We start from the raw sequence: 57,671 nt of genomic DNA, 5'->3' as shown, positions 1-57,671 counted from the left end.
AACTTATCACTTGCAAACTTAATGTATAAAGTGCGGTAGCTGCGTTAATCACTATCGAAGGATCTATTTTCATCCAAGAAGCCTGAAGATTGTCCTTATCCTCTATATCGTCAAAAATGTCAGCAGATAAAATTAAAAGTTCTATACCAGAAGCCAACAACTCAATTGCTGTATCATCTTTTCCGTCAAATGCTATGTAATGGTGATAAGCTAATTCTGCGAATGAAAATTGTTTTTTTTCTTCAATAAAAGAAATAAGTTTTGTTTTTAAGTCTTCATTCGAAATATTTTCATGTACAATCTCCTTCATTTTCTCCTTTATCCGGACAGAATCTAAACATATCTGCTCAATAATGACTTCCCCCCTCCCATTCCATTTTACTAAATGGAACATTTAAAGGACAGCAGGTTTTTCGTTTTTTAACAATCATATAATACTTTATCCATAATTTGTATGGATAGAACAAAAAAAAAGACTTGTTTCCAAGTCTTTTTCACGAAATTTTCATTGCATAATTGTATTTATCGAGCTGATCAATGCTTTTGTTAATGTTTCGTAATGAATCTGTCGTTTCTTTAATATCAAGTTCGAGTCGGAATAACAATTGTTTTACTTCTTCAAGTTTCTTTTCCATCGTTTCCACACTCCTTTTTTTGAAAGATCAATGAATTGTGTATGGTGAACGAGTCCTAGGTATTTGATCTGTTACTAATAGTGTATCTGCTTTTGGCTTATTTTTCACCGAAAAGTATACAAAAAAGTCCTGCGTGACACCGCAAATATCAATAGATCTTTATACCTAATGCAATCAAATGGAGAACAGGACTATTTTTCTATTCTTAAGAGCGTATCTTTCTGCTGAAATTGAGAAAGATTCTTAATTCCCTTGATTTTAAGGTGTTTCGTCTTTTTATTAAGTGAGACTATAGTCCTCATTGCCGCATTTTCAAAATTGAATAGGCGATTTTTGGCGTATCCTGACCGACAAACACCGAAAAAGACCGCAACGTTATAATTGAGGCCTTTTCGCTTTGTCATATTCGGCAATTAGCGCTCTATACATATAGAAACATCCCTTTTGTGTGAGGTGCTCCCATGAGATACCGTTATCCCTGGTTTTACGCCTATCCGTATGAGATTCGCCGCCCGCCAGCTTCTCCTGCCAATACAGATATCTTTATCCGTTCAGCGAAGCAGGCCGCAGGGCTGTTCGCCGATGCCCAGCTCGTTCTAAGCCGCATTGCGGGCTCTGGGGAGCTCTCGCGCCGCATCCTGACTGCAGCCGAGCAATCGGATAAACAAACTGTAAAGCGTCTGATCAAACAAATGGGCGTCAGGCATGAAGTGGATGCGGGCTTTAATCCCGATGGCATCTACATCAGCCTCATCGGAACGCAAAGCCGAATGATTCTTGCGTTGCGATGGTCAGAAAACCGCAATCATTTTGCGTCCATAAGCTTATGACACCACTCGAGAGCCTCAAGATAACATTCATACGCTTCTTCTTTATCCAGTTCTTTGCCTAATTCTGTGCATGTGTCCCAGTTGTTGCTTTCGATTAATTTCACAAGCTCAAGCATTTGGTAGTAGTCGTTTTGATGGCCTAACAATGCTTGCCCGACCTCATCTTTTAAAGGCAGTTCTTGGAGAATCTCCTCTATTTCTCTATGCAGCAGGGTGTCTATAAGAGAAAACATTCCGATCAGCATATAAGAAGCGGGCTGCGGCCGGGCTGTTTTTTTCGCCAGCAGTTCACAAAGCTTTGCTCTCATCAAAGAAATCTTTATGATCTCGTGCTTGCTGGAATTCCCTTTTCTGCTTAAATCCTTAAAGGAAAGGATATATATCCACCGTTTGATTTCATTAAACCCCAGAAGCATAATGGCCTGCTGGATGCTTTCAATTTTCTGGGTCAAACGGCTGTGGGATGAGTTTAAAAATTTCAAGATTTGATAGGACAGTGATAAATCCCGCTCTATGTATTCTGTCACATGCTTTATGTTAGGCTGCTCTTTGCTCAATTCATTAAGCAGTTCATAGTATGAATAAAAATGAGTCGACAGATCATGCCCGCTGATGATGCGCGGCTCGCTGAAAAAGTAGCCTTGGAATAATTGAAAGCCGTCTTGGACCGCCTGTTTATATTCTTTTCGGGTCTCTACTTTTTCCGCCAAAAAAATCAAGCCGTTACAGCTGTAGGCTTGCAAAATTTTTCTGCGTTCCATTCGTGTTGTTTTGAGAAAATCAATTTTCAATATATCAATATAGCTCATGAGTTTTTCCAATAAGTCTTCATTTTGCGGGTTTATTGCATAAAAGTCATCGAGCGCCAGCATATATCCCATTTTTTTCAACTCTTTGCATCTAGAAATGAGGGCCGGCGTGACCGGTATATCTTCAAGGATTTCAATGACAAGCTGTTTCGGATTGAAGGAGGTGGGAAGGTCTGAATACATCAGGCTTTCCGTAAAATTAACAAAACAGCGTTTTCCTTCCGTCAGCTTCTCAATACCGATGTTTAAAAAGCTGTTGATCACCAAATCTGTTGTTGCCTGATCGCCGTCTTTAGCGCTATATACATTCTCTTCGCTTTCTCTATACAGCAGTTCATAAGCAACAACCTGTTCTTTTCTATTAAAAATAGGCTGTCTTGCAACAAACACCCTCATTGGTTTATCCCCCTTACAATACGCGCGGCTTTCACCCTAAGTATATCAAATAATTTGTAGAAAATTGTCTAAACATGAAAAATAATATATTCATAAAAAAACTGGCCTCCTCGCGAACGAAAGGCCAGTTTTCTTTATTCTTCCTCAAGCTCTTCATCAAGTCTGCTTTTCACTTCGTGAATCCGCTGCATTTTATTGCTCCAGCAGTCCTCACTTAAATCAACCGGATATTCCTCCGGCTTGCTGATTCTCTTATATTCCTCCCACAGCAGGCTGAGGTTATCCTGCACATATTGCTGTATGTCTGAAATCTCGGGGTTTTGGTAGCAAAGAATGCCTTTTTCAAAAATCAGCTCATGAAGATCCTTTGCATAAAAATTCGTAACAAATTTACTGATGAATGTATGAACCGGGTGGAACATTCTGAGCCGCTTCTGATCATTCACCTGCTCATCATAAAGCGCAATGTAGTCGCCTTCAGAATGATGATTGGACTGATTGATAATACGGTACACTTTCTTTCTGCCCGGTGTTGTCACTTTTTCAGGATTGGATGAAATTTTGATCGTATCGACCATTTTCCCGTCTTCTTCGATGGCCACGAGCTTGTAAACCGCGCCGAGAGCCGGCTGGTCATAGGCTGTAATCAGCTTCGTACCGACCCCCCAGACATCAATGCGCGCTCCCTGGGCCTTTAAATTCATAATGGTATGTTCATCTAAGTCGCTTGAAGCAATGACTTTCGCATCTGTAAACCCTGCTTCATCAAGCATTTTCCGGGCTTTTTTTGACAGGTACGCCAAATCTCCGCTGTCGAGGCGGATGCCGATGAAATTGATGCGGTCACCGAATTCCTTGGCAACCTTAATCGCATTCGGCATGCCCGAACGAAGCGTGTCATACGTGTCGACTAAGAAGACGCAATCCTTGTGCGTTTCCGCGTATTTTTTGAAAGCTGTATATTCATCGCGGTAAGCCTGCACCAGCGCATGCGCATGTGTGCCGGATACCGGGATATTAAAGCGCTTTCCGGCTCTTACATTACTCGTTGCGCTGAAGCCGCCGATTAAGGCTGCTCTCGCTCCCCACATGGCCGCATCCATTTCATGCGCCCGTCTTGTTCCAAATTCAAGTGCGACTTCATCGCCGATAACGCCTTTAATCCGGGCTGCCTTTGTGGCGATTAATGTTTGGTAGTTCACAATGTTCAGCAAAGCGGTTTCAATCAGCTGCGCTTCTACCAGCGGAGCCTCCACCCTCATAATCGGCTCATTGTTAAATACAAGCTCTCCTTCTTTCATGGAATAAAGTGAACCTGTAAACGTTAAGCCGCGCAAATATTCAATAAAATCTTCATGATACCCGAGTTCATCCTGTAAATAATCCAGGTCGCTGTCCGTAAACTTAAAATTTTCCAAGTATTCGATGGCTTTTTCCAAGCCCGCAAATACCGCATAGCCATTTTCAAACGGAAGCCTTCTGAAAAAAAGCTCAAAAATCGCTTTCTTTTCATGAATGCCATCTCTCCAGTAGGTTTCCGCCATGTTGATTTGATAAAGGTCTGTATGTAATGACAGGCTGTCATCTTTAAATCCATACTCTAACACTGTTTTTCCCCTTCCTTACTCTGCCACTTGCGCTCCGATGCTGTTTGCAAAATGGGAAAGAGCCCATGTGTGCCCCTCCTGATTAAAGCTGGCAACAGCCTGTTTGTGCACAACAATCCGGAAACCTTTGTTGTATGCGTCAACCGCTGTATGCAATACACAAATATCTGTGCAGACACCGGCAAGATGCACTTCGCCAATCTGCCGCTCTCTGAGTTTGAGCTCTAAATCAGTTCCCGCAAAAGCAGAATATCTCGTTTTTTCCATGTAGTAAACATTTGGTTCATGTTCATGTTTCTGATATAGAGGCAAAAGCTTTCCGTACAGATCTTTTCCTTCCGTACCGTTTATATTATGCGGAGGAAAAAGACGGGTTTCAGGATGATATTGATCCCTTTCATCATGAGAATCAACTGCTAATACGACGTAATCACCGTTTGTGATGAATGCTTCGGTCAGATTGACGATCGCCTCTTCAATCATTCTGCCGGGCTCCCCGCAGGTCAATTTTCCGTCACTCGCCACAAAATCATTCGTATAATCAATACAAATAAGTGCTTTTTTCATAGCCGGCCTCCCCGCCATCAGTATGAAAACATTATAGCTTATCTCCAGTTGTAAGTGAATTGCCATGAATAAAAAGACAAACGATCCGTTTGTCTCTTAAGATTTCAGCACTGACCGGTTAAACATGTCGTCCTGAACATATATCAATTCACGATTCACAGCGAGGTCAGACGCAATGACAAGGCCTAAAGGCGTATGAAACTGAAGATCGGATACGATTTTGAAGTGCACGCCGTTCCGGTTCGCCATTTGGATATAGGGAGAGTAAGACTGATACTGAAGCTCTCCATTAATTAAAAGAGTAAGGTTTTTGCTGCTTTTGAGCTCGTGCTCCGCTTCTTCATACGGCTTGCTTCTGAGCACCTGTCCTTTTGTCAGTGCCAATAGCACTCTTTCCCTTAATGAGCCTAAAAACAAATGGCGTTCGTCAGGCTTTGTCTCCAGAGGCCCGTACATTCCTTGCTGCAAATAGAGATCCATTTTTTCTTCACTCAAAAGCTCGTCCTCCCGGCTTGTTTGTCTTCATTATCACCTGATCAGGCAGGAGCTAAACTTTCAACGGCGTTTTACATTTCTGTTACCCAATGAATGATTTTTTTTGCCAGCTCACCAGCCGGATCTTCCTCTGTATGCCGGCGCAGCGAGGCTTCCAGCCGTTCAGGCAGAGACGTTTTATCTTCTTCATAGGAGATGATCGTGCTCCACTCCAGCTGCGGAACCGCTACAAGCGTGCGCAGTTCTTTTCTGTTTTCATGCAGATACACGTCTGTGATCATTCCGGTTTCCGTCGTGATATTCGCTTTTCTAATTTTCATAACATGACCTCTCTATTTAAAGATTAACCATATTATACAATAAAAAAGCAACAGCCTCTCATGAAAAGGCTGTTACCCGTTAAACGAGACTGTTTCATCAATGATATCGGCATCTTTGAAAGATGTTTTACTCGTTTGGTTATTAATTTTCACAAAATCACCGAGCTGAAAGGTGCCTGACCCCGCCCCAGAGTGAGCGACGCTTTTGGGCGAAATCGCAAACACATCTCCAAAGCTTGCCGCGGCACTACCCGTAACTGACATAATATAAATCGGACCCACAATCGCAGGCATTTCCCCACCTCCGCATTAATTTACACCATCATATGCGGAGATGCGCAAATGGTGCCCGCCTATTCAGCAGACTCTGCGTTTTCTTCCAGACGTGACCGCTGGCGCAGTTTGATTAAACGGACAATATTCAAGAAGAACGCCTTCACTACCGCATAGACCGGCACCGCTAAAATCATGCCGAGAATGCCGCCGAAGCTTCCCGCCCCGATCAACAGCAAAATAATCGTAAGCGGATGCGTATTCAGCCGCTTTCCGATGACAAGAGGAGAAAGCAGATTCCCGTCGAGCTGCTGAACGACGACAACGACAATAATCGCAAACAGCGCTTTGGCCGGCGAGTCCATAAAGCCGATAATGACAGCTGGAGCAGCGCCGAGAAAAGGCCCGACATAAGGAATGATATTGGTAATCGCCATGACAATCCCAAGAATCAAGGCATACGGCAGCCCGGCAATGGAATAGCCGATAAAACACGCTGTTCCGACAAAAAGACAAATTAACAGCTGTCCCTGAAAATAAGCCGCAAGCGTATCGGATAAATCTTTAAAAATCTTCAAGCCTTCCTTCCGATAAGAAGCGGGGAGAATTTTGACTGCCAGGTTCGGAAAGCGGTGTCCGTCCTTCAGCATATAAAAAAGGATAAATGGAACAGTAATAATAACAAGCGTGATGTTTGTTACGACGCCAAACACCGCAGATAAACTGGACGTAATATTTTGCGGCAGGTTTTGGAGAAAGCTTGTCAGCGACTGTTCAATTTTTGATATGGATATATAATCCTGATTCATCATCCAGGTAAACCATTGGGAATGGGACAAATCTTTTGTCAGCCCCTGAATTTGTTTTATATAATCAGGAAGATTGTTGAACAGCCCGGTCACTTGCGATGTAATGATAGGTCCGACCGACGCTGAAACGAAGGCCAGCAAACCGATAAACAGTAAATAGATCAATAGAATGGATAATGTCCGCGGAATTTTTTTCTCAAGGAGGCGGACGACCGGATTAAAAATGAAATACAAAATTCCCGCAATCAGCATCGGGAAAAACAATGTCGAGATAAACACAATAAACGGCTGAAACACAAATGAAACCTTTGTTGATACGTAAATAATCAGCAAAACAAATAAAATCTGCAATGTCCAAAAATGGACTTTTGATTTCAACAAGCTTTGTTCCTCCTAGTTTTTCTTTGTCTGTCAGATAAAAGGACTAATACCCCATTATTGTAACAAAAATGAACCCATATCAGAACTCTTAATATAATGAAGGGATATTGGTGATGAATGATTGTATCCTGCTCGGCCAAGACGGCAAAATCACAGGATTCGAATGTGTTAGTGAGACAGCACGGCTCTGCGCCCCGTTTGCCGGGAAATCCCGATGATATGTAAAAGATGCGGACGGCTTTCAATTTCGTGTCCGTCAATATATTTCAACCCGTTCCAGCTATACAGTGTGCGGTGTCACTTTTTCTCAGATGGCGGTCTTCAGGAATTTGCCGGTTTTGATGTTGACGAATCGATGGATCACAATCCGTTTTTGCAGCGCTTAACCGAAAAATAGGACGTCACGGTGTACGCCTATTTTTCACGCGCAAGCACTGTTACACCCGCTCACTGTAATCTGGCGTAACGGAAATCATGTGCTGGATTCTGATCAAACAAACAGCATTTCGTGCTCCTTCAATTATGATATGGTCAGGTTTTACATCGATCAGTCTGCCTCTGACCGTATCTCGTACTGTCTGTATAACGAACCTTGAGCCAATAAGCTTTTTAATGGTCTGATAGACATAAGGATCGACTAAAGAGACCAGTTGCGGACTACCTTGGTTGACCATACTTCAATCCCCTTTTTATGTTTTATCTCAGTTTATGCCGCAATGATGGTTAATGACACAGGCTTACCTGATAAAACGAGGGCTGCTGGGCCTTTGGGGGAATATGTGTGGAAGCGGGTGTATAGAGGAAAAGGTGATGAAGCGAAACAGCGAAGAAAGCTGGCGCTGTTCCGTGTAAAAGCGGGACTTATACAGGCTTTATTATAGATGACAGGGCTTGGTCGATTAATTGGTCCAGCTTTACTATTTTTTCACGTGCTGTTGAAGGATCGATTTGGCGGTAATGATGGTGGCCGCCCGGCTCTTCATCAAGTTCGTCTGCTTTTTTGACAATCTGCTGCAGCGTATTTTTATCTAATTCACCTTCAGGCAGATAGGAGTCGGTATGAAGCAAAATGGCAAGGGCAATCTCTTTTGCGGCTTTCGGTTCCTCACCAAGCCGAATCAAAAGCTTATGCGCCCGTTCCGCTCCTTTGATGGCATGAATGTCATTTCTTTTGTATTTCTCATAATCCCACTTGCCGTCTGTATACCATTCATAATGGCCGATGTCATGCAATAGCGCAGCTTTTGCAGCTAAATCAGGGTTGATGTCAGCCTTTACAGACAGCCTGTATGCATGATAAGCGCAGGCAATCGCATGGGCCACGCCGGAACGCTGCAAATATTTTTGTGCAATTGGATGGGTGAAAACATCCATTAATGTAACCTTTCTCATGGAAACCCCTCCTTAAGATATTTTTAGAATCCTAACATAATTTGAAGAGAAACTCAATCCTTATGTCACATCATTGTTATACCCTAAAAACAGGGTTTCAGTCAGTATATGCGGCTGTTCAACAAATTGCGCGGACTGTTGTCTTTTTTATAAAGGCTCTTTAAAATTTAATGTTGATAATTCCAAATATTAAGAGGAACCCATTATTTATGGATTCCCCTTGTACTGTCGAGTATTGCCTTATCATATTTATTACAATATATATTTTGGAGTGAAAGATTTTTCAGCCATTCCAATGATAAATGATTTGCACAACCCCAGAGGAAAATGTTCTTGTATTAATCATTTTTAAATTTATCCTCTGTTTTAAATCAATAAACAACGGTTTTCCCTCTCCCAAAACAACAGGATGAATAGATAATCTAAATTCATCAACAAGCCCCAAATTTATAAATGTTGTAATGAGACTCGCTCCACCATATAGCCAGATGTCTTTACCAGACGTTTTCTTCAATTTATTTACTTCTTCAAGAATATTATCTTTTATAAATATAGCTTGATTATCAATCTCATTTTGTGTTCTGGAAAAAACATATTTCTTTTTACTATGAACCAATTTCCAAATTTCCTTTTCGGTATCAGGGTCTTCATTTTTTGGAGTGTATTGTCCCCATAAATCGTAGCTTTTTCTCCCATATAAAATAGTATCAACTTGATGTAAGAAATCAGCAAACCCCATCTCAGGGTCCATAATGCACCAATCAACTTCTCCATTTTTCCCTTCAATAAAACCATCTAAAGTAACTGCTAAATCTAAAATGATTCTTCTCTGTTTTAAGTTATTTGTCATACCGATTCATCCTTTTCCCATTCAGATGTTGATTCTTCTGTCCCGTTGAATAAGAATGACACAACGAATTTAGATAATCGCAGACTATTATCAGTATCTAGGCTCTCCAAGCATCTGCGACAAGCACCTTTTCGTGGTTTTCGTTCAGTAATACACCGTTGACCTTTTTGAGAATACAGGAAATAGATCTCGTCAATTTCAACGATACCATCAAAATGCTCAAAATCTATTTGTTTTAAGGCATTTAGCAGTTTGTGCTTTTCGATAAAAAACCTAATCCAAATAACCCCTACGATTTTAGCCGATTTTCTCAGGGAATATCCCTTGAACATACAGTCATTTCCTTTGACGCCACAGGACGGTATTCGGTGTGTCAGTGAAAGTTTTGCCACAGCATTTACAGTGATACCGTTGCCGACCATTATACTTTCCAAATCGAACAACGTGTTCTGATGAACAATGGGACACTCAATTCTATCCTTGAAGCGAGTTCTCTCATTTCATTGATTAATCTACCATCAGCAGAGAAAGAAGGTCCAATATAGCGTTTAACCCATTGATAAATCTGTTCTTTTTGTGTATGTGGCAATTTGTCGATATACTTGAACAAGTTGCTAAACGCTTAGCTCACCTTGATAATAAACCGAACATTAGTTCCTTTTTTGATCATATCAAGAATTCGGATAAATATCAACTTTTACCTTTAACAGAGCCTTTATAAAAAAAAGAGCAGAAAATATCTGCTCTACAAAAACTCTTTCATATCGTAAATGCGGCCGTTTTCCGCGCCTGTTTCTAATAAAGAAAGCAGCGTGCCGGCAATAAAGGCCGGGCTTCGAAAACTTCCTGTTTCATTTAACTTCTGGAATCGTTCGATGTCGTGGAAATCCTTTTTCGATGAAGAACGGATGACAGCCTGCATCTCTGTGTCCATCACTCCTGGCGAGAACGAAATCATGTTCACCGGCAGCTCCTCATCCTCCTGTTCAAATCCGAATGTTCTTGTAAACATGTCAAGGCCGGCTTTTGAGCTGCAATACGCGCTCCATCCCTTGTATGGATTTTTGGCGGCGCCTGACGTAATGTTGACTATCGTCTTTTTGCCGCTGTATGAAGCAAACCGTTTTGTAAACAGCTGGCTCAAAAGCACAGGCGCAGTCAGATTCAGCTGATAATGGAGCTGCAGCTCGGCAAGAGACGCTTCGCCGGCGCGTTTGATCGGCGTTACCATTCCGGCGTTATTGATCAGGGTAATGCCTGAATATCGTTCTGCGTTGATTGATGAAAGCAATGCTTCAAATTGCTGTTCAGCTTCTTCGAGATTGATGAGGTCTATTTGATGCTGCGTCAGTTTTTCATGAGAGACATCCGTTTTCGTTCTTGATAAGGCATGGACTTCATGGCCCTTCTCTAAAGCCTGCAATGCAATGGCTTTACCCAATCCCTTTGACGCTCCTGTGATGATATAAAGTTCCATTGGAAACCTCCTCCTTCCGTTCCTATTGTACGTACCGCTTTTATCCAACACAAGCCACGGGGCCTATGCCTTTTTGTTCTCCTGCGCTGTCACTTTTGGGATGAGGAAGACAATGCCCGCAATTCCGAGCAGGATCAGCACGACATAGATAATCGGAAGCAGCAGTGAGGATGTTCCTTGTTCTTCTTTTGTTTCTGTGGATGACGCCTTTGTGATTGGTTTTTTTGCAAAGGTAATTCCGAGCTGTTTCGATTGGGCCTTAATGGTGTTGGATTTCTCAGGATCTGTTGATGTAAACAACTCTTTTATCAGCTCGGTGTCTTTGTCCTTCGGCTTATCAAAGGTGATGTCCTTCTGTTCCTCAGGCAGTTCTGTTTTCTCTTCATAGTAGGTATCTTCATGCAAATAATTCGTATCGATTTCAATGTCTTTTTTCTCGTATTGGTTTGGCGCGACATCTGTATTTTTTTCGGTTTCGGCAGCAGTGGCAGAGGGGATGAAAAGGGAAAAGGAGAGCATACAAATCATGATCCCCTTTTCCATGCTGCGATTATGCTTCATACGTTTCATCGCTTTCTGCTGATTTTTCTGCCATCAGCCGGATAATAAGCGGCAGAGCCGCGGCTATCACCGTAATGATCAGCAGAACCGATATTCCCATTGCAAACAAATGCCCAGTGCCGTACTGGATGTCGATATATACTTTCGATACCGGATCTTCAAAGGTAAAGTTCGGCATAATCAAATCAATAAGCGGTGCGACGTAGAATAGAATCATTGCCGCTGAAGCAACCCATCCAGGGATCGATCCGAATCTGAATGCCGTCCGGATGAAGGCAGAGCTTGCGACCAGCAATAGAATCGTAAACACTGACCACTTAATCGTCTGATCGTCCGGCAGTGAATAAATATTCAAACCGAACAAGCTGATCATGAGTCCGACAAGGATATTCAGAATTCCGAATAACGCTCCTTTGACGAGAAGCGGCGCGTTTTGGTAATACGAGCTGAAATAGCCGATTAACAGACTGCTGATCAATATAATGACAAGGATGACAACCGGCGGCACCGTCTGAGTTTTCTCTTCCGGAACCTCTCCGCTGATTTTAAGCGGATTCGCCAAGTAATCATATACATAGCCGTTGTTTTGCCCGTCTACTAAAGTATTTCCTAATATACCGTATACGTCATTGCGAATGAGTTTCGTGGAGGCGACATTTTTCCCCCAGTTGTTGTTTAAGGTATCCGCTTTCGACTGAACATCATTGACGCTTTGCTGCATGTTGGTCGTGTAATCAATAATGCCTGACTGGCGATCAGACAATGAACCCATCATGTCTGACATTTGCAGCACTTCCTGGCCGACCGTATCCTGGACATTCAGCGCCATTGTGCCTGACAGCCCGTCGTTACTGAACGTGGCAGATTCCTGCGTTGCGCCCGTTACCAGCTGTTCTGACGCTTTTGCGGCACTGTCAGAGATTTTCGTCAGTTCGTCAAGAACCCCTGCTTGAGAGTCACGGATAAACCCGCTGTATTCGTCCGCAAATTTGGTCATGCCGTCGATGAAGCTGTTAATGTCTTCATCAGTTTGCATCGTGTTGTTTTTGAGAGCTTCCCAGCTGGCTGATTCTTCAGGTGTGAGAGCCAGGATGGATTTGACGTTGCCCTGCTGGCCGTTAATGGCGCCGGCTTTTGCAGCATTGTCTATCGTACCGGATAATACAGAGTCATAAACAGATAAATATTTATAGTATCTCATTAAAGCGGAGATTCTTTCTGTATTGATTTCTCCTGAGAATTGAAGCTGATTTTTATTTTCCAGCTCGCGAATCGCGCTGTAAATTCCTTCGAACTCCCGCTGGCGTTTCGCTTCGAGTCTATTGAGTTTATCTTCGAGCGTTTTCACTTGGCCTTTGAGATCATCTATTTCATCGTTGAGACCATCCATTTGCTCTTTTAGTTCTTCTAGTTTCTTTTTCAGCTCTTCATTATGAGCCGTTTCTTTTTCTTTGAGCTCTTCTTCGATCTGTTTGATTCGCTCAGACGCTTTTCTGAGCTGTTCTTTTGCTTTTGCAATATCCGAAACCTCACCGTCATCTCCAGGCTGAGTCGCGCCGCCGTCGCCTCCAGTATCTCCTGAATCTCCGGTTCCGTCTTCATTTGCCAGCTTGATCAATTGAAGGGCTGAATCAGATGATGCAGTCTGTTCGGCAGATGTACCCGTTTCGGTTTGTCCGCTGTCGGACGCACCATCAGAGGCATTGCCGTTCTGCTCCTGACCGTCTGTTCCCTTCTGCTGGTCCTGATCCTGAGTATTGCCGTCCGTTTGTCCGTCATTACCGGTATCATCGTTTCCGGTGTTTCCCTTTGTATCATCGGGATTTGTGCTGCCCCCGTCATCTGGATGTTCCGGATTGTCAGTGGACGGATCGTCTGGTTCAGTACCCGGGTCCTCCGGTGTTGGGTTTTCTTTTTCAGGCTCCTTCAGATTGTCTGAAATATCTTGAATATCAGCAGCGATGGTTTTCAGTTCTTCACGCTGTTTTTCAAGATCGATTTTTAGTTCTTCAGGATTTTCTTCTTTCGGGTCTTTATCTTGATCATCGTTGTCAGAGCCGTCGTCTTCAACTGGGTCGTCCCCTTTCACAACTGTCAGTGCCTGACGTGCCGGGACAAGCAGTTCATAAACCTGGTTTAATGCAGCCTGTTTTGAAGCGGCTTGATATTGATTGATTAAATCGCTTTGGATTTTTGCCATGCCAAATTCCTGCTGAGGCACTTGTCCTTCCCTGACTCTCTGGGCGTCTGCCAGCACATTGCTGGTTTGCCCAAGCTGTGTTTTCGCTTGGCTGATCCCTGTTGCCAGTCCGCTCATGCGTTCGCTGAACTGATTCGCCTTTTGCTGAGCTTGGATGGTGTCCAAACCTGTGCGGATTTGCTGCTGGGTTGAATCCTGGGCTTCCAAAAGCAGTTTTTTCTGGTTTTCTTGATATTCTTTGTATCGTTCAACTGTATCAACGAATTCTTTCAGCGTGTTTTTGGCTTCCTCCGCTGTTGAAGCTTTTTCTTTTGTCGTGCCCTGTGCTTCATTCATTGATTTCTTTAGCTCATCGATTAAATCTTTTTGCTGTTTGATTTCACCTGCTAAATCGTTAGAGCTTGGTTTGTAAAAGTTGTACATGACATTCTGGAATTCAGATTCTTTATTGACGATGTTGTCAAATTCTCCTCTGATGTTGTCCACTTTTTGTGACACAAAGTTCCAGTATAAGGCTGACATTTTTTTGTTCATCGTCTTTTGGGCATCCTCAAGCTCACGCTGAACTTTTTCTTTGTTGACCGCATTCAGGTTATCTTGAATGCTGAATTCGAGCGTTGCTTTTTGGGGATGATCTTTATCATAGCTCAAAATGTTTTTGGAGAAGTCTGACGGAATGTAAACGATCGCATCGTATTTCTTTGACGCGAGACCGGTCTCGGCCGCGCTTCGGTTTACGACCGTCCATGAATAATCGGGACGTTCACCCAAAGCGGCGGCAACTTCCTTGCCGAACTGGGCTGATTTGTCCTCTTCGTCAGACTTCACCTCATCACTCAATACGCCTGTGTCTTCATTCACCACTGCGATTTGCCGAGTGGAATTGACTGCTTTTTTCGTCGGATCGTCTCCGATAAAACGGAAAAACAAAACCGGCAGCAGCAAAATGATGATGACGGCGGATATTAACTTGATCAAGCTTTTTCGTTGTTCTGTCATCTAGCACTCTCCCTTTCAGCAGAACATAAAGGAATTTGAACTTTTTGCTCCTTCCCGTTTTCCACAACATATCCGAAGCCCGGCTGAATCTCAGGCTCCTGTCTTTGGTACGGGAGAGGAATGACATTTTGCTCAGATTTTTTCATCAGCAGAATCGCGTGGCGGATCTGCTTCATTTCTGTCGTCAAGGAGTCATAGCCTTTTGAGAATTCGCTGTGGTTCCCGCCCGGGATAAAGCTGAAGCCGAGATGCGCGTATGATTTCATGAAGTTTGCCAGACGGTCTTGTATTCTCGTATCTATCGTCTGCTGGAATCTCGTAATCCCGTCAATCATCAGCACCACTTGTGAGAATCGCAAATTCTGCACATCTCCCTGACGGACGGCTTCTACATACATGGCTTCTCTTGTTTTAAAAATGTCTTCCGCTGTTTCGATCCACTGCTCAATATCTTCTTTCGTTTCCAAATATGAGACATCTGATTCTTTCGCATATCGGGACAAGCCGCGGTCAATCGAGTCAAACAAGCCGATCATTTCGGTTTCATCATCAATCAGATGTTCAAGCATGACTTTTAAGACGTTTGTTTTCCCGCGCTGGGTCTGGCCTAAAATCAGGCAGTGCTTATGCTTGCCCAAATCAAAATAGACTGGGCTGACGGTTTCTTCATGAAGCCCGATAGGTACAGATAAAGGCTTGCGTTCCAGCTTGAAGCGCAGAGAAAACTCTCTCGTCGACAGGCTTTCAGGCAGCATCGGAATCGGTGCCGGCTGCTCCTTTGAAGCAAAGCGCTCTTGGAGTTTCTGAACGTCTGATTTCAGTCCGTTGAACATGCCGATATCATCATCAGCGTCAACAGGCAGGAACATTTGCGCGAAATAAAGCTCTTCCTTTTGAATGATGACGCGACCCGGGATCGGTTCAAGATTGAATTTTGGCCGTCCGTAAATGGAATATCCCTCAGATTGGTCCATGAGATAATGGACAACCTTCGTTTTCAGGTTATTTAACAATGATTGGCGGACAGCATTTACACGCGTCGCCGTCAGCATGAAGTAGATCCCTAAGCTCTGTCCGTCTCTGGAAAGCTGGACAAATTCCGATTCAAGCTCATGCATCTCATCCTTGACGATGTCAAAGTTGTCAATGGTGATGAAAATGAACGGAAGCTCTTCTTCGCTAAGCGCATTGTACATTTTGATGTGGCTGATTTCTTTTTCCCTGAACAGACGTTTACGGCGGTCAATTTCTTCTTTGATGCGAATCATGAACTTTTCTATTTTTCTTGACTGGTCCATCAGGAAGTAATCCGCGGTATGCGGGAGCTTCGCTAATGGCAGCAGCGTTCCGTTTCCAAAATCAAAGATATAGACATGAAGCTCTTCTGGTGTGTACACATCAGCAAAGCTCATCAGGAACGTTGCGGCCGCGATCGATTTTCCGTAGCCGGAAGAGCCGAATATGCCGATATTTCCGTCTTCCATCATCTTATAAGCAATCGGCTCCTGTCTTTGCAGATCAGGTTCGTCGACATAAGCGAAGTGGAAATGGTCTTTTTCGTCTGAAGAGAAAAGAGTGCGCGGGATACGTTCCGCGAGCGGCGGCAGCCAAGGGCTTGGCAGCTTATCAATTCCCAGATCAGCTTGGATGCGTTCAATTTCGTCAACGACAGCTTCGATTTCTGTTTGAACGTCTTTTTTTCCGATATCTTCGGTATCAACTTCAGAAAGCGGGATCAAGCCCGTATCTGTGACGATCGCGATTTCATCCTCTGTTCCGTAGACTTCCTCTAAGTAAGGCGCCCCGCTCCAAGCCGATTGGAACAGCTCGTACACTTCATTGTTGCCGACCTGCAAATAACCGCGTCCTGTCACGGTAATGTTTGCCGCATCGCTGTTTTTCAAAATTTCTTTACTGTCGGTAGCGTCCTGAACCTTCAGCGCTACTTTAAAGCGCGAGTTACTCCAGATCTGGTCGTCGATGATGCCGCCCGGCTTTTGTGTCGCCAAAATCAAATGCACGCCAAGGCTTCGGCCGATACGCGCGGCACTGACAAGCTCCCTGATAAAATCAGGCTCCTCGCTTTTCAGCTCGGCGAACTCATCAGAAATTAAGAACAAGTGAGGCATCGCCACTTCTGCTTTGCCTTGCTTGTACAGCTTTGTATAGTCATTGATGTGATTGACTTGATATTGGTCAAACAGGCGCTGCCTTTTTTTCAGCTCGCTTTTAATGGAAGCAAGCGCACGCATACTGAAGTTTTTGCTGCCTTCAATATTTGTGATCGTGCCGAGCAGATGGGGAATATTTCGAAACGGCTGCGCCATCCCCCCGCCCTTATAGTCAATTAATAAGAAAGCCGCTTCATGCGGATGAAAATGAACCGCAAGTGACAAAATGTAGGTCTGAAGAAATTCACTTTTCCCTGACCCCGTTGTCCCCGCAAGCAACCCATGCGGCCCGTGTGCTTTTTCGTGAAGGTTCAGATACACAATGTCATCTTTCCCTTTATAGCCGATCGGCACTGAGAGTGACTTCGCCGATTCGCTCGTCAGCCATCTTTGCTGAATGCCGATTTCTTTTACTTCCTTCGCATGGAAAAGCTCCAGGAACGACACCGTTTCCGGAATGGAATTCGTAATGCCGACCTGGTGATTCAGCGTCCGCAGCGTGCGTGAGAACCGTTCGTTGTCTCCGCGCTGATGATGATCAAGGCGGAACGGGATTCTTACCGCTTTTTTCTTCTGTATTAAAATGTCGCCTTCATGCTCATTGATGTAGCGGACAAGGGTCGTAATGTTTTCCGACAAGCTTTCCTTTGTTTCCGCAGCGACAATTGTAGAGATGCCCAGATGCTCATGCTGTCCTTCTAAATATTCGAGAATGACATGCTCTGAGATCAGCTGCTGATTCGTGATGACAAATACAAAATGCGGTTTGAACTGCAGTTTTTCTTTGTCATCTTCGAGATCGCGCTCTCTGATCAATTCGTAAAGTGAGGACAGAAGCTGGTCTCGGGTTTGCTCATTATATATAAAACCTTTTGCATAAATATGGGGCATTTGAAATTGCGGAAGCCACTTCATCCACTCCCAGTCTTTATACTCTTCTTCATGAAAAATAAAAACGAAACGCAAATCGTGATAGCTGTTAAAGAACGACAGCTGTCCGATCAGCTGGTGAATCTCATTTTTCACAATTTGTGATTTACCGACAAGCCCCATCGGACCTTCCGCCAAATCGACCGTAACCGGCGCATTGCGGATATCTTTATAGACACGCTGCATGTGCTGTGATTTCTCCATGAGGTCATCGATATCACGATTCGCCAAGTCTCCGCCGCTCATATTGATTTCATAGCTTGACGGAACTGTTCCAGTCCCAAGCCGCAGCTGAAGATAATCCTTGCTTTCCAGTGATTTTTCCCAGATCCGGTCACTGATTTCACTTGTTAAGTATTTCATTTGTTCAAACGAAGGGAAATGAAATTCAAGAACCTGCTTTTGCTTTTCAGCAAGCTCCTGAAGCTCTTTCCGCTTATTGTCTAGGTAAAGCTTATACACGCGCTCCCGTTTTTCCTCGCGTTTTTTCCGCTGGTTTTTATCCCGGAAATATTGCACTGTCGAGGTAATGAGGGTCATCATAAACATCGCGAGAGAAACGAGTATGAATATGCCCCGCGGCTGAATGATGGCAACAACGCCCATCACAATCAGCATCACTAGCGGCGGCAGGATGACGAGCCACAGCCCTCTATTGGTTTGATCGCTCTCCTGAGAGGGAAAACTGAAGGACACGCGGTCTTCTGGCAGATCGTACACCATTCGCGGCGTTCTTCTGTACTGCGGATATTTTTTCTGCATCTCTGTGGTCGGTTTGACCGTTTCTGTTAATGCTGTTTTAAATGAGGCAAAATGTACAATTTCTAAAAGGTCTTGTTCCGTCACTCTCATTTGCGTGAAGTTCCAGAAGATTTCATCCCCAGGCTGAAGCCGTGTATTGCCGATGATCTTCTCTCCATTCAAAAAGACCGTCCCGCTTTCAGGACGAACCGACCAGCTTTCACCGACACGCAGCAAAGAGAACGTGCTTTGTTCAGCAAAAGCAAAATCTTGCGGATTCAGATAGATATCAGCATCCGTTTTTTCTGAAGAACATACGATTCCATCCGGATTCCCTGTGAAATAAACCGATTTCTTGGGCTCACTGCCCATCAAAATAAAGCGTATATCCTGCTCGTCCGTTTGGAGAGAAAAGGAGGTATTCGGCTCAATCGTACCGAGACAATCATTTCCCAGGAAAACTTCGTATTGGCCGCCAGATTCCTTTCTTTGAAGAGAAATCGCTCCGCTTGTAAACGGAATGGCGCCGATCGTAATGGAATCCTTCACATCAGGCCCTATAGTCACCGGATGGGACGACGGGAGGTCAGACAATTTCAGTTTTTGAACGTTATTTTGGTAAAAAACCCATAATAGACTCAAATGGCGAACCTCCTAACGGCCAAATGACAGCATACGATGACCTGCGCTTCATGTCTTACGTTATTTGTCATCTTTTTTCTCATCTTTCTTTTCTGATTCTTTTTCTTTCTTTGCTTGTTCTGCTTTTTTCGCTTTTTCCTCGGCTGCAGCTTTTTCTTCAGCTTGTTGTTTTTCTTTGTCTGATTGTTCTTCAGCAGTTTGGCTGGTTGCATCAGTTCCTGATGTGTCAGACAACTCTTGTTCTTTTTGTTCCTCAATTTGTTTTTTTATTTGGTCGATCTCGCTCTGCACAGAGTCTAATTCTTTTTGCTTTTCGTCATCTTTCATACTTTCATCTGCTAGTATTTCAGCCTTATATCTGATCAGGCCCAATCCAATATATGGATTATATTCAAGCTTTCTTCCGATGCTAACGGCTTCTTTATTGTTTCCTCTCCCTAAATCTATCCAATAAAGGAAGTGCTGCGGATCTGACTGCAGTGTGACTAAATTATTTTCCACTTTTTTCTTTTCATCACCGTCTATACTTTCAACCTCAACATAAGACGTTGCCAGCTGATACTGCACCGATTCAGGCAGGCTTTCAGCATCGTACTTGGACAGTTTGCTGATAACCTCACTGTACTGCTTGTTGAGGAAAGCGCGGTTGCTGTCGACTATCGCCTGGTGCTTTGGCTGTGCGAAAAACAAGACGTACATCGAATAAACAAGGGACGGCACAAGCAAAACAATGAGCCCCAGGCCGATGTACCGCTGGATGTTCCACTTCTTTCTCGGGATATGTATGTATGTTTTCGCTTTGGCTTCGAGCTCATCGATATGGGTTTGAATCAGCTCGAGCAGGTCATCATAGGACGCTGCATCCAATATCGCCTTGGCCTCTGCGGAAAATGTCAGCGTTTCATTAAATTTCAGGTAGTCTTCAAACGCAAAAGCGCCGTCAACCGCCAAAGCCGCTGACGCTTTCAGCTCCCGCCACACTCTTTCCTCATCCTGCTCGTAAGGAGGAATGCTCTCTTTTACTCCATAATGGAGAAAATAAGGCGTCAGGCCTTTATCGAATACAATGTTTTCAGGAGCGACAATCAAATTCAGCCTCGACAGATTGTGCTGCTGTACAGCCTTGACAAGCTGATAGGCGAACTGCCATTTGCTTTTTTTATCTTTAGCTTTCATGAAGCGGAATGCTTTATAGGAGGGAGGAGGCTGGATTGTGATGATCACTTCATCATCCGTCACATCGATCTCTTTATGAAAAAATGGATTTACATCTTTGATCACGTTGGCTTCGAGACCGTCCAGAAGCTTTATTTTTTCCCGCTGAAAGGTAAATGTATAGCCGGCATCTGTTTTCTCGGCAACAGCTTCTAATTGGTTTTCTACATATGATTTTTGTTTATCCGACATTCAACCAGATCCTTTCATAATATTTCAAGCCGGTCTCCGTTTGTAATGCCGCAATCAGACAGCTTGCATTCTCCGGAAAACACCGTATCCTTATTAACCACTCTGATCCAGTGCCCTTCGCGCGGAGGTATGGCTACACTCTGGGCTTGCCAAGCAATATCAATTACTTTTTTCACCGGGTGGTAATCTGACAATCTGAGATCAAAGACACTGCCGTTATAATGTTTCAAATCTATTGTAATATCAATATACATATATTGGATCACCCTTACATAGAAAGAGCGCCGTCTTCTCGTGAATCAGGCGCTCCTTCCCTTTCATACTGTTATCCGCGGATTTGGTTTGCGATGTCTTGGTCAGTAGACTCAAGTGTATTTGCTGTTTGATCAAGCTGCTGGTTCACATCTTGAAGCAAATCTGACATTTTGATAAATGAAGGTTTGAGCTGCTCGTATTGATCTGCGAACGCTTCGCTTGAAGCACCTTCCCACATGCTCTTCAAATCAGAAATCATTCGGTTTAAACGATCAACCTGATTCAATACTTCTTGGCTTTCAACGCCGTATTGCTTCGCCATTGCTCTTAGCTCTTCGGGTGTGACACGAATTAATCCTGCCATATTCCTCATTACCTCCTGTGCCATCAGCCTAAATATGGGCTAATTCACTTATTTTTAGAACGTCATTATTATAAAAACAGTTTTTCGGCACAGTCAAACAAATATGTTTTAATTTTACAAAATGAGTCTAATGGTTTACCCTAATTCACTGCAAAATGACATATTTTGTTAAACAAATAGGTTTATTTCCTCAATCTCCTCTTCATCCTCCGAATAATCCAAAAGACCCAAATCATTCCCCAACTCCCAAAAAAAACCTTCCAGAACATTTGATGCTGCAGCACCGATTCTGAAAGGTTCCGTTTTTTCTTTCCTTAATAGTCTCGCCCCCGATGACTTACTTAGAAGAATAATAGAATAAGCTTTCGTATCATATAAGGAATAAAACTGTACTGTAAAAAGGCGATTACGCCGCTAATCATCTATAAAACATTTCTCTCATATGCCATGTCATTGTTTTTTCGGCTTCCATTCTTTGTTGTTGATTTTCACAAACATCAACAATCATAATAAAAGGAAGGGGCTGAGATGTCAAAGAGAAATCAAGCTTGAAAAGTAGGGAGATTTATGCCATGCCGAATGATCCGTTTAAATACAGTTTTGACAGACTTGAAGATGTGGCTGATCATATCAGCGACGTCCTGCGGTGCCCGATCACCATAGAGGATGTTAACCACAAGCTGCTGGCCTACAGCACACACAGCGACTGCACGGACCCTGCCCGGACGTCTACAATCATTGGCAGAAGAGTGCCGGAGAAGGTCATTAACAAGCTGTGGAAGGATGGGACGATTCCAGCTCTTTTAAATACGGACCAGCCGATCAGAGTCAAGCAAATAGATGAAGTCGGACTGAGCAATCGCGTTGCCATCTCCATTTGGAAAAACAACCAGGTTCTTGGATTCATATGGGCGCTTGAGATTCAAAAAACATTGTCTGACGATGATCTGGTGACATTGCAAATGGCAGCAAAAGCAGTGAGAAACCAGCTGCTCAAACTCCAAATCCGAAAAACGAAAAATGAAGAACGCAGCCAAGAGTTTTTCTGGAAAATGCTGACTGGACACATTCATCAGGAGCATGACATGGCGGCTGGATTCCACAAGCTTGGAATGGCCGCTCCTTCTGAGTTTTCCGTGATGATCATCCGGATAAACGGTGAGCTGACTGAAAAAATCGAGCAGCAGCTGCAATATTTGCAGGAAACGACCCAGCAGGTTCACGTACTGCTGACGACCGTAGATTCCAATGAACTCATTATTTTAACCGCACCCAAAACAGATCACCCATTTCAAGATGCAAAGCAATTTGCTTTCAGTACGCAAAAACAGCTGAAGGAGCGGTATAAATTAGAAGACGTTTCGATCGCTTTTGGCGGAATATACCATTCTATTTCTTTTGTCTCCCGCTCCTATCAGGAGGCATTATCCGTCTTAAAAGCGAAAGAACGCTTCGCTGAAGAAACAAAACATCTGTTTAGTTTTTCTGAATTAGGCATTTATCAATACTTGGACGTCTTAGATGAAAAACGGAAACAGACGGGATATTTTAATTATTCACTTTCCAAGCTGGAGCAGTATGACCGGGATCACCAGTCAAATATGGTAGAAACGCTAGAGCGTTTTATTGAAGCTGACAGCAACGTGAACACAGCCTCCAAGGTGTTAAATATACACGTCAATACGTTGAATTACCGTCTCAAGCGTATCAGCCAGATCGCTGAAATCGATTTAAAAAATATCAATCAAAAATTCACCATCTATTTAGATATCAAACTTCGGCACATGGATTTGTGAAATTTCACAAATCCATGTTTTTTTATTTTCTTATTCAAACAAAGAATTTTCAAAAATATCAAGCTACACTAAAAATATCACAGATACAGGAGGAGACAGATATGATCATAGGGGTTCCTAAAGAGATAAAAAACAATGAAAACCGTGTCGCATTAACACCCGGGGGCGTTTCACAGCTCATTTCAAACGGGCACCGGGTGCTGGTTGAAACAGGCGCGGGCCTTGGAAGCGGATTTGAAAATGAAGCCTATGAGTCAGCAGGAGCGGAAATCATTGCTGAACCGAAACAGGTGTGGGACGCCGAAATGGTCATGAAGGTAAAAGAACCGCTTCCGGAAGAATATGTTTATTTCCGCAAAGGACTTGTGCTGTTTACGTACCTTCATTTAGCGGCTGAGCCTGAGCTTGCACAGGCCTTGAAGGACAAAGGAGTAACTGCTATTGCATACGAAACGGTCAGTGAAGAACGGACATTGCCCCTGCTGACACCAATGTCAGAGGTTGCAGGCCGAATGGCAGCGCAAATCGGAGCTCAATTCTTAGAGAAGCCTAAAGGCGGAAAAGGCATTCTGCTTGCCGGAGTGCCAGGCGTTTCCCGCGGAAAAGTAACAATTATCGGAGGCGGCGCTGTCGGCACAAACGCGGCGAAAATGGCTGTCGGCCTCGGTGCAGATGTGACCATCATCGACTTAAATGCAGACCGCCTGCGCCAGCTTGATGATATCTTCGGCCATCAAATTAAAACGTTAATATCTAATCCGGTCAACATTGCAGATGCTGTCGCAGAAGCGGATCTTCTCATTTGCGCGGTCTTAATTCCGGGGGCTAAAGCACCGACTCTTGTCACTGAGGAAATGGTAAAACAAATGAATCCCGGTTCGGTGATTGTCGATGTTGCGATCGACCAAGGCGGCATCGTCGAGACTGTCAACCATATCACTACACATGATCAGCCGACATATGAAAAACACGGTGTCGTCCACTACGCTGTGGCGAACATGCCGGGCGCAGTCCCTCGCACATCAACAATCGCCCTGACTAATGTTACTGTTCCATACGCGCTGCAAATCGCAAACAAAGGGGCAGCGAAAGCGCTCGCAGACAATGCGGCACTGAGAGCCGGTTTAAACACAGCAAACGGACATGTGACCTATGAGGCTGTGGCAAAGGATTTAGGATATGAGTATGTTCCTGCCGAAAAAGCTTTACAGGACGAGTCCTCCGTGGCCGGTGCTTAATTCACAATGAGCTTGCAGAAAGATTTCTGCAGGCTTTTTTTTATCTTTTCAAAGGAAAAAAGAGACCCTTTCACGAATTAAATTATGAAGTTGATCATAAAGGAGGATTCATATGGCTGTTCAGCAATATGGCGTGTTAAAAGGCATTGTCTTAGACATGAAGCGGGAAACCGATGATGACAGTCCTCATTTCCAAGTCAAAGTGCTCGGTGAAGAGAATACGTATTACAGGTGCGCCATCAACGTGATGTCCAGCTCTGAGGAATCTGAAGTATTGTATTTAGCTGACGATCAGTTTGATTCGAGCTCAATTACCATCCTTCCGAATATGCCGTATGGATATACAAAGATCAATGAAGCAAACCGTGAAGTGGCGCTGGATTATGTGCGTGGCAATTTGTTTGCCCCGGCAGAAATGAAGCCTTTGCCGCATGAAATCACCGGTCCTGATAATGATTTGAATGATTTTATTGAAACGTATATGAAGAAAGCGCAAGCAGAGAAAGCGCCGGTTTACATTTTCGGCTCAAAATTTGGGCCGGAACAGGCTGCAGATAAAATATTTGGTTTTACCCCGACCAACGGTATGCACAATATCCATATGAATCAAGGAAATGCAATGGATACCCGCTGGAAAAAAGACAACGGCTCGTGGCATGACGGTGGCATTCTGATTCAATTTAGCGATCAGTGGGCAGCTGTGTTTTTAGCGTTTTTATCCCAATCGTGGTGTACAGATGAAAACGGAAACCCGGTCAGAGATTGTGATCATACCCAAACGTCTGCATAAAATAGAAAAAGAGACTGCCGCGAGCAGTCTCTTTTTTATGCGATTATACATTTTCAACAGGCTTTAGGCTGTTTGGCCTCATATCGCTCCAATGCGATTGGATATAGTCCAGACAAGCTTCACGCCCTTTTTGCTCATGAACGACTGTCCAGCCGCCCGGCACATCTATAAAAGCGGGCCATAGGGAATACTGGCCCTCATCATTGATCAGCACTAGATATGTGCCATCCGCATTTTCAAAAGGATTTGTCATCTATTGCTTCTCCCCCTTCTTTATTCATCTCTTCCAATTTGACAGCTAGAACCTTGCCGATTAAAGCAAGCGGCTCCGGCTGACAAAGGTCTTTATGACGGCAGTCAATATCAATTTGTTCAATTTTTCCGTGAATATAAGGCTTCCACGCATCAGGTTCAATCGGATCAAACCATTCAGGAATGATTGTTGATCTGAAAAACAAGACATTTCCATTGAAGGTTTTAGGCTTATACGAGCCTAGAATGCCGACAGAATTGACATACGTATTCTTCAGATTTAAAATGATTGATTCATCCAAACTCGCAAGCGCGCTTCCGTCACGGCGAAGAATCTCGATCGCCGTTTCAAAATCAAGCGGTTTGTCCCCTAAGCTGTCCGGGTCGTACCCGCCTAACGCCAGAAGGGCAATCAGCGCTTCCTCATCATCCGGCGCCTCTTTTATAGGAAGGAAGTGGTTCGGATAGGCGTCAAGCATCACCAATAGGGATACTTCTTCTCCTTGATTTTGCAGCTGGGTGGCCATTGCTTGAACGACATTTCCGCCCAAGGACCAGCCTAGCAAATGGTAAGGGCCTTTCGGCTGGATTGTTCTGATTTGTTCAATGTAATCGGCAGCCATATCGTCAAGTGTTTTCGGAAGCTCTTCACACTGTCCGATTCCCCGTGCCTGCAAGCCATAGATCGGATAATCCGTTCCTATATTTGTCATCAAACCGGCATAGCACCAGCTGAGTCCGCCTGCCGGATGCACGCAGAATAAAGGAGGTTTGTCTCCGCTTGTTCGGAGCGGCAGCAAAACGTCAAGTGCGCTTTGGCTTGAACCCATTTCAAGTCTTTCTGCAAGCCCGGCAACAGTCGGCGCTTCGAATAGGCTGCCAATGGTGAGTTCAACGCCGAGCGCTTCACGAATGCGGCTCATCAGCTGAACAGCAAGCAAGGAATGCCCGCCTAAATCAAAGAAACGGTCATCAATTCCGACACGAGGCAAATGGAGCACCTCCATAAACAGCTCACAGAGGATTTCTTCCTGCGGCGTTCTCGGCCCGCGTCCTGTCACTGCCGCTGCAAAATCCGGAGCGGGCAGCGCTTTACGATCGAGCTTTCCATTCGGTGTCAGCGGCAATTCTTTCATCATCACAAAAGCTGAAGGCACCATGTAATCCGGCAGCCTCTCAGCAGCATATTTGCGCAGCTCCGCCGTATCAAACGTTTCTTCCGAAGAAGGTATGACATAAGCCGCCAACCGTTTATCTCCCGGCTGATCCTCGCGTACAATGACTGCCGCATCTTCAAGCTGCGGATGCTGAACAAGCGCGGCTTCAATTTCTCCCAACTCAATCCGGAAGCCCCGAATTTTCACTTGATGATCGGCACGCCCGACATAGTCGAGAGAACCGTCAGCGCGAAAGCGGGCCACATCCCCAGTGCGGTACATCCGGCTGCCCGGGGGACCGAACGGATCAGCTATGAAGCGTTCTGCTGTCAATCCAGCACGGCCTAAATAGCCTCTTGCCAACCCTGCTCCTGATACATACAGCTCGCCGGCAACACCAGGCGGAACCGGCTGCAGGCGCTCATCCAGCACATAGACACCAAGATCGGGAATGCCGCAGCCGATCAAGCTGTTTGCCCGTAAAGCTGCCATGCTTCGGTCTAATTCGATATAGCTCACATGCACCGTCGTTTCTGTAATCCCATACATATTGATCAGCTGCGGTCTATTTTCAGGGTGGCGGTTATACCAATCCTCTAGACGGCTGAGTTCCAGTGCTTCTCCGCCAAAAATGACATAGCGCAGACTGAGCGCCTGTCCAAGATCAGACTGCTCCCGTTCCGCCTGCATCAGCTGATAGAAAGCGGACGGTGTCTGATTCAGTACGGTCACACCCTCTTTGACCAGCAGGCGCAGAAACGCTTCCGGCGATCTGCTGACGTGATGAGGCACGATCACAAGACGGCCTCCATGCAGCAAAGGACCCCAAATCTCCCACACGGAAAAGTCGAACGCGTAGGAATGGAACATGGTCCAGATATCGTCTGAGCTGAAATGGAACCAGTGATCAGTTGCTGCAAATAAACGCGTTACGTTTTGGTGAGGAATCATCACACCTTTTGGAACACCTGTCGAGCCGGAGGTATAAATGACATATGCCGTATTCAAAGGAGAAAGCGGCTGAATCCGGTCCGTATTCTTTGGATTCTCAGCAGTGTACGTGTTTAGTTTCTCTGCCAGTTCGGGATCATCCAGCACGATTTTCGGCACGTTTTCCGCTGGCGGAATGCTTTCTGCAGCTTTTGTGTTCGTCATGATAAACACAGGCTGCGCATCTTTCAGCATAAAAGCAATTCGCTCAGCCGGATAATCCGGATCGAGAGGCAGATAAGCCGCCCCGGCTTTCAGCACCGCCAATAGCCCGACAGCCATTTCTAATGACCGAGGCAGTGCCAACGCCACAAATTGCTCCGGTCCAATTCCTTCACTGATCAGCATTCGGGCAAGCCGATTCGCTCTTTCATTCAGCTCTGCATAGCTCAGTGATTGATCTTCATAAACCACGGCAATGGCATCAGGACTCAAAGCAGCCTGCTTCTCAAACTGCTCCGGTAAACATGCATGCGGAATCTTTTCAGATACACTTGGCCAATCTGCCGCCATGCTGCTGTGCTCCTCCGGTGCAAGAATATCCAGATTTCCGATTTGCTGGTCAGGATCAGACTCGGCAGCCTCCAGCAAGCGCATTAGACGGTCAGCAAGAGCCTGAGCGGTTTCCCGCTTGAAAAGATCAGTGCTGTATTCTAGCAGCCCTTCCATTCCGTTTGGAGTCCCGTCAGCAAGACGATTTTCACTGATTTCCAGCGTTAAATCAAACTTGGCAGAACCAACGCTGTGAATCCGCAGGCTGCTTTCCACGTCAGGAAGATACAGTTCAGCATCCGGTGTGTTTTGGAACGCGAGCATGACTTGGAATAAAGGATGCGTCGCCCGCGAGCGAGCCGGATTCAGCACCTCTACGAGTCTCTCAAACGGCATATCCTGATTTTCATAGGCTGCCAGATTCACTTCCCGCACACGGTCAAGAAGTTCACGGAAGCTTGGATCACCGGACGTATCGGTTCTGAGCACCAATGTATTGATAAACAGACCTACAAGATCGCCTAGCGCCTCATCATTCCGCCCCGCGATCGGACTGCCGATCGGAATATCAGTTCCCGCGCCAAGTCTTGTCAATAAAGCGGCGAGACCGGCTTGAAGCACCATAAACAAGCTCACTCTATTTGCGCGGGCCAGCTCCTGCAATCGCCTGTGCAGTTCAGGCGCCATGCGGAATTGAATCGTATCCCCATTATGGCTCGGTTCAGCCGGACGTGAATAGTCAGTCGGCAGTTCAAGCTGATCAGGCAGATTCTTCAAGGTTTCTTTCCAGAAAGCAAGCTGTCCGGCAATCAAACGATTTGAATCATCCCCGCCCTCAAGCAGTTGTTGCTGCCAGAGCGCATAGTCTGCATACTGCAAAGCAAGAGGTGCCCATTCGGGAGCGTTTCCATGACTGCGAGCAACATAAGCCGCCCCAAGATCGCGGGTCAGCGGCGTCAATGACCAGCCGTCCCCTACGATATGATGAACGAGGAGAAGCAGCACATATTCGTCAGGACCGATGGTAAATAGCTCGGCACGAAAAGCAGGTTCAGCCGCGAGATCAAAGCTGTAGCGAACAGCTCCAGCCAGTCGCTCAGAAAGCTCATGTTCGGCAATTTCAGTAACATGTAAATCAGGCCGTGCTTGTTCAGCGTCTAAAATGTGCTGGTAGGATGCCCCTTTTGATTCAGGAAAGATTGTCCGAAGGCTTTCATGGCGGCAGACGAGATCATAAAGTGCCGTTTGCAGCACTCCTAGGTCCAGTTCACCCGACAGACGGACAGCAACCGGAATATTATAAGTAGGGCTCGGCCCTTCAAGACAATGGAGGAACCATAGCCGGCGCTGAGCAAAAGAAAGCGGAATCCTTTCAGGGCGCTCGGCTCTCTGCAATGCGGGACGTGCACGCTGCGCCTGATCAAGATGGACAGCGAGTCCGGCTACTGTCGGTTCGTCAAAGAGCTTGGCGATACCGAGTTCGGCACCCATTACCTCGCGAATGCGGCTCATCAGACGGGCTGCAAGAAGAGAGTGACCGCCCAGCTCGAAGAAACTGTCATCGATGCCGACGCGTGCCAAACCGAGAACCTCGGCAAATAAATCACACAATATCTGTTCTTGAGGCGTACGCGGTCCCCGTTCGCTGACAGATGTGCTAAAATCAGGCGCCGGCAGTGCTTTCCGATCGAGCTTGCCATTAGGTGTTAATGGCAGTTCGTCCATCTCTACAAATGCGGCAGGCAGCATATAATCTGGCAGACCGGCACCCATATAACGGCGAAGCTCGGCAGTATCAATAGCTGAAGCAGTCACTATATATGCCACCAATCGTTTGTCTCCCGGCTGATCTTCCCGAACAACAACCGCGGCCTGGTCAATATCCGGATGCTTGGCAAGCACGGCATCAATTTCTCCAAGTTCAATTCGGAATCCGCGAATTTTAATTTGATGATCCGCCCGCCCGATATAATCCAAGGACCCATCAGTGCGCCAGCGAGCCTGGTCTCCGGTCCGATACATCCGAGTCCCAGGCGGTCCGTATGGATCTGCAACAAAACGCTCAGCCGTTAGATCAGGGCGGCGGAAATAACCTCTAGCCAAGCCGGTTCCCGCGATATAAAGCTCGCCGACAACTCCCGGCGGCACCGGCTGCAAACCGTTATCAAGCACATACACCTGCGTATTCCAAATCGGCTTGCCAATCGGCGGAATGCCCTTCCGCCCCTCTTCAAGAAAAGCTGCTGCAGACCAAATCGTTGTTTCAGTCGGGCCGTATAAATTCGTGACTGGACAATGAAGCTCATGAAGCGCCTGCAAAAGACCGCTCGGCAGCGCTTCTCCTCCGACAAGCACTCTGAGCCCCCGAAGTTTCTCAGGTTCATTCGTGACCAAAGCATGCCATAGTGTAGGTGTCGCCTGCATAATATTAATATCGAAAGATTCAATCATTTGGGCTAATGCCTGTGGCTCGCGGATTGTTTCTTTCTTGGCGATTACAATTTGTGCCCCGCTGATCAGCGGAAGATATAACTCCAATGCTGAAATATCAAAAGCGACGGTCGTCACAGCCAACAGCCTGTCTTCTTCTCCCAGAGAAAATGTCTCCTGCATGGACATCAGAAAATTGCTTAAGCTTTTTAGTGTAACAACGACACCCTTCGGCCTTCCCGTTGATCCCGAGGTGTAAATGATATACGCGGGATGGGCAAGAGAAACCGATACATTGGGATTAACAGGCGAATAGCGTTTGACAGCCTCCTGTGTAACAGCCTGATCAAGCACAAGCTGCGGCACTGCCCTATTATCAGGCAGACGGGCTGCTATTTCCTTTGTCGTTATGATGCATGAAGGTTTCGCATCCTCCAGCATATAAGAAATGCGATCGGCCGGAAACTCCGGATCAAGCGGAAGATACGCCGCACCAGCCTTTAGTACAGCAAGCATCGACGCCACCATCTCTGGAGAACGCGGCAGCGCCAAAGCGACAAATTGCTCCGGGCCAAGGCCTTTTTCGATCAACAGATGCGCGAGACGGTTTGCCTGTTCATTCAGTTCTTGATAGTTTACTTGAACGTCATCACATATGAGAGCGATACGTTCTGGCGTAAGGATGGCCTGCTTTTCAAACATATCCTGAAGGCTGACCAGCTTCTCGGGTTTGGCTGTCTCATTCCATTCACGAATGACTTGTTCTTTCTCTCCTGGCAATAGAAGCTCCATTTGACCAATCAGCATGTCTTCCCCTTCAGAAGCCGTTTGCAGCAGCTGTAAGATCCGCTGCAGATGAAGTTTAATATCAGACTCGCTGTATACTTCAGGATTCGCATCAACATCAATTCGCAGTCCGCTGCCGTCCGTTCTGTCATATACATTGATTGAGAGATCATCAACAGGACCCGCTGAAAGATTGTGCGTTATGCCCCGGGCGCCGGCAAAGTCGAGACCGTAATCAAACGGCATGAGATTGATCTGCGGGCCAAATAATCTATGGTTATCCCCTATCAATTTCAAATCGCGGCGAAGCTCTTCATGGCGATACTTATGATGCCGCCGAATACTGCGGATTTCCCGGGAAATTTGCTGAATCAGTTCAGAAAAGCTCATCGAAGAGCTTACAGACAGCCGAAGCGGAAGAAGGTTCATTACCATAGCCGGCACATTCAGTGATGCGGACCCGATCCGTCCCATCATGGGCAGACCGAGCACAACATCCTCAGAGCCTGTCATCCGGTGCACATAAACAGCTGACACCGCAATCACGACTTCATGCCAGCTTCCTGAGAAATAACGCGCCGCATCTTTTAACGCGCTCACATCAGATAGAGGCAGATACGCCGTTTGACGACGAAAACCGTTAGATGTTCTTGGCGCCCGATCAGCCAAACTCACAACTTCAGGTCCATCAGCAAAACGATCCAGCCAGAATTGGCGATCCTTCTCATATTGATCTGATGCGCGATAATCTAAATCCTCCTCCAAAACGGCCTGTAGCGATCCAAAGGAACCTGTTGCAGCTGATTGTCCTTTCATCAGTGCGGTATACGTACTTGCTACACGCTGGGCAATCAGAGAAAAACCGAAGCCGTCGATCGCTATATGGTGAATGCGCTGATACCAAAAGAAACGATCAGAACCGGCAATAAACAGAGCTTCATTGAACAAAGGGTCATATCCTAAATCGACCGGCTTTGCCAAATCTGCCTTCATCCAGTGTAACGCTGTTTTTTCCGGATCAGGCTCAGAGCTGACATCAATGACGTGCAGCTGTACATCCGGAGACGGGTTTATCATCTGCCAAGGTCCGTCCATATTTTCACCGAAGCGGACATGCAGCGATTCAGCTTCCTTTATCACGTGCTGCAAAGCTTCTTCAAAAAGAGCAATATTGATTGGTCCATTGATTTCTATATATTCCGCTGTATTGTATATTGGATTGTCCGGATCAAGCTGCTGAGCAAACCATATGCCGGTTTGCGCCCCGGTCAAAGCATATTGAATGTCTTTTGTATCAGGCATCCGTTTGTTTACCCTCCTTTTATAAATAATCCGCGTTTGGCAGCACTTGCCGGCTGCGGGTAGTGAGCAATTTCTGCCAGTCTTCGATCGTCGGGCGTTCAGCCAGTTCCACGAATGTCACCTCGGCTCCTTCACGTCGCCATTGTTCTACCAATGTCATGATCCTTACCGAATCAAGTCCCCGTTCAAGCAAATCCTCTTGATCCGTAATATCTTCAGGTGTTTCTTGAAGAAGCTCAACAATTTGTTTACGGATCTTTTCATATGTAAACACCTCTTTCCCAGTGTTTGCTGACGTTTTTGGAGTGTCTGCCGGCGCATTCTTCAGCTGATCGAGAAGACTGTCAGTCATCACGGTAAACGCACAGCGCCCAGCTGCATAATCCAGCGCCATTTGATGTTTTTCTAATGAAAAGTCAGCCACTGCATCTCCCACAAAAAACGCTTCAATATCCTCCATAAAGGCTTCACATGCTGTAACGAGACAGCCGATATGGGCGTAAATTCCCGAAATGATTAGCTGATCGCGTCCCTCTTTGCGCATCATCTCAAGCAAATTCGTTCTCTTAAACGCGCTGTATCTCCATTTTGTCAGCACAAGATCATCATCATCCGGTGCCAGCTCGGTGATAATTTTCTCCTCATAAGGGCCGCTGTTTAATCCCGGGCCCCAAAAGTCTGTCAGCAACGCCCGGTCAGCGGGATTTTGGCTTCCCGGCTGTGCGGTATAGACTACAGGTATCCCAAGCTGGGCACATTGATCCTTCAGCGTGCGGATATTTGCTGAAAGCTCTGTTACCGGAGAGGCTCCCGCTGTAAAGGCATCGACAAAATAGTTTTGCATATCGTGGATTAACAGGACTGCCCGATTTGGATCAGGCACCCATGAAACTTTGTTTTGCGGCATATCAGACGCTGTCGGCATTTGATATGGCTGAATGGCAGGTATAGCCATTTGAACACTCCCTCTCAAATTGTTGTTTATGTTATTTTTTTGATCCTGCAAGAAGCTTCTCGGCAATCGCTTCACGAAGCGCTTTTTTGCTGACCTTACCAACCCCTGTCTGCGGGAAGGAATCGACAAATTCAATCCGGTCAGGGATTTTGTATGCCGCCAGTCCGCGCTCTCTCAAAAACGCTTTGAGCTCGGCGGCTTTCGGGGTTTCATCCCGGGGGATAATGAACACACAAGATCTTTCGCCAAGAAATTGGTCAGGCATGGAGACCATTGCCGCATCATGGACAGCCGGATGCGCCAGCAAATGATTTTCCACCTCTTCTGCCGCCACTTTTTCTCCCCCGCGGTTAATTTGATCCTTCGCCCGGCCTTCAACGACAATATAGCCATCTGATGTCAGCCTGACGATATCCCCCGTGCGGTAAAAACCGTCCTCAGTAAAAGAAGCGGCATTATGCTCATCTGCCTTATAGTAACCTCGAATCGTATACGGCCCCCGCGTCAGCAGATGTCCTGTTTCACCGGGTTTCACGTCGCGATTCTGATCATCCCGCACGCGTATTTCATCGTATGGAGACATCGGTTTTCCTTGGGTGTTGACAATCACTTCCTCAGAGTCATCCAGTCTCGTATAATTGACGAGACCCTCTGCCATTCCGAACACCTGCTGCAGGGTGCAGCCGAAAACAGCTTTCACCTTGCGCGCGGCTTCAGCACTGAACTTTGCGCCGCCGACCTGCAGGACTTGAAGGCTGGAAAGATCGTCACGGCGTGAGGAGACCGCATCCATCCAAACCATCGCAAGAGGCGGAACAAGAGCGGTAAACGTCACTTGTTCCTGTTCAATCAATGGAAATGCGTCATCAGGACTTGGAGAAGGAGATAATACCACTCTTCCTCCGGCGTATAATACGCCGAGAACCCCAGGCGAGCTCAGCGGATAATTGTGTGCCATCGGCAGCGCTGCCAAGTACACCGTGCTGTGGTCGAGCCAGCAGACCTCCACACTCCGCTTCAGACTATAAATGTAGTCATCGTGAGTCCGCGGGATCAGTTTCGATAGGCCGGTGCTTCCGCCGGAAAGCTGAAGGAACGCTACATCCGAAGATTTGACTTCAGGCAGTTTTGCAGGTTCTGTATGCAAAGCCTCCAGCTCCAAAAATTCCTCCGCCTCACCTGCGACAATAACGTGCTTCAAAGACGGCAGTTTGCTTTGAACCTGTCTGGCGAGTGAACGGTAGTCAAAGCCTGAGTAAGAGTCGGGAATGATATAAGCTGCCGCTTCCGCAAACTCGCAAAAATATGTAATTTCACTGCTTCGATGCGAAGGCAGTGCGAAGACTGGGAGCGCTCCCAGACGGAAAAGCGCGAAAATGACTTCAAAAAACTCTGCGATATTCGGCAGCTGCACCACGACACGATCCATCTTTTGAATGCCGAGCTTTTGAAAGCCTGCAGCCAGACGATCAGCCCTTATGTCAAGCTCTCGATAGCTCCAATGAGTGTTCCCGCATGTAATTGCGATGCGATCGCCATATTTCGCAGCCCGGTCTCTTAACAAATCTCCAAACGTCTCGCCGGCCCAGCAGCCGTTTTTCCGATATGTCTCAGCTACCTCTTCAGGCCAAGGAGTAAATCCATTCAGCATGTTGTATCCCTCCAGCAATTCATTCTGATCATATGTGCTTCACGCCCATTGCCCGAAGCATTGTCCGAAACTTCGCGGATGTCTCCTGAAGCTCGTCCTCTGGTTTTGATCCGGCAACAACACCGGCTCCTGCATACAGACGGAGTGAGCGTTCTTCTGCCTCTGCACAGCGGATTGTGACGATCCATTCTCCATCACCCGCATCGTCACACCAGCCGACCATACCGGTAAAGAAACCGCGGTCAAACGGTTCAATGCTGAGAATCGCTTCTCTTGCAAGGTCTGTCGGTGTTCCGCAGACGGCCGGGGTCGGGTGGAGCGCGGCCGCCAATTCAAGTGCGGTTACAGATGGATCGGAGAGCTCTCCCTTAATCACGCTGGACAGGTGCCACATTGTCTCCGTTTTGATCAATGAAGGCTTTTCCGGAACATCCAGCGTCCGGCAGAAAGGACGCAGCGCCGCCGCAACCGCGTCAGCCACAACAGCATGCTCATGGAGATCCTTAGCAGAAGAAAGCAATTCAGCAGCCCGGCGCTGATCTTCAGCAGGATCATCACTGCGAGGCCTTGAGCCGGCTAATGGATTGGAAACAACCTGAGTTCCCATTCTTGAAACGAGAAGCTCCGGACTTGCACCGAGCAATGTTCGGCTAGAGGACGTTTCCGCTTCGCTGGACACGTCCGCAGCAAACGTGTAGCCGTGCGTGTTATGCCGCGCCAGATGGTGAAGCAGTTCATCCGTCTGAATCGGTTCAGACGATGTCAAATGCAGAGATCTGGACAGGACGATCTTGCTGAGAATCCCATCGGCAATATGTGCAAGCCCTTGTTCCACACCGTATTTGTAATCCTCTGGTGCAGGAACAGGCTCTATGTGGTATGTATACTCAGTCTGCAGTTCCTTCTCCGCGTGATCAAATTGAAGCGGTCCTGACCAGCTTACTTCTTCAGGAACAACGAGCCTGGCTGCTTTTACATGATCAAAAGGAACAGCTCCGACAACAAGCGGACGGCTTTGCCCCGATTGCTTTGCTTGATTCAGCGTCTCTGCAATACGGCCGGAAAGGGTTTCTATTTGGTTTTGCCCGTCTGCCTCCGGTACAATTTCTCGTACACCTTTTGCCAACAGTACACGATGAGGAGAAGCTAAGAAAAAAGCACCCGCCCGATACTCATGAAGCAAATGCTCCGCTTTTGTTTGTGATAAAACGTTTTGTTCCAACATTCTCATGTACCTCCTTTAAAATGAGTTATACGCCTAAAGTCGCGCCGCCATCCACGCATAAATTATGCATCGTAATATGCCCTGCCTGACCGGAAACCAAAAAGAGCACGGCATCTGCAATATCCGAAGGCTGAGCCAGTTTTTTGAGCGGGATTCCTGTCTTAAATGTCTCTAGTGAACCTTTTATGACTTGCTCAGCTCCATTGTCATCGGCCCATAATGACCACTGCATGTCTGTTTCCGTTGATCCGGGAGACACAATATTGCAGCGGATATTATACTCTGCAAGCTCAAGGCCAAGACATTTCGTAAACATCACAGCCGCAGCCTTAGAGGAGGCATACGCCGCCATAGATGTCCTCGGCACACCAGCGGCATTCGAGCCGACTGTTACAATGGAACCTGATCTGCGGTCCATCATATATTTGCTGACTGAGCGCGAGGCGTTAAATACGCCGGTCGAATTCACTGAGAACGTAGCCTCCCATTCTTCATCGCTAAGCGAATGAATCAGTCCCGGGCGAAGGACCCCCGCTACATTTACCAAAATATCGATCGGCCCCATTTCACGCTCGATGCGCGCCGTGATCTCGTCAATCGCCGCGCTGTCTCTTACATCCGCCGGAAAGGCTTTTGCCTGACTGCCTTCCGCTTTGAGGCTGCTCACAGCCTTTTCCAGCTTTTCTGGATTATAATCAACAGCCGCAATGTGTGCGCCTTGGCCGGCAAGCGTCCGCGCAACTGCTTCACCTATCCCCTGCGCAGCTCCTGTTATTAAAGCGATTTTTCCCTTTATTCCCATTGTATTCATGTCATCAATTCCTTTCTTCACTTGAGATGCCGAATGGAGATCCAGTGAAAAAGACTCTTGCGCCTTACACCTTTTATTGATAATGATAATGATTATCATTATCAATTATAAAAATAATCATATCCAAATGTCATGAGACAGTCAAATATAATTTCAATGACGTTTATTTTTTTAGAAGCAAGGCTGAGAATGTCTCAGCCCATTGACATATGCGGTCCGTCAGGGTGAAGCGCAAAACGCAGCGCCCGGCTCACCAATACAGGAAGAACTGAAATATGTCCTTCTCCTGAAAACTCGCAAAATTCTGCCCGGATGCCTTGTTCAGATAAAGCGGCCAGCCGCTCGTAAAGCTCCCTCGCATTATCGTTCATCCGGCTTTTATGATGCTGCTCCAATTCTCCTGCGGCAAGCAGGATATTGATAGGCTGATTATTTTTCTTGAAGCAAGAGGCGAAATGGCCCGCTTTCTCAAGAATAAACGGTTTATTCCAATGAATGGACGGACTTCCCGCGACATACGTTTGAAACGCATCCGGCTTTGATAACAGCACATGCAGCACGAACAGCCCGCCAAGCGAGTGCCCAAAAATCGTTTGTCTGTTTCTGTCAATCTGATAATCTCGTTCTATTTCCGGTTTCAGATCCTCCTCAATAAATCTGAAAAAGCCCTCCGCTCCGCCATGCTCAGGCCATTCTCTGCCGTCAGGCCTTTCTGGCAGCTTCGATTTGGCTGTCGGCATTGTAAAATCCCGGAGGCGCGCTGAGGAGAACGGTTCTGCTGTTCCATAGCCGATGCCGACGATGACAGCAGGAATCACCCCGGTTTTTTCAGGACGGCGCCCCTGAACTCGGACGGCTTCCGTCATCGTTCCGAAGACAGAATTGGCATCCAGCAAATAAATGACAGGATAACCAGCGGACGGCGGCGGTGTATTCGGTTTCGAGATAAAAATTTGATAGGCACGGTTTTCATTGCGTGAAGTCATCATACGCACTTCCGTACCAGGAATAGTAAATGCGTTTTGCGTCCCGCCTTTCACCCGGTCTGTTGTATTCTCATTCATGCAGTACGACATTCCTCTCCTTATGCTAAACCACAACATATGATAATGATTTTCACTATCAACTAGACACCTCAAATAATAGGTTTTCTTCCAAAGAAAGTCAACTTTTTCCTTAATAAAAAAGGCACCTTTATCAAATAAGGTACCTTAAGACTATCAATATGGAAATGAAAACCGGCAAAAGACGCAGATGGTCCTGCTAAAAATAGAACCTTAATCCCATGTAAACCTTTGATTTTGCCAAGGGTCGCCTCTCATGTGATAGCCGTTCTGCTCCCAAAAACCGGGGTGATTTTCTTTCGTAAATTGGATGCCGCGCAGCCACTTGGCGCTTTTCCAAAAATACAGATGCGGAAACACGCCCCGCAGCGGGAAGCCGTGTTCAGGCGTTAAAGGCTCGCCATGATGCGCATAAGCCAAAAGTGAGGTTTCAGCCAAAAAGTCATCAAGCGGCAGATTGGTCGTCCAGCCCTCTTCCGCATGTAAAATGACGTAGCCCGCTTCTTCTTGTACACCCGCTTTTTCCGCGATATCACGTGCCCGCACACCTTGCCACACATTATCAAGCCTTGACCAGCCTGTGACGCAATGGATATCATTTTTCGATTCGTGCTGAGGGAAGGCTTTGACATCTTCAAAGCTTAGCAGCATTGGATGGTCAACCAATCCGTATACTTGAAGATTCCATCTCGTCATATCTTCGTAATATGGAACATTTCCCGTATGAAGCACAGGAAACGAGGTTGTAACGTTTTGATTTGGCGGCACTCTCCCAGATTGATCCGATTGTTTTGTTTTTCCAAAATACATACTGAACCCTCCTTTTGTTAACCTTAATTCGATTTATGTTGACAATATTGCCATTCTTTATTACTCTATGATTGTGTATGCAAATCTAAGGGGGACAACTATGAAACAACGTAAACTTCGCGCAGGCGATATGGCGCTGATCGGAATGTTCGCCGCACTTATGGCTGTCGGCGCCAACCTTACATCAGTAGCACCCTTTTTACAAGTAGCCGGCATTCCGCTGTCGATGCAGCCGTTTTTCTGTCTTTTGGCGGCCTTGCTGCTTGGCAGCAGACGGGCAGCGATTGCCATGGTCATCTATGCGCTTGTCGGATTAGCCGGAGCGCCTGTGTTTGCTCAATTTTCAGCGGGATTCGCGCCGTTTGCAGGGAAAAGCGGCGGATTTATTATCTCATACATCCCGGCGGCTTTTGCAGCTGGATGGTTTTTAGAACGCAAACTCCAGCCAAGCAAAGTCCGATTTCTGATTGCTTCTTTTATCGGGACGGCGATCATGTATATCATCGGCACAACCTATATGTATCTTGCACTGAAGCTGTGGATTCATGCGCCGGTGAACTACGGCACGGCTTGGGGCTTCATGACTTGGTTTATGGTAAAAGACGCAGCGCTGGCTGTGATACTGGCGTTTATTGCACCTGCGATCTACCGCTCTATTCATAAAGCAACCGGATTTAACAGAAATCACATATCGCCGACGTAAAAACCGTTCTATTGGACGGTTTTTTTATCATAACGAGAAAAGGCTCCCCAGTAAAGGGGAGCCTTTTTCCTTATAAAACAAGCGCTGCAATCCAGCCAAAGATGACAAGCGGGATATTATAAAATATAAATGTCGGCACACATGTGTCCCAAATGTGGTGATGCTGTCCGTCCGCACTCAACCCTGAAGTCGGTCCAAGCGTACTGTCGCTTGCAGGCGAACCGGCATCGCCAAGCGCAGCTGCAGCCCCGATAATCGCAATTGTTGCCATTGGACTGAATCCAAGCTGCATACATAGCGGCACGAAGATGGTTGTGATAACCGGAATCGTCGCAAAAGAAGATCCAATTCCCATTGTAATTAATAAGCCGACAAGCAACATCAAAACGGCGCCAAGTGATTGGCTGTGACCGATAAAACCAGCAGACGCTTTGACAAGCGAAGCCACGTCTCCCGTTTTGTTCAATACATTGGAGAAACCTGCTGCAACGAGCATGACAAAGCCGATAAATGCCATTAAAACCATTCCGTCAGTAATTAGTGAGTCCGCTTCATCACGCTTCATCACACCGCTGACAAACAGAACAATCAGACCTGCCAGCGCCCCCATAATCATTCCTTCTACTCCCAAAGTCTGAGATAAGTAAAGCTGAACGCCAAGTGACACGACAATGGCGAGAACCGCGATGCCAATGCTTTTTCTCGTATATGGGGATGCTTTTGCACCTGAAATGTCTTTTGTTTCGTATTGTTTTGGTTTACGGTATACGATCACTGATAAAATAAGGCCGACAACCATGCCCGCAACCGGGATGATGAGTGCATACGGAATGTCACCGAGCGGAACGTTTAATCCGGCATCCGCCATGTTGTCCCTCAGCATGCCTTGGAAGATTTGGCCGAAGCCAACCGGTAAAACAATATAAGGAGCCGTTAAACCGAATGTAATCACACATGCTAACAAACGGCGGTCCATTTCGAGTTCATTAAAGATTTTCAAAAGCGGCGGGATCAGCACCGGGATAAACGCGATGTGAACCGGTACCACGTTTTGCGAAAAACAAGATACAATTAATATAATCAGCACAATCAGCACTTTAGACAGTGCCTTTTTGCGAGAATCTTCTTTATTACCAATTAATTTAACAGAGGCTTCCACCATTGCATCCGGAAGGCCCGTTTTCGTTAAAGCCGCAGCAAACGCGCCAAGCATGGCGTAGCTGACTGCCACGGTGGCATTTCCGCCGAGTCCGTCCGTAAAGGCTTTAACCGTTTCGCCAAGACCGAGCCCGCCTGTCAGCCCGCCGGCCAGAGCGCCTAAGATTAATGCGATAACAATATTGACACGCAGCAGGCTTAAAACAAGCATAAGCAGCACTGCGATAACGACTGCATTCATGATACCCCTCCAAAAATCCTTTAGTTTGCTAATGTAGTAGATAAATAAAGTACGAACGTATCGTATCATAATCAATATACTTTAGTCAACTAAAGATTTCGGAAGAAAAAATCCCCGCCGCATACTGCGGCAGGGGATTTATCATGATTCACTTTGATCTTTTTCCAATGCAAATCGTTCCGCCAGTGTGGCCAGTGTTCTGGCCATCACGCCGGTGGCTCCGGACGGCCCGAAGCATGTTGCTTTATTAGAAGTCGCCGTGCCCGCAATATCTAGATGAACCCAAGGTGTCGATTCAGCAAATTCACCAAGAAACGTTCCTGCCATAATCGCATGTCCTTCGCGTCCCGGCGAATTGCTGAGGTCCGCCATTTGGCTGCTTTTCACACGCTTTTTATCCTTTTCAGTGATCGGCAACTGCCAGATTGCCTCGCCGCACTCTTTTGCTGCATCAGCTACCTGCTGATAAAAACGTTGATCATTTGTCATAGCGCCGGTCGTTTCTTTTCCTAATGCCACGACGACGCCGCCGGTAAGCGTAGCCACATCAACAAGAACTGACGCGCCATGCTGTTTGGCGTATGTAATGCCATCCGCAAGCACAAGTCTTCCTTCAGCATCCGTATTGAGGATTTCAATGGTTTTTCCGCTTAATGATACGATGACATCATCAGGCTTCATCGCCCCGCCGGAGATCATATTATCGGTTGACGGTATAACAGCAAGCACATTTTGTTCTGGCCGAAGCTCTCCGATCATTTCCATTGCGCCGAGAACCGCAGCTGCTCCCCCCATATCAGACTTCATGCCGACAATGCCGGATTTCGTTTTAATGGAGTAGCCGCCTGTATCAAAGGTAATTCCTTTGCCGACAAGTCCGACGACGTCTTCCCAATCCTTTTTGCCCTGATACCTCAAAACAATCATTTTCGGCGGTTCGGCAGAGCCTTGGTTTACCGCAAGTATTCCACCCATGCCGAGCTCTTCCATTTCTGATTTCTCCAATATTTCACACTCAAAATCATATTTTGCCGCAAGCTCTTCTGCATAAGAAGCCAGATCCGTCGCTGTCAGCATGTTTCCCGGCATATTCACAAGCGTTCTAGCCGAATTTGTCCCTTGACCGTATGCCTGGCCGACGTGAAGTCCCGCCTGCACTTCCTGTGTGTCTTCGTCTGTGACGGCATACACGGCCTCAATTTGTTTGTCCGGCTCATTTGATTTGTGCTTATAATCCTGCACCTCATAGGAAGCAAGCAGGCAGCTCTCAGCTAAAGCATGAGCGGCATCAGCTGCCGGCACGTCTTCCGACATAAACGTGTCAAGCAGGACAGCTGCTTCTTGTTTTCGATCTTTGTGAATCGCTTGAAAAACATGCGCAAAACATTCCTTTGCCTGTTCAAACGAATAATTTGCCTCTCTCCCCAGACCAACGAAATAAATCCGTTTCATACCCGCAGAAGATGGAGGGAATACTTTTGATACTTGATTCGGTTTTGAAGAGACATCACCATCTTTCAATAGCTGTGTCAGATGGCCTTCAAGCAATTCATCAATGTCCAACGCTTTGCCTGTAAGCCGGCTTTTTTGAAAAAGCCCGACCACAAGTGTATCTGTGTGCTCTAATTGCTGAACCGCATAAAACATGGGGCTTACACTCCTAACGTAATGGGTATTTGTAATGAACAATGGTATAATAGGAAAAACATTCTTTCCATTACACTTATTTTATCAAACAACAGTCAAGACTTGCTTTTTTCTTTTGAAACACGAAGGATTTTTCAAATAGAAAGGATGTCGCCGATGGAACTTTTAACGAATTTCCCTTTATTATCAAGCCTGGCCGCGATTATTTTTGCTCAGGTCATCAAAGTGCCCATACAGTTTATCGTGTCCAGAAGACTGGACTGGTCGCTGGTCACAAGCACAGGCGGCATGCCGAGCTCCCACTCCGCAGCGGTCACCGCGCTTTCTACAGGCGTAGCCTTGGAGCACGGGTTAGGCTCCTCTCTCTTTGCGGTTTCCGCTATTTTCGCCGTCATTACCATGTTTGACGCAACTGGCGTCAGACGTCACGCCGGTGAACAGGCAACAGTTCTCAATAAGCTTGTCATTGATTTTAACCGCTTCGTAAATGAAGCAAAGGACTTCCCGAAAGCCGAAGATAAAGAAAAGCAAAAAAAGCTGAAGGAGCTTCTCGGACATCAGCCGATCGAGGTCTTTTTCGGAGGCTTAACAGGTATTTTACTGACATTCATACTCGCTTACTTTTTTCTGTAATAAAACGCTCCAGCATTCGCTGGAGCGTTTTATTCTTTCACAGTTTTATATTGATTTCTGAACACCTGCAGCGATTTTGTTTCATTGAGCTTCTCAAGCTCATCCTCGGTAACCTTTCCCGTTCCCTTTTTAATCACATATACATCAAGGGTTTTTTTGCCCCATTCATTGTACACATCTTTGACGGTTTCAAAGTAGAGATCAAGGCGGTTTCCCTTAATCGCTGATCCTGTGTCAGCCACAACTCCGAGACCGTAGTTCGGGATGAATAAAATCGTGCCGATCGGAAAAACGGACGGATCAGCGGCAACGGTGGAATATAAATCCCGTTTCACTTTCACGCCTGAATATGTAAGCCCGTATAATGGATCGCCGGGATTTTTCCCCGTCGATTCAGCTCCTGCTGTGTACCCTGTTGCTGTTACTCTTTGGACCGGATAATCGTCCCAGTCAAATGCTTCTTCTAACAGTTTTGTTTTATCATTGGCCGCGGACATGGTTTGTGTTTTTTTCTGCTGCAGCGCTTTTAATGTCAGTCCTGCATGCTTCAAGTGCTTTTCTTGTTGTTCCTGCACCCATTTTGACAAGTCCTTCGCTTCGATTCCTGACACTGACAAAAATGTCGTGCCAAATGCAAGCAGAAATAAACAGGTCATCAGCAAACGTCTGATCATAGTCAACATCATTCACCTCTCCTCCGAATCATTGTTCCCAATTGGAGAAAGCAATATTCAAAATGGTGAATGGGCAGAAAACAAAAAAAAGCTTTCTATAGAAGAAAGCGGCAGTTAAAACATTTGATATCCTCTTTTTCTGAGCATGTTGATCGCTATACCGGACACGATCGCGCCAGCCAAACCGCTGGCTAAAATCAGCACATCGGCAGCTGCTAATGACACGATTCGATGAAACAGGCCGGCAAAGGATTCTCCCGGCGACTGGACATAGCTGATCAGCTTTTCCTTGCTGATAATGAATAGGCATACAATCGGATAAATCACAGCCATTATCCAAGACATTCTCAGCAGCATGTTTAATAAGAAACCGATTCCAAAAAACAAGACAAAAAACAAAACAATTGAGATGATTACGACTGGCAGACTAATCAACCTATCCCACCCCCTGCGTTGTTTTCAGTGTAACGCGAGGGCTGAATTAAAGTCAACGGCTGGAAAAAGAATGCCTGTCTTTTCCTGTTCCCCGGCATGACGGACAAGTCTCTGAACCGCCGAGGATCAATTGAAAATATCCTTTCCCTGAGCAAAATGGGCATGCATGTGAAGTGGTTGTCTTTGCAGTTTTCATCTGATCATCACCCTTTTTCCTAATTTTCTGATAATATACCATATCAAGCTGTCAACAAAAAAACCCGCGGAAAGCGGGTTTTTAGAAAAACTTAAACTTGCCTTTTTTCAGCGTCAGTCCCAGGCCGCCGATCAAAAACAGCGAGCGGTTATCGATGACTTTTTTCATAAACGAAGCCGGCGTTCCTTTCAGCTTTCTGCCATAAACGACCCCAACCGCGTTATGCTCGCCAAGAGATGCCACCGTTCCTTTAATGTCCGGCTTGAATTGCTCAAGCTCTCCGCCTTTAATGAGTCTGCTTAGGTTCTTAGCAACCGTGATCCCCTGCTGCATCGCAATTTGCGCAGTCGGCGGATACGGGCGCTCTGTATCTTCGTTCATAAACAGTGAGCTGTCGCCGAGAATGAAGACGTTATCATATCCAGGTGCGCGAAGATCAGGATTGACTTTGACCCGGCCGCGCATATTTTCAAAACCGGCTTCTTCCACAATCGGATGGCCGCGGACACCTGCCGCCCATACAACGGTTTGCGATTTGATCTGCTCTGGTTCTTCATCTTTTTTCCCGACTCTGACTCCTTCCGGTGTACATTCTTGTACAGCCGTGCCGATCTTAAATTCAACTCCGTTTTCCTCAAGATAATGAACCGCATAATCGACAAGCTCAGGATCAAAGCCAGGCAGCACGGTCGGTGCCGCTTCCACGCAAATGATGCGGACAAGGCTCCTGTCAATGTCATACTCCTTACAGAGCTCAGGCACGCGGGCCGCCAGTTCTCCGAGAAATTCAATTCCCGTAAATCCGGCTCCGCCCACAACAATTGTTAACCTGTCCGGCCGTTTTTCCGCTTCCGTATTGTAAGTCGCAAACTGCAGCTCAATATGTTCCCGCAGCAGGCGCGATGTGTTAATATTGGCGATCGGAAATGCATGTTCCTTCAAACCTGTAATGCCAAACGTCTCAGGCACTGCGCCGAGCCCGATGACTAAATAATCGTACTGCAGCTCTCCATTCGCAAGCACAACTTTTTTCTCTTCAATGTTGATTGCCTTTACGGTATCCTGTACAAAATTGACCCGCGACTGGTTGATGACATCCTTTATCTGATAACGGCAGCGGTCATGATGGAGCGTACCCGCACTCGCTTCATGCATCCATGTCGTTTCATAATGATAATTGTGTTTATTCACAAGCGTAATATCAGCATCATTCGGCCCGACAAACTTTGTCAGCCTTGTTACCGTCATCAATCCGCCATATCCTGCACCTAAAATCACGATTTTGGGCTTATTCAATGCCATCACATCCACCTTCTCTTTTTTTTGCTTTTGTTAGACGCATAATAAAATGATCATTTGTGTTAGCTTCAGCTTATTGGCGGGATTTTATGAGATATATTAAAAAGTTTTTTGTGAAGTCCACACCCAGAACACTACTATCATATCTATCCGGCTGGCCCAGGAAAAATTCAGAAAAAGATCAAATCATTTGGTTATCATCGTATCGGCCTGAGGAAATATTTTCAAGAATGGATGCGCACGCTATTACACTTACGTTTTTTTCGGCTGACTCGTCAATTTAAACAGCAATATGGTATAATTAATAACAATTTTCATTTAGGAGGCCATTTTCGTATGCGAGAGGATACAAAGGTTTATGATATTACAATTATAGGCGGAGGACCGGTCGGCTTATTCACCGCTTTTTACGGAGGCATGAGACAGGCAAGCGTCAAAATGATCGAAAGCCTGCCTCAGCTCGGCGGACAGCTTAGCGCCCTTTATCCTGAAAAATATATATACGATGTAGCGGGATTCCCGAAAATCCGCGCCCAAGAGCTGATCAATAACCTGAAAGAGCAAATGGCGAAATTCGATCAAACCATTTGTCTGGAGCAAGCAGTTGAATCTGTAGAGAAACAAGCGGACGGCGTGTTTAAGCTTGTGACAAATGAAGAAACCCACTACTCCAAAACAGTCATCATTACTGCAGGAAACGGCGCATTTAAACCGAGAAAGCTGGAGCTAGAAAATGCCGAGCAGTATGAAGGCAAAAATCTTCACTACTTCGTTGACGATTTGCAAAAATTCGCCGGCAGACGCGTTGCGATCCTTGGCGGAGGGGATTCTGCGGTTGACTGGGCGCTTATGCTTGAGCCGATTGCAAAAGAAGTATCCATCATTCACCGCCGTGATAAGTTCCGCGCGCACGAGCACAGTGTGGAAAACCTTCACGCGTCTAAAGTAAATGTCTTGACACCATTCGTCCCTGCGGAGCTGATCGGGGAAGACAAAATTGAGCAGCTTGTGCTTGAAGAAGTGAAAGGCGACCGCAAAGAGATTTTAGAAATTGATGACTTAATCGTCAACTACGGTTTCGTTTCATCTCTTGGCCCGATCAAAAACTGGGGTCTGGACATCGAGAAAAATTCCATCGTCGTCAAATCAACAATGGAAACAAACATCGAAGGCTTCTTTGCAGCAGGTGACATTTGTACATACGAAGGAAAAGTCAACCTGATCGCAAGCGGCTTCGGCGAGGCACCGACAGCAGTAAACAACGCCAAGGCTTACATGGATCCGAAAGCCCGCGTACAGCCTCTTCACTCAACAAGTCTGTTTGAAAATAAATAACAAAAAAAGGAGCTTGTGTCAGCGACACAGCTCCTTTTTTATTTGAAGATATTCATATAATTCAATACAGTTCCCAGAACCAGCGCAATCACAAGAGCTGCGACGATCCAGATCATTGCCATAATAATACGGTCTTGGACCTTTTGGGACTTCGGTGTTTTTTCTTCGTTTTGCGTCATTTCTGCCGCTCCTTTCACTTGTTTATGTCATAAAGATAAAGAAAGCCTGGTGCTGAACGACCAAGCTTTGCTGAACGTATATGATTCGCATTTCGATCCGCTCTTTAAGACCATTCGTTAAAACTATCATACCCAAACTCACTGTGCATGACAAGCTTCGGCACTTGAACATCCCTGCTAACAAATAAAACGTTTGACATCATAAATAAAACAGAGTACATTATACAAGGCGAACATTTCATATATTATTATTTTAAATATTCGTTTTTAGGAGTGAAAATGATGGAAAACGTATTTGATTACGAAGATATTCAATTAATTCCTGCAAAATGCATTGTGAACAGCCGTTCAGAATGTGATACCTCCGTACGTTTAGGCGGACGTACATTTAAATTGCCCGTCGTTCCTGCCAACATGCAGACGATTATAGATGAAAAGCTAGCCATTCAATTAGCCGAAAACGGTTACTTTTATGTGATGCATCGATTTGAACCTGAAACACGAATTGATTTTATTAAAGAAATGAACGCACGCGGATTATTCTCTTCTATCAGCGTGGGGGTCAAAGATGAGGAGTACGGCTTTGTGCGCCAGCTGGCGGAAGAAAATCTCACTCCCGAGTATGTGACAATTGACATTGCGCACGGACATTCAAATGCTGTCATTGAGATGATTCAGCACCTCAAAAAGCATTTGCCGGACACCTTTGTCATTGCCGGCAATGTCGGCACGCCTGAAGCGGTCAGAGAGCTTGAAAACGCTGGAGCGGATGCCACTAAAGTCGGCATCGGACCGGGAAAAGTTTGCATTACAAAAATTAAAACCGGCTTCGGCACAGGCGGCTGGCAATTAGCGGCGCTGCGCTGGTGTGCCAAAGCTGCCAGCAAGCCGATTATCGCTGATGGCGGCATCCGCACACATGGCGACATCGCAAAATCAATCCGCTTCGGCGCCACAATGGTTATGATTGGCTCACTGTTTGCCGGACATGAAGAATCACCAGGCCAAACAATTGAAAAAGACGGAAAGCTCCACAAGGAATACTTCGGCTCAGCCTCCGAATTCCAAAAAGGCGAAAAGAAAAATGTAGAAGGCAAAAAAATGCACGTGCCGCATAAAGGCTCAATCAAGGATACGCTGATCGAAATGGAACAGGATCTTCAATCTTCCATTTCTTACGCAGGCGGAACAAAGCTTGACGCGATCCGCAATGTGGATTATGTGATTGTGAAGAATTCAATCTTTAATGGAGACAAATACTAAAAAATAAAAAACGCCAAGACTGCGGTTCTCCGCTTGACTTGGCGTTTTCTGTCGTGAAAACTCTTCAGGCGCACATCCATGCCAAAGAATGTTCTTGAGCGAAACCTTAGATTATAAGCAGCCATCCATTTCTCAAACAAGTTACTTGAGAGTTTTAGCCATGATAAAGTCCGTTTGTTCTTCATCACCCATATCAAAAGAGTGGGCGCCGGTTTGAACAAAACCCATTTTCTTATAAAAAGCAATGGCATTTTCGTTTTTTTCCCATACGCCCAGCCAAATTTTCTTTTTTTTACGTTTTATCGCCATTTCAATCGCTTTATTTAACAGGTATTTGCCAAGACCATGTTTTTGAAAATGGCTCTTTACATAAATCCTCTCAATTTCAAGTGATTCATCACCCATTTCTTCAGACTGCGCATCATTGGTGTTGACCTTTAGATATCCAGCGATTTCATGATGAAAGTACACTAAAAAGAACTGCGAATATACATTGGATAATTCCTTTTCCAGCTGGTTCAAGTTGAATGCACTTTCTAAATAGGCTTTCATATTTTCTGGCGAATTCTGATCTTTAAACGTATCGTTGAATGTTTCAATACTGATTTCTTGAAGTATTTTTGTATCTTCACGGCTGCACTTTTTGATATTTATGGTCATCTATATATTCGCTCCTTATATCATGAATGATTTATCGTATTTTTAAAATGTCCTGTCCTTTTCTATTATTTTATAAACGGAAATACATTTTCCTGTGGAAAAAAGTATTTTGTTCGATCTACTATTTCATTTCGGCTAACAGATATTGCCCTTGCTGCTACTCCACTTTCATGAATTTCCTTCTCCATCAACACCCCAAACGTAAGTTTCATTGTAAATACAACGAAACATCTTGCGCTAAATATACCTCATCTTTGTTGTAATTACAACAAAGATGAGGATAAAGGAGATCAAGTATAGTGAATTTTTTCCTCTTCTGTTCTTATTTTACGCCATAAAAAAAACGCCTCCCTTAACGATGATTTATCGCTAAGAAAAGCGTCATGAACAAGCTTACGGTTATTGGCGGAATGCAATCACGCAATCCTCCGAAACTGGTGAGATCACAATTCATATCTCAACATATCGGGTAGCGTCTAGCATTCTTCAGGCGTACCTGTATTCGTCGCTGTTCTGAAAGAAGAACCGCAGCCGCATGAAGCGATGGCGTTTGGATTGTCGATGGTGAAGCCGCCGCCGAGCATGGATTGCTTGTAATCAATCACGGTGCCGTTCATGATGTCAAGGCTTTCTTTGTCAACAAGCACAGTGATGCCATGCTGATCAAACATGCTGTCTTTTTCGCCCTTTTCATGCTCAAAGCCCATGCCGTAAGAAAGGCCGCTGCAGCCGCCGCCTTTGACGCCGACACGCAGAAACGCGTTTTCTTCCTCATGCTCTTTCATCATATCTTTTATATGCAAAGCTGCTGCTTCTGTAATGGTTACCGGGTTGCTCATCTTTGTGAACCTCCTTTTAAAAACCGGATGCTGTCTTTTATTATAAACTTGATCGATTCAATTCTCAAACAAGGTGTTTTACAAAAAATAAACACCCTCACATACGGTTTCAGCCGGCCCTGTCATCATGACATGGCCGTTGTCCTTCCAGTTAATCACCAAATCTCCGCCCGCTAAATGCACTGTGATGTCTTGATTTCGTTTTGATATGCCGTTTAACACAGATGCGACCGCCGCTGCACACGCTCCTGTCCCGCATGCCTGCGTAATCCCTGATCCCCGTTCCCAAACGCGGAAATGCAGTTCGTGTTCATTCACGATTTCGACGAATTCCACATTGATGCCTTCCGGAAACCTCGGATCTTTTTCAATCACCGGCCCAAGCGTTGTCAAGGGTGCCTGTTCAATGTCAGCGATCGGAAAGACAATATGCGGATTCCCCATCGAAACGGCTGTGCCTGTCAGCTCGGCTTCGCCAAACGTCATCGTTTCATTGATCGTATGCTCTTTTCCGCCGCCTAGCATTGGAAGCTCAGCCTTTGTCAGGCGCGGTTCACCCATATCGACAGTGACAACATTCACTTTCCCGTTTTCAGTTTGAACCTCCGCTTTCACGAGCCCGGAGAGGGTTTCAATCAGAAAAGATGTTTCCTCAACCAGCTTATGCTCATACGCGTATTTTGCGACGCAGCGCAGGCCGTTGCCGCAGTTTTTCCCTTCAGACCCGTCATTATTAAAAATCCGCATTTTGACAGGCGCTTTGTCTGAAGGACATATCAGGATCATTCCGTCGGAACCGATCCCTGTATAAACAGAAGAAACTTGGATGGCAATCTCAGACAGTTTTTCTTCCGGAAGCTGTTCTTCAAATTGATTCACATAGATATAGCTGTTTCCCAAGCCGTGCATTTTGGTAAATCGAAATGAGTTCATAGGTGCCTCCAACTTTTTTTCTTTTACTTAGTATAAAAGCTATTATAAACGGACACAATACCATTATCCCCCGTTTTTCATACATAAAAGCTCCTTGCGCTGACGCAAGGAGCTTTTATTGTTTATAGAAACATGCCGGCAATGGCTGCGCTGAGCAGATTGGCTAATGTTCCCGCAAGAACAGCCTTCAGGCCCAGGCGCGCGATATCCGAACGGCGGCTGGGCGCTAATCCCCCTAGCGTACCGAGCATAATCGCAATTGATGAAAAATTGGCGAAACCGCATAACGCGAAACTGATAATCGTAGCGGTTTTCTTAGAAAACTCGCCGATGTGCGGACCGAAGTTAGAATAAGCGACAAACTCATTCAGCACTAATTTTTGGCCGATATAACTTCCCGCCTGCAACGCTTCATGCCAAGGCACACCAATCAAAAAGGCGATTGGAGAAAACACATAGCCGAGAATGGATTCTAATGTGACGCCTTTTAAGCCGAATAAGCCGAAAACTCCGCCGAGAACTCCGTTTACTACAGCGATTAACGCAACGAACGCGAGCAGCATCGCACCAACATTTAAGGCAATTTGCAGGCCTGTTGACGCTCCCTTTGCGGCTGCGTCAATCACATTGGCTGCGCCTTCGCCTTCATCCATTTTAAAATCGCTTTTTACGGTTTGCGGCTTTTCCGTTTCGGGAATAATCAATTTACCAAAGACAAGTCCCGCGGGAGCTGCCATAAAGCTGGCCGCAAGCAAATATTCAATCGGAATACCGAGAAGCGCGTATCCAAACAAGGTTGAACCCGCAACAGCCGATAGACCGCTCGTCATAATCGTGAACAACTCAGAGCGCGTCAGCCCCGCAATAAGAGGTCTGATTACTAATGGAGATTCAGATTGTCCTACAAAAATATTAGCAGCAGCTGCTAGAGATTCCGTTTTGCTTGTCCCAAGAAGCTTCGACAATCCGCCGCCAATAACACGGAAAATAAGCTGCATGATTTTTAAATGATATAAAACTGCGATCAGTGCAGAGAAGAAAATGATAACGGGCAGTACACTTAATGCAAAAGCCGGACTGTCACCGACTTTTAGAAGCGGCCCAAAAATAAAACTGATGCCTTCATTTGCATAATCAATCAGAAGCTGTACACGGCTTGAAAACCATAAAAAAACAGCGCGTCCCGCTTCCCATTTCAACACGATGTATCCAAACGCCACCTGTGTACATAAACCAACAATGACGGTTCTTATCTTAATATGGCTTTTCTTTTCTGAAAATAAAAACGCGATAGCAACGATCGCAACTGCGCCCAGCAGTCCCCACAGAACACTCATGAATACTCGTACACCTCTTACATTTTATTTTGAAAAATATCTTTTATACGATAACAATAATATTTTTTGATGTCTACACATTTTTTAGTTCTTTTGGACGGCAAAATAAAAAAGGGCCTGTCTAGGCCCTTTTCTTCAAAACATTGGATTTTCTTCAATAAAGGTGTATATATTCTCAACAAGCTCAGCAGGCGTTTCACCCTTGACGACTTCTCCGTTGACCAGAGCGAAAAGCGATTCCATACATATCCCGCAGTAGCTTAAACAGCCATATTCAAGGACATCCAAATTAGGATCCTTCTCCAAAATCGCCCGGGCTTCCTGAGAGCCGTGAGCCAAATTGCTGACACAAAATTCAATCATTGGATTCATGCGGTTTCACCTCACATATGTCCATTATCGCCAATTTTTCATCATTCGTCAAAAACAACGGACGATACAAAATTTATTATCGTAACATATCATTACTCGAATAACGTTTTACTAATTTGTGTTTTTAGGCTAATTTGTAGGTTATTTTGAAACTATTATTGTGATTTTAGATCAAATTCGATATAATTCTAGATGTTATTTTACATAGTTCGTAGTTTTTTTCTTCAATGTGTCTATCATACTCTTCGGATTAAAGGGGAATTCAAATGAAAAAATTGGTCTTGATCGGCGGAGGTTACGGGAACATGCGTGTTCTTCATCGCTTATTGCCAAACCAGCTGCCAGATGATGTTTCAATCACGTTAATTGACAGAAATCCTTATCACTGCTTGAAAACAGAATATTATGCCCTTGCCGCAGGGACAATTTCTGACCATCATATCAGAGTGACATTTCCAGAGCACCCTCGCTTAGATGTCCAATACGGTGATATCTCATCAATTGATATTGCACAAAAACAAGTGCTGTTCCAAGATCGTGAACCGATTTCTTACGATGACGCCGTGATCGGGCTCGGCTGTGAGGATAAGTATCACAACGTGCCGGGAGCGCCTGAATTCACCTACAGCATTCAAACCATCGATCAGTCCCGCGAAACCTATCAAAAGCTGAATAACCTTAGCGCTAATGCCACTGTTGCCATTGTCGGAGCGGGCTTAAGCGGCGTTGAGCTTGCAAGTGAATTGAGAGAAAGCCGTGACGACCTGAACATTATTTTATTCGACCGGGGCGATCTTATTTTATCAAGCTTTCCAGAGCGTTTGAGCAAATATGTGCAAAATTGGTTCGAAGAGCACGGTGTCCGCATTATTAACAGGGCAAATATCACAAAAGTAGAAGAAGGCGTTGTGTATAACCACGATGATCCGGTTTCTGCAGACGTCATCGTGTGGACAGCCGGCATACAGCCGAACAAAGTCGTCAGAGACTTAGATGTGGAAAAAGACGCACAAGGGCGTGTCGTATTAACGCCTCATCACAATCTTCCTGGTGATGAACATCTGTATGTTGTCGGCGATTGTGCCAGCCTTCCTCATGCACCGAGCGCCCAGCTGGCAGAGGCTCAGGCAGAGCAGATTGTCCAAATCTTGCAAAAACGCTGGAACGGAGAAGCCCTTCCAGAATCAATGCCGCAGTTTAAGCTGAAAGGTGTTCTCGGTTCACTCGGGAAAAAAGCAGGCTTTGGCTTAGTTGCTGACCGCCCGCTGATCGGCCGAGTTCCGCGTTTGCTGAAATCAGGCTTGCTGTGGATGTACAAACACCATAACGGTTAATGATAGAAATGAACCGCTGATTTTATCAGCGGTTTTCTGTATACCCATGCTTCTCCATTTCCTCATACACGTCTTTTAATTTTGGATTGCCTTCACCGACAATTTTGTTTTCTACGAGCACAAGCGGATAAAAATACTCGTCATTTCTGATTTTTTCCGCAAGCTCTTGCGCATGTTCATTGTCTGGCGGCTCATAAATATCGATATATTGCATCGCAAAAGGCTGATTTGGATATTTTCTTTTCAGCGCAGCCTCAAGCCACTCGTATGTATCCTTGGCCGTCGGCATATTGACACAGCTCGCACAAACGGTTTCCGCCCCATACACACTGAGCTTGACAGGTTTTGTCACTGATAAACGCCTCCTTCTCCCTATGTAAGTCCTTTCTTTCAGTATACAGAGCCAAAAGACGTTTTTATAGAAAAAAACCGTTTTTGTGTTCAAGTTCCAATGTGCTATAATAGGGAAAGCAACTTTGCAAACCAAACAATAGATTTTTATTGTTGCACTGAATATAATGGTTTTATGACGACGAAAGGAGCGAATGTCATGACTGAAGTTGAAATGAAAGAACAGGTGCAGGAAGTACTGGACAAACTTCGTCCGTTTTTACTTCGTGACGGCGGTGACTGTGAGCTTGTAGACGTAGATGAAGGTATTGTTAAGCTTCGCCTTCTCGGCGCATGCGGCAGCTGCCCAAGTTCAACAATTACGCTGAAAGCCGGAATTGAACGCGCTCTTCTTGAAGAAGTGCCGGGTGTCGTTGAAGTAGAACAAGTCTTTTAATAAAGCAGCCGGGCTGATATTTGATCAGCCCGGCTTTTTTATTAAAGATATTGGTCAAACCATGAACTGATGTAATTCAGACGCTTGATCCGCTGTCCCGGGTGTCCGCTGCGTGACAAATTATGCGACGCTTTCGGAAAACGGACGAGCCTGGTTTCCTTGCCCATTTTTTTCAAAGCGATAAATAGCTGCTCCGCCTGCTCAATCGGACACCGGTCATCTCGCTCACCATGCAGAATCAAAAGCGGCGTCTCTACGTTTGCCGCGTATTTTAAAGGGGAACGATCCCAGAGCTTTTCTGTGTCTGCAAACATGTCATGCTCAAGCTGCCAGTCTGTGAAGAAATAGCCGATATCACTGACGCCGTGAAAGCTGATCCAGTTTGAAATCGAGCGCTGGGTGACGGCGGCTCTAAAGCGGTTTGTCTGTCCGACGATCCAATTGGTCATAAAGCCTCCGTAGCTTCCGCCTGTGACACCGAGCCGTTTTGGATCAATCTGCGGATCTCGTTTGATCGCCTCATCCACAGCCTGCATCACATCCCCATAATCCTTTCCTCCATAATCTCCTCTGACGGCATTTACAAATTCCTGCCCGTAGCCATGGCTTCCTCTCGGATTGATATAAACAACCGCGTATCCTTTCGCCGCCAGCACTTGAAATTCATGAAAATATGTATGCCCATACATCATGTGCGGTCCGCCGTGTATGTTGAGAATCAGAGGATATGACGAGTCTCCCGCCTGTGCAGGCTTCATCAGCCAGCCGTTCACCGTCACGCCGTCTTCTGTGACAAATTGAATATCTTCAGGTATTGAAATGGTATGCTCGCCTACAAACTTGTCATTCACGCCAGTCAGCCTCTTCCCTTCCTGTCCAAGCGGGATGCTGTAAAGCTCGCTCGGTCTGTCTGGTTTTGCCACACTGGCAATAAAGTGCTGTTCGTCAGGTGAAATGGAAAAACTATTGATATACTCTTTTTCGAGACGAATCGGATACACAAGACCTTCAATCGAAATATAATAGATTCCCGTGCTGCCTTGATCTGTGCCGATCACATAGAACCCTTGGCTGTCCTTCGTCCAAACTGGCCGCTGCTCGCCCCCTCCGATCAATGAATCTCCAATCATCGCATCCGCTAAATGAACATCAAGCATTTCAGTCAGACATGTGAGACGGTCTTGTTCGATATCATAAAGCCACGCCTTTTCGAGTGTTGCATTTTGATATTCCTGTTCGTGCCCAAGCAAAGCAAGATACCTTCCATCCGGTGAAAATGAGCTTGGTCCAAATGAGCCGCGATGGGACGTAATTTGCTTGATATCTCCAGTCTCCAGCGACATCATACAGACATCATGCGGCTTGCTGGCATCATCTGTTTCAGTCAAATCCGCTGAGAAAACAAGCCATTTTCCATCAGAAGAAAAAGCAGGGTCGTCATGATCAGCCTTGTGATTTGTCAGCTGCTTCACCTCGCCAGACTTCACGCTGACAAGCACAAGCTGGGCATAAGCGCCTCTCGTCAGCCCTTTTCCGTCCCGTTTATAGGCTAGACCTTGCACTTCAATAGGTTCAAAGCTGTCCAGCTCCTTTTTCTCTCGGTCATCAATCCTTTCTCCCTCTCCCAAACTGACAGTGACAAGCACCGATTCGCCATCAGGGGACCATATTGGCTTTGAGACGCCATACGGGATATCAGTCAGTTTTCTCGCTTCTCCGCCTTCAGCGCCCATGATATACAGCTGCGCTGCATCGCCTTCACGATCAGAAATAAAGGCAAGCGTACGCCCGTCCGGAGACCACCTTGGATCTGTGCTTTGCTTTTCTCCGTGTGTCCAAGGAACAGAATCGCCGCTTTTCGTTTCATAGACCCATATATTAGATGTATACGAGTCTTGCTCTCGATTCACTTGCGACTGCACATATGCGGCGCGGCTGCCGTCCGGGGCGTACTGGGGATCGGTCACAGAGACAATCGCTGTGATGTCTTCTGCGGTCATCAGCTTTTTCATATTCATCTCCTCCTTTTTACATGTATTTCGTTTTCTAAATAAAAACTCCTTTATCTCGGGCAGAAAAAAAGCGTCCTCTGCTGACGCTGAGGAACGCTTGGCATGATCTATACACTTTTGACTTGATACAAAGGATTTCGCTCTATTATACTTCCCTCTTTCGGAACGGTCAAAGCGTCGACTTCACAATGAGGAAAATGAAGCGCGAGCTGTTCTTTCAGCTCTTCTCCCTTTCCTTTTTCAGTCATAACGAGAATCGTCGGGCCTGCCCCGCTGAGAGCCGTTCCATATGCGCCCTTCATCTCGGCGACGTGCTCTACCTTGGACAATTCAGAGACAAGCATCGCACGATACGGCTGATGGAACATATCCTTCTTCATGATTTTCCCGACGAGCGGCCAATCCTTTGACATGATCGCAGCAATGAGGATATTGCTGACGGCGCTTGCTTTTACTGCGTCCGCATACGGAAACTCTTTCGGCAGCACATCTCTTGCGTCTCTTGTCAGCACCTCGTAAAAAGGAATGACTACGACAACATCAATGTCAGCATCAGGGACGCGGATCAATTGTGTCTCGTCATCCTCATGCAAGCCGATGACAAGTCCGCCAACGAGGGAAGCACCCGCATTATCCGGGTGTCCTTCTTCAAGGCTGGCTAAATGCAGCTTGTCCGCCTCTGAGAGCTGTAAGCCGCATAATTCATCAGCCAGTTCAATCGCCGCTACAATCGCCGCGGCGCTGCTTCCAAGGCCGCGGGCGAGCGGGATGTCG

The 57,671-nt window shown here is 45.9% G+C and carries 51 protein-coding genes and 3 pseudogenes (2 of these 54 cut by a window edge); 11 read left to right on the top strand and 43 right to left on the bottom strand.

Features of this window, described 5'->3' with window-relative positions:
• Both V756_RS0104990 and degQ read right to left on the bottom strand, forming a co-directional pair.
• Window positions 1–310, bottom strand: the 5' portion of a protein-coding gene (locus tag V756_RS0104990; protein ID WP_024713710.1) for a polyprenyl synthetase family protein. The gene continues 560 nt to the left of window position 1, outside the view; only the first 310 of its 870 coding nucleotides appear in the window; its start codon is at window positions 308–310; its stop codon lies beyond the left edge, outside the window.
• Window positions 311–494: 184 nt separating this feature from the next.
• The gene (gene degQ / locus V756_RS0104985; protein ID WP_003220708.1) at window positions 495–635 is read right to left on the bottom strand and encodes a degradation enzyme regulation protein DegQ; all 141 of its coding nucleotides are present in this window, start codon (window positions 633–635) and stop codon (window positions 495–497) included.
• Between the two features lie 461 nt (window positions 636–1,096).
• Between degQ and V756_RS0104975 the strand changes: the two genes are divergently transcribed.
• Window positions 1,097–1,465, top strand: a complete 369-nt coding sequence (locus tag V756_RS0104975; protein WP_024713708.1) for a YuzC family spore coat inner layer protein — start codon at window positions 1,097–1,099, stop codon at window positions 1,463–1,465.
• On the opposite strand, the gene pdeH is transcribed toward V756_RS0104975, so the two are convergent.
• From pdeH to V756_RS0104940, 7 genes are all read right to left on the bottom strand, one after another.
• Window positions 1,441–2,670 (bottom strand): cyclic di-GMP phosphodiesterase, encoded by a 1,230-nt coding sequence (gene pdeH, locus V756_RS0104970; RefSeq protein ID WP_024713707.1) that lies wholly within the window; start codon window positions 2,668–2,670, stop codon window positions 1,441–1,443. The two genes, V756_RS0104975 and pdeH, sit on opposite strands and share 25 nt — an antisense overlap.
• 134 nt (window positions 2,671–2,804) lie before the next feature.
• Complete coding sequence (locus V756_RS0104965; protein WP_024713706.1) at window positions 2,805–4,277, bottom strand: nicotinate phosphoribosyltransferase; 1,473 nt, start codon at window positions 4,275–4,277, stop codon at window positions 2,805–2,807.
• A gap of 15 nt (window positions 4,278–4,292) precedes the next feature.
• Window positions 4,293–4,844, bottom strand: a complete 552-nt coding sequence (locus V756_RS0104960) for a cysteine hydrolase family protein (protein WP_024713705.1) — start codon at window positions 4,842–4,844, stop codon at window positions 4,293–4,295.
• 96 nt (window positions 4,845–4,940) lie between these two features.
• On the bottom strand, window positions 4,941–5,339 hold the full coding sequence (locus tag V756_RS0104955) for a YueI family protein (RefSeq protein ID WP_024713704.1): 399 nt from the start codon (window positions 5,337–5,339) through the stop codon (window positions 4,941–4,943).
• Between the two features lie 71 nt (window positions 5,340–5,410).
• Window positions 5,411–5,659, bottom strand: coding sequence for a YueH family protein (locus tag V756_RS0104950; RefSeq protein WP_024713703.1), 249 nt, complete (start codon window positions 5,657–5,659; stop codon window positions 5,411–5,413).
• A gap of 72 nt (window positions 5,660–5,731) precedes the next feature.
• Window positions 5,732–5,953: a spore germination protein gene (locus tag V756_RS0104945; protein ID WP_024713702.1), complete on the bottom strand. Its 222-nt coding sequence runs from the start codon at window positions 5,951–5,953 to the stop codon at window positions 5,732–5,734.
• Between the two features lie 59 nt (window positions 5,954–6,012).
• Window positions 6,013–7,122 carry an AI-2E family transporter gene (locus tag V756_RS0104940; RefSeq protein ID WP_024713701.1) on the bottom strand — a complete coding sequence of 370 codons (1,110 nt, stop codon included), beginning with the start codon at window positions 7,120–7,122 and terminating at the stop codon, window positions 6,013–6,015.
• A gap of 107 nt (window positions 7,123–7,229) precedes the next feature.
• Between V756_RS0104940 and V756_RS1000000124700 the strand changes: the two are divergent.
• Window positions 7,230–7,519 (top strand): annotated as a pseudogene (locus tag V756_RS1000000124700) (DUF2283 domain-containing protein); the annotation flags it as partial.
• Between the two features lie 40 nt (window positions 7,520–7,559).
• Here V756_RS1000000124700 and V756_RS0104935 read toward each other — a convergent pair.
• From V756_RS0104935 to V756_RS0104880, 11 genes and pseudogenes are all read right to left on the bottom strand, one after another.
• The gene (locus V756_RS0104935; RefSeq protein ID WP_024713700.1) at window positions 7,560–7,796 is read right to left on the bottom strand and encodes a YuzF family protein; all 237 of its coding nucleotides are present in this window, start codon (window positions 7,794–7,796) and stop codon (window positions 7,560–7,562) included.
• A 187-nt stretch (window positions 7,797–7,983) separates the two neighbouring features.
• Window positions 7,984–8,514: an HD domain-containing protein gene (locus V756_RS0104925; RefSeq protein WP_024713699.1), complete on the bottom strand. Its 531-nt coding sequence runs from the start codon at window positions 8,512–8,514 to the stop codon at window positions 7,984–7,986.
• Window positions 8,515–8,797: 283 nt separating this feature from the next.
• Window positions 8,798–9,364 (bottom strand): dihydrofolate reductase family protein, encoded by a 567-nt coding sequence (locus V756_RS0104920; RefSeq protein WP_024713698.1) that lies wholly within the window; start codon window positions 9,362–9,364, stop codon window positions 8,798–8,800.
• Between the two features lie 128 nt (window positions 9,365–9,492).
• Window positions 9,493–9,974: pseudogene (locus V756_RS01000000121865) on the bottom strand (transposase); the annotation flags it as partial.
• Between the two features lie 135 nt (window positions 9,975–10,109).
• Window positions 10,110–10,841: a (S)-benzoin forming benzil reductase gene (locus V756_RS0104910; protein WP_024713696.1), complete on the bottom strand. Its 732-nt coding sequence runs from the start codon at window positions 10,839–10,841 to the stop codon at window positions 10,110–10,112.
• 63 nt (window positions 10,842–10,904) lie between these two features.
• Entirely contained in the window at window positions 10,905–11,360 is a 456-nt protein-coding gene (gene essA, locus V756_RS0104905; protein ID WP_081719777.1) for a type VII secretion protein EssA, read from the bottom strand.
• A 31-nt stretch (window positions 11,361–11,391) separates the two neighbouring features.
• Window positions 11,392–14,601 carry a type VII secretion protein EsaA gene (esaA, locus tag V756_RS0104900; RefSeq protein ID WP_024713694.1) on the bottom strand — a complete coding sequence of 1,070 codons (3,210 nt, stop codon included), beginning with the start codon at window positions 14,599–14,601 and terminating at the stop codon, window positions 11,392–11,394.
• Entirely contained in the window at window positions 14,598–19,085 is a 4,488-nt protein-coding gene (gene essC / locus V756_RS0104895; RefSeq protein WP_024713693.1) for a type VII secretion protein EssC, read from the bottom strand. The genes esaA and essC overlap by 4 nt, the downstream gene beginning before the upstream one ends.
• A 60-nt stretch (window positions 19,086–19,145) precedes the next feature.
• The gene (essB, locus tag V756_RS0104890) at window positions 19,146–20,492 is read right to left on the bottom strand and encodes a type VII secretion protein EssB (RefSeq protein WP_024713692.1); all 1,347 of its coding nucleotides are present in this window, start codon (window positions 20,490–20,492) and stop codon (window positions 19,146–19,148) included.
• A 14-nt stretch (window positions 20,493–20,506) separates the two neighbouring features.
• Window positions 20,507–20,746: an ESX secretion system protein YukD gene (gene yukD / locus V756_RS0104885; protein WP_010329928.1), complete on the bottom strand. Its 240-nt coding sequence runs from the start codon at window positions 20,744–20,746 to the stop codon at window positions 20,507–20,509.
• Between the two features lie 71 nt (window positions 20,747–20,817).
• Window positions 20,818–21,111 carry a WXG100 family type VII secretion target gene (locus tag V756_RS0104880; protein WP_003220661.1) on the bottom strand — a complete coding sequence of 98 codons (294 nt, stop codon included), beginning with the start codon at window positions 21,109–21,111 and terminating at the stop codon, window positions 20,818–20,820.
• A gap of 567 nt (window positions 21,112–21,678) precedes the next feature.
• Here V756_RS0104880 and adeR point away from each other — a divergent pair.
• The 3 genes and pseudogenes from adeR to V756_RS0104865 all read left to right on the top strand — a co-directional run bounded on the left by adeR (window position 21,679) and on the right by V756_RS0104865 (window position 24,935).
• Window positions 21,679–22,907 (top strand): annotated as a pseudogene (adeR, locus tag V756_RS0104875) (sporulation transcriptional activator AdeR).
• Between the two features lie 101 nt (window positions 22,908–23,008).
• Entirely contained in the window at window positions 23,009–24,145 is a 1,137-nt protein-coding gene (gene ald, locus V756_RS0104870; RefSeq protein ID WP_024713690.1) for an alanine dehydrogenase, read from the top strand.
• 112 nt (window positions 24,146–24,257) lie between these two features.
• Window positions 24,258–24,935 (top strand): YukJ family protein, encoded by a 678-nt coding sequence (locus tag V756_RS0104865; protein WP_024713689.1) that lies wholly within the window; start codon window positions 24,258–24,260, stop codon window positions 24,933–24,935.
• A gap of 43 nt (window positions 24,936–24,978) precedes the next feature.
• Here the strand turns inward: V756_RS0104865 and V756_RS0104860 are convergent, their stop codons facing one another.
• From V756_RS0104860 to V756_RS0104825, 8 genes are all read right to left on the bottom strand, one after another.
• Window positions 24,979–25,188: an MbtH family protein gene (locus V756_RS0104860; RefSeq protein ID WP_024713688.1), complete on the bottom strand. Its 210-nt coding sequence runs from the start codon at window positions 25,186–25,188 to the stop codon at window positions 24,979–24,981.
• Window positions 25,172–32,344, bottom strand: coding sequence for a non-ribosomal peptide synthetase (locus tag V756_RS0104855; protein WP_024713687.1), 7,173 nt, complete (start codon window positions 32,342–32,344; stop codon window positions 25,172–25,174). Before V756_RS0104855 ends, V756_RS0104860 begins: the two co-directional genes overlap by 17 nt.
• 19 nt (window positions 32,345–32,363) lie before the next feature.
• A complete protein-coding gene (locus V756_RS0104850) occupies window positions 32,364–33,299 on the bottom strand; it encodes an isochorismatase (protein WP_024713686.1) in 936 nt (311 codons plus the stop codon).
• A 31-nt stretch (window positions 33,300–33,330) separates the two neighbouring features.
• On the bottom strand, window positions 33,331–34,950 hold the full coding sequence (locus tag V756_RS0104845; protein WP_024713685.1) for a (2,3-dihydroxybenzoyl)adenylate synthase: 1,620 nt from the start codon (window positions 34,948–34,950) through the stop codon (window positions 33,331–33,333).
• 28 nt (window positions 34,951–34,978) lie between these two features.
• Complete coding sequence (dhbC, locus tag V756_RS0104840; protein ID WP_024713684.1) at window positions 34,979–36,175, bottom strand: isochorismate synthase DhbC; 1,197 nt, start codon at window positions 36,173–36,175, stop codon at window positions 34,979–34,981.
• A gap of 25 nt (window positions 36,176–36,200) precedes the next feature.
• On the bottom strand, window positions 36,201–36,986 hold the full coding sequence (locus tag V756_RS0104835; protein WP_024713683.1) for a 2,3-dihydro-2,3-dihydroxybenzoate dehydrogenase: 786 nt from the start codon (window positions 36,984–36,986) through the stop codon (window positions 36,201–36,203).
• A 194-nt stretch (window positions 36,987–37,180) separates the two neighbouring features.
• Entirely contained in the window at window positions 37,181–38,050 is an 870-nt protein-coding gene (gene besA / locus V756_RS0104830; protein WP_024713682.1) for a ferri-bacillibactin esterase BesA, read from the bottom strand.
• Window positions 38,051–38,263: 213 nt separating this feature from the next.
• Window positions 38,264–38,860, bottom strand: coding sequence for a sulfite oxidase-like oxidoreductase (locus V756_RS0104825; RefSeq protein ID WP_024713681.1), 597 nt, complete (start codon window positions 38,858–38,860; stop codon window positions 38,264–38,266).
• Between the two features lie 100 nt (window positions 38,861–38,960).
• Between V756_RS0104825 and V756_RS0104820 the strand changes: the two genes are divergently transcribed.
• On the top strand, window positions 38,961–39,563 hold the full coding sequence (locus tag V756_RS0104820) for a biotin transporter BioY (RefSeq protein ID WP_024713680.1): 603 nt from the start codon (window positions 38,961–38,963) through the stop codon (window positions 39,561–39,563).
• Between the two features lie 70 nt (window positions 39,564–39,633).
• On the opposite strand, the gene V756_RS0104815 is transcribed toward V756_RS0104820, so the two are convergent.
• Window positions 39,634–40,962: a Na+/H+ antiporter family protein gene (locus tag V756_RS0104815; protein ID WP_024713679.1), complete on the bottom strand. Its 1,329-nt coding sequence runs from the start codon at window positions 40,960–40,962 to the stop codon at window positions 39,634–39,636.
• Between the two features lie 141 nt (window positions 40,963–41,103).
• On the bottom strand, window positions 41,104–42,609 hold the full coding sequence (locus V756_RS0104810; protein WP_024713678.1) for a leucyl aminopeptidase: 1,506 nt from the start codon (window positions 42,607–42,609) through the stop codon (window positions 41,104–41,106).
• 156 nt (window positions 42,610–42,765) lie between these two features.
• On the opposite strand from V756_RS0104810, the gene V756_RS0104805 reads away from it, so the two are divergent.
• Entirely contained in the window at window positions 42,766–43,242 is a 477-nt protein-coding gene (locus V756_RS0104805; protein ID WP_024713677.1) for a divergent PAP2 family protein, read from the top strand.
• A gap of 29 nt (window positions 43,243–43,271) precedes the next feature.
• On the opposite strand, the gene spsC is transcribed toward V756_RS0104805, so the two are convergent.
• The 4 genes from spsC to V756_RS0104790 form a co-directional block, all read right to left on the bottom strand.
• Complete coding sequence (gene spsC / locus V756_RS0104800; protein ID WP_081719772.1) at window positions 43,272–43,928, bottom strand: stationary phase survival protein SpsC; 657 nt, start codon at window positions 43,926–43,928, stop codon at window positions 43,272–43,274.
• A 102-nt stretch (window positions 43,929–44,030) separates the two neighbouring features.
• Window positions 44,031–44,351 (bottom strand): YuiB family protein, encoded by a 321-nt coding sequence (locus V756_RS0104795; protein WP_024713675.1) that lies wholly within the window; start codon window positions 44,349–44,351, stop codon window positions 44,031–44,033.
• Between the two features lie 52 nt (window positions 44,352–44,403).
• Entirely contained in the window at window positions 44,404–44,547 is a 144-nt protein-coding gene (locus V756_RS01000000121860; protein WP_032681740.1) for a YuiA family protein, read from the bottom strand.
• An 81-nt stretch (window positions 44,548–44,628) separates the two neighbouring features.
• Complete coding sequence (locus V756_RS0104790) at window positions 44,629–45,849, bottom strand: NAD(P)/FAD-dependent oxidoreductase (protein ID WP_024713674.1); 1,221 nt, start codon at window positions 45,847–45,849, stop codon at window positions 44,629–44,631.
• A gap of 333 nt (window positions 45,850–46,182) precedes the next feature.
• Here V756_RS0104790 and yumC point away from each other — a divergent pair, with 333 nt between their 5' ends.
• On the top strand, window positions 46,183–47,181 hold the full coding sequence (gene yumC / locus V756_RS0104785) for a ferredoxin--NADP reductase 2 (RefSeq protein ID WP_024713673.1): 999 nt from the start codon (window positions 46,183–46,185) through the stop codon (window positions 47,179–47,181).
• Between the two features lie 38 nt (window positions 47,182–47,219).
• Here the strand turns inward: yumC and V756_RS01000000121855 are convergent, their stop codons facing one another.
• A complete protein-coding gene (locus tag V756_RS01000000121855; RefSeq protein WP_032681733.1) occupies window positions 47,220–47,360 on the bottom strand; it encodes a hypothetical protein in 141 nt (46 codons plus the stop codon).
• Between the two features lie 282 nt (window positions 47,361–47,642).
• Here V756_RS01000000121855 and guaC point away from each other — a divergent pair, with 282 nt between their 5' ends.
• Window positions 47,643–48,623, top strand: a complete 981-nt coding sequence (gene guaC / locus V756_RS0104775) for a GMP reductase (RefSeq protein ID WP_024713672.1) — start codon at window positions 47,643–47,645, stop codon at window positions 48,621–48,623.
• Between the two features lie 141 nt (window positions 48,624–48,764).
• On the opposite strand, the gene paiA is transcribed toward guaC, so the two are convergent.
• The 5 genes from paiA to V756_RS0104745 all read right to left on the bottom strand — a co-directional run bounded on the left by paiA (window position 48,765) and on the right by V756_RS0104745 (window position 52,764).
• Complete coding sequence (paiA, locus tag V756_RS0104770) at window positions 48,765–49,283, bottom strand: spermidine/spermine N(1)-acetyltransferase (protein ID WP_024713671.1); 519 nt, start codon at window positions 49,281–49,283, stop codon at window positions 48,765–48,767.
• A 476-nt stretch (window positions 49,284–49,759) separates the two neighbouring features.
• The gene (locus V756_RS0104760; RefSeq protein WP_024713670.1) at window positions 49,760–50,122 is read right to left on the bottom strand and encodes a HesB/IscA family protein; all 363 of its coding nucleotides are present in this window, start codon (window positions 50,120–50,122) and stop codon (window positions 49,760–49,762) included.
• Window positions 50,123–50,200: 78 nt separating this feature from the next.
• On the bottom strand, window positions 50,201–51,055 hold the full coding sequence (gene dapF / locus V756_RS0104755) for a diaminopimelate epimerase (RefSeq protein ID WP_024713669.1): 855 nt from the start codon (window positions 51,053–51,055) through the stop codon (window positions 50,201–50,203).
• Between the two features lie 122 nt (window positions 51,056–51,177).
• Window positions 51,178–52,392, bottom strand: a complete 1,215-nt coding sequence (locus tag V756_RS0104750; protein WP_024713668.1) for a NupC/NupG family nucleoside CNT transporter — start codon at window positions 52,390–52,392, stop codon at window positions 51,178–51,180.
• A 135-nt stretch (window positions 52,393–52,527) separates the two neighbouring features.
• Window positions 52,528–52,764 (bottom strand): YuzB family protein, encoded by a 237-nt coding sequence (locus V756_RS0104745; protein ID WP_024713667.1) that lies wholly within the window; start codon window positions 52,762–52,764, stop codon window positions 52,528–52,530.
• Between the two features lie 266 nt (window positions 52,765–53,030).
• Between V756_RS0104745 and V756_RS0104740 the strand changes: the two genes are divergently transcribed.
• A complete protein-coding gene (locus tag V756_RS0104740; protein WP_024713666.1) occupies window positions 53,031–54,098 on the top strand; it encodes an NAD(P)/FAD-dependent oxidoreductase in 1,068 nt (355 codons plus the stop codon).
• Window positions 54,099–54,123: 25 nt separating this feature from the next.
• On the opposite strand, the gene V756_RS0104735 is transcribed toward V756_RS0104740, so the two are convergent.
• Entirely contained in the window at window positions 54,124–54,450 is a 327-nt protein-coding gene (locus V756_RS0104735; RefSeq protein ID WP_024713665.1) for a YuzD family protein, read from the bottom strand.
• 99 nt (window positions 54,451–54,549) lie between these two features.
• On the opposite strand from V756_RS0104735, the gene V756_RS0104730 reads away from it, so the two are divergent.
• Window positions 54,550–54,885, top strand: coding sequence for a NifU family protein (locus tag V756_RS0104730; protein ID WP_172458986.1), 336 nt, complete (start codon window positions 54,550–54,552; stop codon window positions 54,883–54,885).
• Between the two features lie 41 nt (window positions 54,886–54,926).
• On the opposite strand, the gene V756_RS0104725 is transcribed toward V756_RS0104730, so the two are convergent.
• On the bottom strand, window positions 54,927–56,897 hold the full coding sequence (locus tag V756_RS0104725; protein WP_024713664.1) for a S9 family peptidase: 1,971 nt from the start codon (window positions 56,895–56,897) through the stop codon (window positions 54,927–54,929).
• Window positions 56,898–57,004: 107 nt separating this feature from the next.
• Window positions 57,005–57,671, bottom strand: partial view of a homoserine kinase gene (thrB, locus tag V756_RS0104720; protein ID WP_024713663.1) — the 3' portion only. 263 nt of this gene lie beyond the right edge of the window; 667 of the gene's 930 nt are visible here — the last part of the coding sequence; its start codon lies off the right edge, out of view; it ends in the stop codon at window positions 57,005–57,007.

This window comes from Bacillus tequilensis KCTC 13622, from assembly GCF_000507145.1.
GTDB lineage: Bacteria > Bacillota > Bacilli > Bacillales > Bacillaceae > Bacillus > Bacillus tequilensis.
The sequence above is the reverse complement of the archived record's forward strand: the minus strand, read 5'-3'. Positions and strand labels throughout refer to the sequence as shown.

Bases quoted from the DNA above. Each gene is read 5' to 3' on its own strand.
- degQ (WP_003220708.1), bottom strand. From the start codon at position 635: ATGGAAAAGAAACTTGAAGAAGTAAAACAATTGTTATTCCGACTCGAA.
- V756_RS0104975 (WP_024713708.1), top strand. From the start codon at position 1,097: ATGAGATACCGTTATCCCTGGTTTTACGCCTATCCGTATGAGATTCGC.
- pdeH (WP_024713707.1), bottom strand. From the start codon at position 2,670: ATGAGGGTGTTTGTTGCAAGACAGCCTATTTTTAATAGAAAAGAACAG.
- V756_RS0104960 (WP_024713705.1), bottom strand. From the start codon at position 4,844: ATGAAAAAAGCACTTATTTGTATTGATTATACGAATGATTTTGTGGCG.
- V756_RS0104950 (WP_024713703.1), bottom strand. From the start codon at position 5,659: ATGAAAATTAGAAAAGCGAATATCACGACGGAAACCGGAATGATCACA.
- V756_RS0104945 (WP_024713702.1), bottom strand. From the start codon at position 5,953: ATGCCTGCGATTGTGGGTCCGATTTATATTATGTCAGTTACGGGTAGT.
- V756_RS0104935 (WP_024713700.1), bottom strand. From the start codon at position 7,796: ATGGTCAACCAAGGTAGTCCGCAACTGGTCTCTTTAGTCGATCCTTAT.
- V756_RS0104925 (WP_024713699.1), bottom strand. From the start codon at position 8,514: ATGAGAAAGGTTACATTAATGGATGTTTTCACCCATCCAATTGCACAA.
- V756_RS0104920 (WP_024713698.1), bottom strand. From the start codon at position 9,364: ATGACAAATAACTTAAAACAGAGAAGAATCATTTTAGATTTAGCAGTT.
- V756_RS0104910 (WP_024713696.1), bottom strand. From the start codon at position 10,841: ATGGAACTTTATATCATCACAGGAGCGTCAAAGGGATTGGGTAAAGCC.
- essA (WP_081719777.1), bottom strand. From the start codon at position 11,360: ATGCTCTCCTTTTCCCTTTTCATCCCCTCTGCCACTGCTGCCGAAACC.
- esaA (WP_024713694.1), bottom strand. From the start codon at position 14,601: ATGACAGAACAACGAAAAAGCTTGATCAAGTTAATATCCGCCGTCATC.
- essB (WP_024713692.1), bottom strand. From the start codon at position 20,492: ATGTCGGATAAACAAAAATCATATGTAGAAAACCAATTAGAAGCTGTT.
- yukD (WP_010329928.1), bottom strand. From the start codon at position 20,746: ATGTATATTGATATTACAATAGATTTGAAACATTATAACGGCAGTGTC.
- V756_RS0104880 (WP_003220661.1), bottom strand. From the start codon at position 21,111: ATGGCAGGATTAATTCGTGTCACACCCGAAGAGCTAAGAGCAATGGCG.
- ald (WP_024713690.1), top strand. From the start codon at position 23,009: ATGATCATAGGGGTTCCTAAAGAGATAAAAAACAATGAAAACCGTGTC.
- V756_RS0104865 (WP_024713689.1), top strand. From the start codon at position 24,258: ATGGCTGTTCAGCAATATGGCGTGTTAAAAGGCATTGTCTTAGACATG.
- V756_RS0104860 (WP_024713688.1), bottom strand. From the start codon at position 25,188: ATGACAAATCCTTTTGAAAATGCGGATGGCACATATCTAGTGCTGATC.
- V756_RS0104855 (WP_024713687.1), bottom strand. From the start codon at position 32,344: ATGCCTGATACAAAAGACATTCAATATGCTTTGACCGGGGCGCAAACC.
- V756_RS0104850 (WP_024713686.1), bottom strand. From the start codon at position 33,299: ATGGCTATACCTGCCATTCAGCCATATCAAATGCCGACAGCGTCTGAT.
- V756_RS0104845 (WP_024713685.1), bottom strand. From the start codon at position 34,950: ATGCTGAATGGATTTACTCCTTGGCCTGAAGAGGTAGCTGAGACATAT.
- dhbC (WP_024713684.1), bottom strand. From the start codon at position 36,175: ATGTTGGAACAAAACGTTTTATCACAAACAAAAGCGGAGCATTTGCTT.
- V756_RS0104835 (WP_024713683.1), bottom strand. From the start codon at position 36,986: ATGAATACAATGGGAATAAAGGGAAAAATCGCTTTAATAACAGGAGCT.
- besA (WP_024713682.1), bottom strand. From the start codon at position 38,050: ATGAATGAGAATACAACAGACCGGGTGAAAGGCGGGACGCAAAACGCA.
- V756_RS0104825 (WP_024713681.1), bottom strand. From the start codon at position 38,860: ATGTATTTTGGAAAAACAAAACAATCGGATCAATCTGGGAGAGTGCCG.
- V756_RS0104820 (WP_024713680.1), top strand. From the start codon at position 38,961: ATGAAACAACGTAAACTTCGCGCAGGCGATATGGCGCTGATCGGAATG.
- V756_RS0104815 (WP_024713679.1), bottom strand. From the start codon at position 40,962: ATGAATGCAGTCGTTATCGCAGTGCTGCTTATGCTTGTTTTAAGCCTG.
- V756_RS0104810 (WP_024713678.1), bottom strand. From the start codon at position 42,609: ATGTTTTATGCGGTTCAGCAATTAGAGCACACAGATACACTTGTGGTC.
- V756_RS0104805 (WP_024713677.1), top strand. From the start codon at position 42,766: ATGGAACTTTTAACGAATTTCCCTTTATTATCAAGCCTGGCCGCGATT.
- spsC (WP_081719772.1), bottom strand. From the start codon at position 43,928: ATGATGTTGACTATGATCAGACGTTTGCTGATGACCTGTTTATTTCTG.
- V756_RS01000000121860 (WP_032681740.1), bottom strand. From the start codon at position 44,547: ATGAAAACTGCAAAGACAACCACTTCACATGCATGCCCATTTTGCTCA.
- V756_RS0104790 (WP_024713674.1), bottom strand. From the start codon at position 45,849: ATGGCATTGAATAAGCCCAAAATCGTGATTTTAGGTGCAGGATATGGC.
- yumC (WP_024713673.1), top strand. From the start codon at position 46,183: ATGCGAGAGGATACAAAGGTTTATGATATTACAATTATAGGCGGAGGA.
- V756_RS01000000121855 (WP_032681733.1), bottom strand. From the start codon at position 47,360: ATGACGCAAAACGAAGAAAAAACACCGAAGTCCCAAAAGGTCCAAGAC.
- guaC (WP_024713672.1), top strand. From the start codon at position 47,643: ATGGAAAACGTATTTGATTACGAAGATATTCAATTAATTCCTGCAAAA.
- paiA (WP_024713671.1), bottom strand. From the start codon at position 49,283: ATGACCATAAATATCAAAAAGTGCAGCCGTGAAGATACAAAAATACTT.
- V756_RS0104760 (WP_024713670.1), bottom strand. From the start codon at position 50,122: ATGAGCAACCCGGTAACCATTACAGAAGCAGCAGCTTTGCATATAAAA.
- dapF (WP_024713669.1), bottom strand. From the start codon at position 51,055: ATGAACTCATTTCGATTTACCAAAATGCACGGCTTGGGAAACAGCTAT.
- V756_RS0104750 (WP_024713668.1), bottom strand. From the start codon at position 52,392: ATGAGTGTTCTGTGGGGACTGCTGGGCGCAGTTGCGATCGTTGCTATC.
- V756_RS0104745 (WP_024713667.1), bottom strand. From the start codon at position 52,764: ATGAATCCAATGATTGAATTTTGTGTCAGCAATTTGGCTCACGGCTCT.
- V756_RS0104740 (WP_024713666.1), top strand. From the start codon at position 53,031: ATGAAAAAATTGGTCTTGATCGGCGGAGGTTACGGGAACATGCGTGTT.
- V756_RS0104730 (WP_172458986.1), top strand. From the start codon at position 54,550: ATGTGCTATAATAGGGAAAGCAACTTTGCAAACCAAACAATAGATTTT.
- V756_RS0104725 (WP_024713664.1), bottom strand. From the start codon at position 56,897: ATGAAAAAGCTGATGACCGCAGAAGACATCACAGCGATTGTCTCTGTG.